The 53,754-nt window shown below is 68.8% G+C and carries 60 protein-coding genes and 1 tRNA gene (2 of these 61 only partly in view); 34 read left to right on the top strand and 27 right to left on the bottom strand.

The window, feature by feature from the left end; translation table 11 throughout:
- The 5 genes from ISN75_RS20945 to def form a co-directional block, all read right to left on the bottom strand.
- A protein-coding gene (locus tag ISN75_RS20945; protein WP_343818017.1) for a glycosyltransferase crosses the window boundary here: on the bottom strand, positions 1-707 show its 5' portion. Its footprint begins 253 nt before the window's first position; the window shows 707 of its 960 coding nt (coding positions 1-707); its start codon is at positions 705-707; the stop codon falls past the left edge of the window.
- Between the two features lie 7 nt (positions 708-714).
- The gene (locus ISN75_RS20940; RefSeq protein WP_167253194.1) at positions 715-2,448 is read right to left on the bottom strand and encodes an ArnT family glycosyltransferase; all 1,734 of its coding nucleotides are present in this window, start codon (positions 2,446-2,448) and stop codon (positions 715-717) included.
- An 89-nt stretch (positions 2,449-2,537) separates the two neighbouring features.
- Positions 2,538-3,833, bottom strand: coding sequence for a 16S rRNA (cytosine(967)-C(5))-methyltransferase RsmB (rsmB, locus tag ISN75_RS20935; protein WP_168648394.1), 1,296 nt, complete (start codon positions 3,831-3,833; stop codon positions 2,538-2,540).
- Positions 3,830-4,756, bottom strand: coding sequence for a methionyl-tRNA formyltransferase (fmt, locus tag ISN75_RS20930; RefSeq protein ID WP_343818013.1), 927 nt, complete (start codon positions 4,754-4,756; stop codon positions 3,830-3,832). The genes rsmB and fmt overlap by 4 nt, the downstream gene beginning before the upstream one ends.
- An 11-nt stretch (positions 4,757-4,767) precedes the next feature.
- A complete protein-coding gene (gene def / locus ISN75_RS20925; protein ID WP_167253200.1) occupies positions 4,768-5,277 on the bottom strand; it encodes a peptide deformylase in 510 nt (169 codons plus the stop codon).
- A gap of 191 nt (positions 5,278-5,468) precedes the next feature.
- Between def and ISN75_RS20920 the strand changes: the two genes are divergently transcribed.
- From ISN75_RS20920 to purD, 6 genes are all read left to right on the top strand, one after another.
- Positions 5,469-6,593: a LysM peptidoglycan-binding domain-containing protein gene (locus tag ISN75_RS20920; RefSeq protein ID WP_167253202.1), complete on the top strand. Its 1,125-nt coding sequence runs from the start codon at positions 5,469-5,471 to the stop codon at positions 6,591-6,593.
- A gap of 77 nt (positions 6,594-6,670) precedes the next feature.
- Entirely contained in the window at positions 6,671-7,807 is a 1,137-nt protein-coding gene (dprA, locus tag ISN75_RS20915; RefSeq protein ID WP_167253204.1) for a DNA-processing protein DprA, read from the top strand.
- A gap of 136 nt (positions 7,808-7,943) precedes the next feature.
- Positions 7,944-10,460 carry a DNA topoisomerase I gene (locus tag ISN75_RS20910; protein ID WP_167253206.1) on the top strand — a complete coding sequence of 839 codons (2,517 nt, stop codon included), beginning with the start codon at positions 7,944-7,946 and terminating at the stop codon, positions 10,458-10,460.
- Positions 10,461-11,033, top strand: a complete 573-nt coding sequence (locus ISN75_RS20905; RefSeq protein ID WP_343818009.1) for an L-threonylcarbamoyladenylate synthase — start codon at positions 10,461-10,463, stop codon at positions 11,031-11,033.
- Positions 11,034-11,223: 190 nt separating this feature from the next.
- Positions 11,224-12,588, top strand: a complete 1,365-nt coding sequence (locus ISN75_RS20900) for an AMP-binding protein (protein ID WP_168648390.1) — start codon at positions 11,224-11,226, stop codon at positions 12,586-12,588.
- A gap of 77 nt (positions 12,589-12,665) precedes the next feature.
- Positions 12,666-13,946 (top strand): phosphoribosylamine--glycine ligase, encoded by a 1,281-nt coding sequence (purD, locus tag ISN75_RS20895; protein ID WP_167253212.1) that lies wholly within the window; start codon positions 12,666-12,668, stop codon positions 13,944-13,946.
- Positions 13,947-14,042: 96 nt separating this feature from the next.
- Here the strand turns inward: purD and ISN75_RS20890 are convergent, their stop codons facing one another.
- A complete protein-coding gene (locus ISN75_RS20890) occupies positions 14,043-14,423 on the bottom strand; it encodes a hypothetical protein (RefSeq protein WP_168648389.1) in 381 nt (126 codons plus the stop codon).
- A gap of 165 nt (positions 14,424-14,588) precedes the next feature.
- On the opposite strand from ISN75_RS20890, the gene ISN75_RS20885 reads away from it, so the two are divergent.
- A complete protein-coding gene (locus ISN75_RS20885; protein ID WP_168648388.1) occupies positions 14,589-16,463 on the top strand; it encodes an MFS transporter in 1,875 nt (624 codons plus the stop codon).
- Between the two features lie 16 nt (positions 16,464-16,479).
- Here the strand turns inward: ISN75_RS20885 and ampE are convergent, their stop codons facing one another.
- The 8 genes from ampE to ISN75_RS20845 all read right to left on the bottom strand — a co-directional run bounded on the left by ampE (position 16,480) and on the right by ISN75_RS20845 (position 21,627).
- Positions 16,480-17,349 (bottom strand): regulatory signaling modulator protein AmpE, encoded by an 870-nt coding sequence (gene ampE / locus ISN75_RS20880; protein ID WP_343818005.1) that lies wholly within the window; start codon positions 17,347-17,349, stop codon positions 16,480-16,482.
- 110 nt (positions 17,350-17,459) lie between these two features.
- Positions 17,460-18,452 (bottom strand): NAD(+) diphosphatase, encoded by a 993-nt coding sequence (nudC, locus tag ISN75_RS20875; RefSeq protein WP_343818003.1) that lies wholly within the window; start codon positions 18,450-18,452, stop codon positions 17,460-17,462.
- 13 nt (positions 18,453-18,465) lie between these two features.
- The gene (erpA, locus tag ISN75_RS20870) at positions 18,466-18,843 is read right to left on the bottom strand and encodes an iron-sulfur cluster insertion protein ErpA (RefSeq protein WP_167253220.1); all 378 of its coding nucleotides are present in this window, start codon (positions 18,841-18,843) and stop codon (positions 18,466-18,468) included.
- 58 nt (positions 18,844-18,901) lie between these two features.
- Complete coding sequence (locus ISN75_RS20865) at positions 18,902-19,330, bottom strand: bactofilin family protein (protein WP_167253222.1); 429 nt, start codon at positions 19,328-19,330, stop codon at positions 18,902-18,904.
- Positions 19,317-20,066, bottom strand: a complete 750-nt coding sequence (locus ISN75_RS20860; RefSeq protein ID WP_167253224.1) for a DUF6776 family protein — start codon at positions 20,064-20,066, stop codon at positions 19,317-19,319. The genes ISN75_RS20865 and ISN75_RS20860 overlap by 14 nt, the downstream gene beginning before the upstream one ends.
- 133 nt (positions 20,067-20,199) lie before the next feature.
- Entirely contained in the window at positions 20,200-20,670 is a 471-nt protein-coding gene (gene bfr, locus ISN75_RS20855; protein WP_167253226.1) for a bacterioferritin, read from the bottom strand.
- A gap of 138 nt (positions 20,671-20,808) precedes the next feature.
- On the bottom strand, positions 20,809-21,006 hold the full coding sequence (locus ISN75_RS20850; RefSeq protein ID WP_167253227.1) for a (2Fe-2S)-binding protein: 198 nt from the start codon (positions 21,004-21,006) through the stop codon (positions 20,809-20,811).
- Between the two features lie 66 nt (positions 21,007-21,072).
- Complete coding sequence (locus ISN75_RS20845) at positions 21,073-21,627, bottom strand: RNA pyrophosphohydrolase (RefSeq protein WP_168648386.1); 555 nt, start codon at positions 21,625-21,627, stop codon at positions 21,073-21,075.
- Between the two features lie 190 nt (positions 21,628-21,817).
- Between ISN75_RS20845 and ISN75_RS20840 the strand changes: the two genes are divergently transcribed.
- From ISN75_RS20840 to ISN75_RS20825, 4 genes are all read left to right on the top strand, one after another.
- Positions 21,818-21,894: transfer RNA gene (locus tag ISN75_RS20840), tRNA-Met, on the top strand.
- 254 nt (positions 21,895-22,148) lie between these two features.
- Positions 22,149-22,823, top strand: a complete 675-nt coding sequence (locus ISN75_RS20835) for a hypothetical protein (protein ID WP_343817996.1) — start codon at positions 22,149-22,151, stop codon at positions 22,821-22,823.
- 72 nt (positions 22,824-22,895) lie between these two features.
- Complete coding sequence (locus ISN75_RS20830) at positions 22,896-23,621, top strand: DUF6683 family protein (RefSeq protein ID WP_168648385.1); 726 nt, start codon at positions 22,896-22,898, stop codon at positions 23,619-23,621.
- Between the two features lie 122 nt (positions 23,622-23,743).
- Positions 23,744-24,301, top strand: a complete 558-nt coding sequence (locus tag ISN75_RS20825; RefSeq protein ID WP_168648384.1) for a GNAT family N-acetyltransferase — start codon at positions 23,744-23,746, stop codon at positions 24,299-24,301.
- Here ISN75_RS20825 and ISN75_RS20820 read toward each other — a convergent pair whose 3' ends face one another.
- Both ISN75_RS20820 and ISN75_RS20815 read right to left on the bottom strand, forming a co-directional pair.
- A complete protein-coding gene (locus ISN75_RS20820; RefSeq protein ID WP_168648383.1) occupies positions 24,302-24,961 on the bottom strand; it encodes a hypothetical protein in 660 nt (219 codons plus the stop codon). It abuts the gene before it with no gap.
- Positions 24,962-24,979: 18 nt separating this feature from the next.
- Positions 24,980-25,225 (bottom strand): hypothetical protein, encoded by a 246-nt coding sequence (locus tag ISN75_RS20815; protein ID WP_168648382.1) that lies wholly within the window; start codon positions 25,223-25,225, stop codon positions 24,980-24,982.
- Between the two features lie 179 nt (positions 25,226-25,404).
- Here ISN75_RS20815 and sctU point away from each other — a divergent pair, with 179 nt between their 5' ends.
- On the top strand, positions 25,405-26,478 hold the full coding sequence (sctU, locus tag ISN75_RS20810) for a type III secretion system export apparatus subunit SctU (RefSeq protein WP_168648381.1): 1,074 nt from the start codon (positions 25,405-25,407) through the stop codon (positions 26,476-26,478).
- A 3-nt stretch (positions 26,479-26,481) separates the two neighbouring features.
- Here the strand turns inward: sctU and sctT are convergent, their stop codons facing one another.
- From sctT to ISN75_RS20780, 6 genes are read right to left on the bottom strand one after another with little or no spacing between them, the layout of a single operon-like run.
- Positions 26,482-27,279, bottom strand: a complete 798-nt coding sequence (sctT, locus tag ISN75_RS20805) for a type III secretion system export apparatus subunit SctT (protein ID WP_168648380.1) — start codon at positions 27,277-27,279, stop codon at positions 26,482-26,484.
- Between the two features lie 7 nt (positions 27,280-27,286).
- Complete coding sequence (gene sctS, locus ISN75_RS20800) at positions 27,287-27,553, bottom strand: type III secretion system export apparatus subunit SctS (protein ID WP_167253244.1); 267 nt, start codon at positions 27,551-27,553, stop codon at positions 27,287-27,289.
- Between the two features lie 9 nt (positions 27,554-27,562).
- Positions 27,563-28,228, bottom strand: coding sequence for a type III secretion system export apparatus subunit SctR (sctR, locus tag ISN75_RS20795; protein ID WP_167253246.1), 666 nt, complete (start codon positions 28,226-28,228; stop codon positions 27,563-27,565).
- 2 nt (positions 28,229-28,230) lie between these two features.
- Positions 28,231-29,202, bottom strand: a complete 972-nt coding sequence (locus tag ISN75_RS20790) for a FliM/FliN family flagellar motor switch protein (RefSeq protein ID WP_168648379.1) — start codon at positions 29,200-29,202, stop codon at positions 28,231-28,233.
- A gap of 2 nt (positions 29,203-29,204) precedes the next feature.
- Positions 29,205-29,804 carry a response regulator transcription factor gene (locus tag ISN75_RS20785; protein ID WP_167253250.1) on the bottom strand — a complete coding sequence of 200 codons (600 nt, stop codon included), beginning with the start codon at positions 29,802-29,804 and terminating at the stop codon, positions 29,205-29,207.
- Entirely contained in the window at positions 29,801-30,895 is a 1,095-nt protein-coding gene (locus ISN75_RS20780; RefSeq protein ID WP_167253252.1) for a sensor histidine kinase, read from the bottom strand. Before ISN75_RS20780 ends, ISN75_RS20785 begins: the two co-directional genes overlap by 4 nt.
- Positions 30,896-30,997: 102 nt before the next feature.
- Between ISN75_RS20780 and fliO the strand changes: the two genes are divergently transcribed.
- The 13 genes from fliO to ISN75_RS20715 all read left to right on the top strand — a co-directional run bounded on the left by fliO (position 30,998) and on the right by ISN75_RS20715 (position 43,908).
- Complete coding sequence (gene fliO, locus ISN75_RS20775) at positions 30,998-31,330, top strand: flagellar biosynthetic protein FliO (protein WP_167253254.1); 333 nt, start codon at positions 30,998-31,000, stop codon at positions 31,328-31,330.
- Between the two features lie 355 nt (positions 31,331-31,685).
- Entirely contained in the window at positions 31,686-33,755 is a 2,070-nt protein-coding gene (sctV, locus tag ISN75_RS20770; RefSeq protein WP_167253256.1) for a type III secretion system export apparatus subunit SctV, read from the top strand.
- Positions 33,756-33,792: 37 nt separating this feature from the next.
- Positions 33,793-35,772, top strand: a complete 1,980-nt coding sequence (gene sctC / locus ISN75_RS20765) for a type III secretion system outer membrane ring subunit SctC (protein ID WP_168648377.1) — start codon at positions 33,793-33,795, stop codon at positions 35,770-35,772.
- Between the two features lie 4 nt (positions 35,773-35,776).
- Entirely contained in the window at positions 35,777-37,090 is a 1,314-nt protein-coding gene (locus ISN75_RS20760) for an FHA domain-containing protein (protein ID WP_167253259.1), read from the top strand.
- A gap of 31 nt (positions 37,091-37,121) precedes the next feature.
- The gene (locus tag ISN75_RS20755; protein ID WP_208399640.1) at positions 37,122-37,466 is read left to right on the top strand and encodes a hypothetical protein; all 345 of its coding nucleotides are present in this window, start codon (positions 37,122-37,124) and stop codon (positions 37,464-37,466) included.
- A 27-nt stretch (positions 37,467-37,493) separates the two neighbouring features.
- Positions 37,494-37,898, top strand: coding sequence for a hypothetical protein (locus ISN75_RS20750; protein WP_343817990.1), 405 nt, complete (start codon positions 37,494-37,496; stop codon positions 37,896-37,898).
- A gap of 12 nt (positions 37,899-37,910) precedes the next feature.
- Entirely contained in the window at positions 37,911-38,696 is a 786-nt protein-coding gene (gene sctJ / locus ISN75_RS20745) for a type III secretion system inner membrane ring lipoprotein SctJ (protein WP_343817989.1), read from the top strand.
- 7 nt (positions 38,697-38,703) lie between these two features.
- Positions 38,704-39,351, top strand: coding sequence for a hypothetical protein (locus ISN75_RS20740; protein WP_343817988.1), 648 nt, complete (start codon positions 38,704-38,706; stop codon positions 39,349-39,351).
- Complete coding sequence (locus tag ISN75_RS20735) at positions 39,348-39,977, top strand: FliH/SctL family protein (protein ID WP_167253266.1); 630 nt, start codon at positions 39,348-39,350, stop codon at positions 39,975-39,977. Before ISN75_RS20740 ends, ISN75_RS20735 begins: the two co-directional genes overlap by 4 nt.
- The gene (locus ISN75_RS20730; RefSeq protein WP_167253268.1) at positions 39,974-41,326 is read left to right on the top strand and encodes a FliI/YscN family ATPase; all 1,353 of its coding nucleotides are present in this window, start codon (positions 39,974-39,976) and stop codon (positions 41,324-41,326) included. Before ISN75_RS20735 ends, ISN75_RS20730 begins: the two co-directional genes overlap by 4 nt.
- Positions 41,323-41,811 carry a hypothetical protein gene (locus ISN75_RS20725; protein ID WP_167253270.1) on the top strand — a complete coding sequence of 163 codons (489 nt, stop codon included), beginning with the start codon at positions 41,323-41,325 and terminating at the stop codon, positions 41,809-41,811. The genes ISN75_RS20730 and ISN75_RS20725 overlap by 4 nt, the downstream gene beginning before the upstream one ends.
- A 7-nt stretch (positions 41,812-41,818) precedes the next feature.
- Positions 41,819-42,538 carry a type III secretion HpaP family protein gene (locus ISN75_RS20720; protein WP_343817985.1) on the top strand — a complete coding sequence of 240 codons (720 nt, stop codon included), beginning with the start codon at positions 41,819-41,821 and terminating at the stop codon, positions 42,536-42,538.
- Between the two features lie 11 nt (positions 42,539-42,549).
- Entirely contained in the window at positions 42,550-43,908 is a 1,359-nt protein-coding gene (locus tag ISN75_RS20715) for a LysM domain-containing protein (protein ID WP_343817983.1), read from the top strand.
- 159 nt (positions 43,909-44,067) lie between these two features.
- Here ISN75_RS20715 and ISN75_RS20710 read toward each other — a convergent pair whose 3' ends face one another.
- Positions 44,068-44,823, bottom strand: coding sequence for an ankyrin repeat domain-containing protein (locus ISN75_RS20710; protein ID WP_343817982.1), 756 nt, complete (start codon positions 44,821-44,823; stop codon positions 44,068-44,070).
- Positions 44,824-44,905: 82 nt separating this feature from the next.
- Positions 44,906-45,886, bottom strand: a complete 981-nt coding sequence (locus tag ISN75_RS20705) for a hypothetical protein (protein WP_343817980.1) — start codon at positions 45,884-45,886, stop codon at positions 44,906-44,908.
- Positions 45,887-46,103: 217 nt separating this feature from the next.
- On the opposite strand from ISN75_RS20705, the gene ISN75_RS20700 reads away from it, so the two are divergent.
- Complete coding sequence (locus ISN75_RS20700; protein WP_343817978.1) at positions 46,104-47,873, top strand: LysM peptidoglycan-binding domain-containing protein; 1,770 nt, start codon at positions 46,104-46,106, stop codon at positions 47,871-47,873.
- A gap of 136 nt (positions 47,874-48,009) precedes the next feature.
- Here the strand turns inward: ISN75_RS20700 and ISN75_RS20695 are convergent, their stop codons facing one another.
- The 3 genes from ISN75_RS20695 to ISN75_RS20685 are packed head-to-tail and all read right to left on the bottom strand — an operon-like array spanning position 48,010 to position 48,986.
- On the bottom strand, positions 48,010-48,336 hold the full coding sequence (locus ISN75_RS20695; RefSeq protein ID WP_167253282.1) for a hypothetical protein: 327 nt from the start codon (positions 48,334-48,336) through the stop codon (positions 48,010-48,012).
- A 28-nt stretch (positions 48,337-48,364) separates the two neighbouring features.
- On the bottom strand, positions 48,365-48,559 hold the full coding sequence (locus tag ISN75_RS20690; RefSeq protein WP_343817976.1) for a hypothetical protein: 195 nt from the start codon (positions 48,557-48,559) through the stop codon (positions 48,365-48,367).
- Between the two features lie 7 nt (positions 48,560-48,566).
- On the bottom strand, positions 48,567-48,986 hold the full coding sequence (locus ISN75_RS20685) for a hypothetical protein (RefSeq protein WP_343817975.1): 420 nt from the start codon (positions 48,984-48,986) through the stop codon (positions 48,567-48,569).
- A 116-nt stretch (positions 48,987-49,102) separates the two neighbouring features.
- Here ISN75_RS20685 and queD point away from each other — a divergent pair, with 116 nt between their 5' ends.
- The 8 genes from queD to atpA form a co-directional block, all read left to right on the top strand.
- Positions 49,103-49,465: a 6-carboxytetrahydropterin synthase QueD gene (gene queD / locus ISN75_RS20680; protein WP_167253288.1), complete on the top strand. Its 363-nt coding sequence runs from the start codon at positions 49,103-49,105 to the stop codon at positions 49,463-49,465.
- A gap of 154 nt (positions 49,466-49,619) precedes the next feature.
- Entirely contained in the window at positions 49,620-50,015 is a 396-nt protein-coding gene (locus ISN75_RS20675; protein ID WP_167253290.1) for a phasin family protein, read from the top strand.
- Between the two features lie 262 nt (positions 50,016-50,277).
- Positions 50,278-50,643, top strand: coding sequence for a hypothetical protein (locus tag ISN75_RS20670; protein ID WP_167253292.1), 366 nt, complete (start codon positions 50,278-50,280; stop codon positions 50,641-50,643).
- Between the two features lie 3 nt (positions 50,644-50,646).
- Entirely contained in the window at positions 50,647-51,480 is an 834-nt protein-coding gene (gene atpB, locus ISN75_RS20665; protein WP_168648366.1) for a F0F1 ATP synthase subunit A, read from the top strand.
- Positions 51,481-51,559: 79 nt separating this feature from the next.
- Positions 51,560-51,847, top strand: a complete 288-nt coding sequence (gene atpE, locus ISN75_RS20660) for a F0F1 ATP synthase subunit C (protein WP_168648365.1) — start codon at positions 51,560-51,562, stop codon at positions 51,845-51,847.
- Positions 51,848-51,936: 89 nt separating this feature from the next.
- Positions 51,937-52,407 (top strand): F0F1 ATP synthase subunit B, encoded by a 471-nt coding sequence (locus ISN75_RS20655; RefSeq protein ID WP_167253298.1) that lies wholly within the window; start codon positions 51,937-51,939, stop codon positions 52,405-52,407.
- Between the two features lie 3 nt (positions 52,408-52,410).
- Positions 52,411-52,944 (top strand): F0F1 ATP synthase subunit delta, encoded by a 534-nt coding sequence (locus ISN75_RS20650; RefSeq protein ID WP_167253300.1) that lies wholly within the window; start codon positions 52,411-52,413, stop codon positions 52,942-52,944.
- 91 nt (positions 52,945-53,035) lie between these two features.
- Positions 53,036-53,754: the 5' end (the start) of a F0F1 ATP synthase subunit alpha gene (atpA, locus tag ISN75_RS20645; RefSeq protein ID WP_167253302.1), read on the top strand. 832 nt of this gene lie beyond the right edge of the window; only the first 719 of its 1,551 coding nucleotides appear in the window; its start codon is at positions 53,036-53,038; its stop codon lies beyond the right edge, outside the window.

The raw sequence follows: 53,754 nt of genomic DNA, 5'->3' as shown, positions 1-53,754 counted from the left end.
AGCGTCACCACCACCGCGCCGCAGCTCATCGCCTCGACCAGGTAGTGGCCGTAGCCTTCGGTCTGCGACGGGCACAGGTGGAAGCGGTGTTCGTTCTGCAGCCGGCGATACGCTGTGTCGTCCAGATGCTCGCGCAGCAGCGTGACGTTTGCCGGCAGCGCGCCGATATCCACGCGCTTGCGCCGCCACGCCACGGTGAGCTGCGGCCACGACGGATGCGCGGCCCACAAACGCAGCAGCGCTTCGGTGCCTTTGTTGCCGCTGCGGCCCGGGCCATGGAAGAACGCATGCTTGCGTGGCACCGACGCATCCAGCCGGTCGGGACTGGTGAAGCCGATGTACTGCGTGCGCGCACCGAGCGCGCCGAACAGGCGTTCCGCATGGCGCGTCTTCACCCACACCGCATCCATCGCGGCGAGATGGGCGCGGTCGAACGGGCGGAAGTATTCGGGGTTCGGAATCACCACGTTGCGCCGCGCACCGCGCAGGAATTCGGGGCGGATGCGTTCCAGCATCAGGTTGATGTCCTGCGCCGGCGCGCGCCAGGCCAGGCGCAGCCGCGTCGCCCATTCGGCGAGGCGGCCGCGATGCGGCAGGCCGCTGAGCGTGACGCCGTTGCCGGCCTCGCGCAGCGCCTCGGCCAGCAAGGCCATGTCGCGGCTGAGGCCGGCGCCGTTGTCGCGTCCGATCAGGTCCAGGCGCGCCATGGGGCGGTCACTCGGAGTCGGCGGTACTGGCCGGCACGCGGTCGACCTCTTCGTTCGGCGTGCAGCCCGGGATCACCGCGTCGGCCTTGAACAGCCACCACTCGCGGCGGTTGGCGTGGCCGAGGCTGATCGCCTTGCTGCGGTCGACGCACTTGTCCATCACGCCGTCCAGCGCGAACAGCCAGCGGTGCGCCGGCGCCTGCGCCTGCCACTTCACCGCCGCCGCGTACTGCTCGTGCCAGGGCACGGTGAAGCCGAAGTCGGTGGCGGGACGGTCGAGCATCAGCAGGTTCTGTTCCTTCCACGCGACCAGGCCCAGTTCCTCGTCGGCCGGCACGCGCGCACGCACGTCCTGCATCAGCGCGGCGGCGGAGCTGGAATCGTTGAGCAGCGGATACGCCCACAGGCCCCAGGCCAGCCACATCGCCGCCATGCCGCCGCACACCGCCCACACGGCGTGGCGCAGGCGCAGCGCGGCGATCAGCACCAGCTGCACGGCGCCGATGGCGACGAACATCCACCACAGCGCGTGGCCGCCGTCGTCGAAGCCGCGCGCGGTGGCGAACTCGGTGGCGAACTTCGGATGCGCGATCAAGGCGGCCGCGCCGACGCCGAGCATGGCCGCGCCCATCACGCCGATGAACACCAGGCCCGCGATGCGCAGCCAGCGCTTCTGCAGCAGCTCGTGCAGGAAGGGGCCGGTGATCAGCGCCAGCATCGGCAGCGCCGGCATGATGTAAACGTCGCGCTTGCCCTTGGGGATGGCGAAGAACACCAGGATCAGCACGATCCAGCCCAGCGGCAGCAGGATGCGCGCGTCCTTCGCCTTCAGCCGCTGCCACCAGCGCGGCAGCGTGCCCGGATAGGTGAGCGACAGCGGCAGCCAGCTGAACAGCACGATCGGCACGTAATAGAACGGCGAATGGTGGTGGTCCCACGACTTGCTGTAGCGGCCGGCGGTCTGGTGGAACAGGATGTCGTTGACATAAGCCGTATAGGCCGGATCGTTGCCGTGCGCCTTCGCGCCCAGCAGCATCGGCACCAGCCACAGCGCGATCGCCGCCAGCAGCGCCACCAGGCCCAGCGGCCAGCGCCACCACGCGCCCGGACCCATGCGCGACACGCCGTCCCAGCCGCCGCGCCACGCCACCAGGTAGGGCAGCAGCATGAACAGCGCGAGCACGCCCACGCCCTTGGTGATCACCCCCAGGCCCGCGCAGAAACAGCCGAACCAGAACGCGCGCCAGTTCGGTCCCTTGAGCAGATGCACCAGCAGGCCCCAGTTCGCCGCGGTGATGTAGAACATCACCAGCGGATCGATCTGCGCGCGTTTCACCTGGTAGACGAACTGGAAACTCACCAGCAGCGCCGCGGCCGCATACAGGCCGGCCTGCCGGTTCCACAGCCGCCGGCCCAGGTCGTAGACCAGCAGCAGGGTGCCCAGCGCGGCCAGCAGCGACGGCAGCAGGAAGGCCGCGCGCCAGCTGCGCAGCACGGTGTAGCTGGCCGCTTCGGTCCACATCAGCATCGGCGGCTTGTCCGAATACAGCTCGCTGCCGCGATGCGGGAACAGCCAGTCGCCGCTTTCCACCATCTGCTTGGCGGCCAGGGTGAAGCGCGGCTCGTCCGACGGCCACGGGTCGCGCAGGCCGATGCCGGCGCCGATCACCACCACGGCGAAGATCAGCAGCAGCCAGAAATAGCGGCGTTCCTGGGGAGTGGCTTGCGAGGCAACGGGCATGCGTGGACTTCCGGCGGCGGCGCCGCGACGTAGCGATGGGTGTAGCGTTTTTTAAGCCGGGCGCCTTATCGGGCGCTTAGGCGCGCCGGTCAGGCCCGTTCGAGCACGGCATAGTACATGCCGTCGAGGTCCCCATCCCCGGGGAGAACCTGCCAGCCCAGCGCCGCCGCCTGCCCCGCGGGCAGGGTGAATGCGGCCGCCCTTGCTTCGGGCTGGCTGGCCAGGAACGCGCCGACCACCGCTTCGTTTTCCGCCTTCAGCAGCGAGCAGGTCACGTAGACCAGCCGTCCGCCCGGCGCCAGCAGCGGCCACAGCGCCTGCAGGATGCGGCGCTGCTGCGCGGCCAGCGCGGCGATGTCGCTGTCGCGGCGGTGCAGGCGCACGTCCGGCCGGCGGCGCAGGACGCCGGTGGCCGAGCAGGGGGCATCGATCAGGATGCGGTCGAACGGACGGCCATCCCACCAGGTATCCGGGGCGCCGGCGTCGCCGATCACCACGTCGGCGTCGAGGCCGAGGCGGTCGAGGTTCTGGCCGATGCGCCTGGCGCGGCCGGCGTCGGATTCGAGCGCGATCAGGTCGAGCCGGGCGCGTTCGAGCAGATGGCAGGCCTTGCCGCCGGGGGCGGCGCAGGCGTCGAGTACGCGCAGCCCGTCGCGCACCTCGGCCAGATCCGCCGCGGCCTGGGCGGCGCCGTCCTGCACGGCGAAATGGCCTTCGGCGAAGCCGGGCATGCGGGTGACGTCGGCGCTGTGCGGCAGCACGATGCCGTCGGCCAGCCAGGCGTGGGCCTCGGCGGTATAGCCGGCGGCGCGCAGGCGTTCGAGCAGGTCGTCGCGGCCGCTGCGGCGGCGGTTGGCGCGCAGCATCAGCGGCGGCTCGATATTGTTCGCGGCCATCACCGCGTCGGCCTGTTCCGGCCAGTCGCGGGCGATGGCCTTGGCCAGCCAGGCGGGGTGGGCGTGGCGGGTCTGCGGCTTGGCGTCGAGCGCGGCCAGCAGCTCGGTGCGCTCGCGCTGCCAGCGGCGCAGCACGGCGTTGACCAGCCCGGCCATGCGCGGCCGCTGCAGCGCGCGCGCCGCCTGCACGGTGGCGGCGACGGCGGCGTAGTCGGGCAGCTCCAGGATCTCCAGCTGCACCAGGCCCAGCACCAGCAGGGCGTGCACGGCCGGCTCCTTCTGGCGCAGCGGTTTCTCCAGCAGGCGGTCGATGGCGGCGTCGAAGCGCAGCCACCAGCGCGCACCGTCGCTGACCAGGGCGGTGAACAGGGCGCGGTCGCGCGGGTCGGGCAGGCGCGGGGCGTAGCGCTCGGTGGCGTCGCGCTGCGAGGCGCCGCGCAGGGCGACTTCGGCGAGGGCCTGGGCGGCCAGGGCGCGGGTGTCGGTCATCGGGCGCTGCGCAGCTCGGGCCGCGCATTGAGATAGTCGGCCGCGCCGATGCGCTTGCCGCCGGCGCGCTGCAGCGCGGTCACGCGCAGGGCGCCTTCGCCGCAGGCGATCTCGATGCCGTCGCGGCCGGCGGACAGCACGCTGCCGGGGGCGGCGGCGTGGTCGCGCGCGATGGCTTCGGCGGCCCAGATGCGCAGCGGCTCGCCGGCGATCTCGCCTTCGGCGACGGGCCAGGGGTCGAAGGCCCGGACCTGGCGTTCCAGGCTGAGCGCGTCGCGCTGGAAATCCAGCTTCGCCTCGGCCTTATCCAATTTGTGCGCGTAGGTGACGCCGTCTTCCGGTTGCGCGCGCGGGCTCGGCGTTTCGCCGGCCATGGCGCGGCGCAGGCCTTCGGCCAGCACCTCGGCGCCCAGCGCCGAGAGGCGGTCGTGCAGGCTGCCGCCGGTTTCGGCGCGTTCGATCGGCGTGCGGCGTTCCAGCAGCACGGGGCCGGTGTCCAGGCCCGCTTCCATCTGCATCAGGTCCACGCCGCTTTCGGTGTCGCCGGCCAGGATCGCGCGCTGGATCGGCGCGGCGCCGCGCCAGCGCGGCAGCAGGCTGGCATGTACGTTCCAGCAGCCCAGGCGCGGCAGGGCCAGCACCTTGCGCGGCAGGATCAGGCCATAGGCGACCACCACCATCAGGTCGGCCCGCCAGGCGGCGAGCGTGTCGCGCGCTTCCTGGCTCTTCAGCGATTCGGGCTGCTCCACCGGGATGCCGGCCGCCAGTGCGGCCTGCTTCACCGGGCTGGGCGTGAGTTTGCGGCCGCGGCCCGCGGGGCGGTCCGGCTGCGTATACACGGCAACGACCTCGGCGCCGCTGGCGCGGCAGGCTTCCAGGCAGGGGACGGAGAACTCGGGCGTGCCGGCGAAGACGACGCGCAAGGGCGCGCCCGTCAAGCGCTGGCCGCCTGCTTGCGCTGCTTGTCCAGGCGCTTGAGCAGCATGGAGCGCTTCAGCGGCGACAGGTAATCGACGAACACCTTGCCGGCCAGGTGGTCCATCTCGTGCTGGATGCACACCGCCAGCGGGCCTTCCACGTCGAGCACGAACTCCTTGCCGTCGGCGTCCTGCGCCTTGACCTTGATCTTCAGCGCGCGGGTCACGTCGGCATAGATGCCGGGGAAGGACAGGCAGCCCTCCTGGTACACCTGGGAGCCGTCCTTTTCCAGGATCTCGGCATTGATCAGGGCCAGCGGCTCGTTGCGCCCGTCGCTCATGTCCGCCACCAGCACGCGCCGGTGCACGTTGACCTGGGTGGCGGCCAGGCCGACGCCGTTGGCGGCATACATGGTTTCGAACATGTCGGCGACGAACTGCTTGAGTTCTGCGTCGAACACGCGCACGGGCTCGGCCTTGGTGCGCAGGCGGGGGTCGGGGAATTCGAGAATGGTCAGGGTCGACATTTGGTGTACACCTCGGCGCCAAAAATGCGGGCGAATCGGTGAAAACCCAGCCCGGGCGCGATCTAGAATGAGCCTTATTGTACGTCGGCAACCCCGTGTCTGGCAGAGGATTCTGCCAACTGGCTCTGGTTGCGGGCGTTAAACCATCGGTTACACTCCGCCGAGCATCGGGGGATGGGGGAATCCCGTTTATGATTAGAAAGTCCATCGGGCTGCTGGCCGGCATGCTGGTCACTGTCGCCGTTTACGCTGCCGGCGCTCAATTGCGTTCGGACCACCCCGATTCGTACACCGTGCGCAAGGGCGACACGCTCTGGGCCATTTCGGCGCGCTTCCTCTCCAAGCCCTGGCTGTGGCCGGAGATCTGGCAGGCGAATCCGCAGGTGCAGAACCCGCACCTGATCTATCCGGGCGACGTGCTCAATCTTTCCTTCATCAACGGTCCGCGCCTCGGCCTGCAGCCGCGCGTGCGCGCCGAAGGCGAGCCGATCCCCGCCATCCCGCTGTCCGCGCTGCGCATGTTCCTGAAGGAAACGCGCGTGATGAACTCGGACGAGGTGAAGCAGTCGCCGTACGTGATGGGCTTCGAGGAAGCCCGCCTGCGCGGCACCGTCGGCCAGAACATCTACGCGCGCAACCTCAAGTCCGAGCCGGGCCAGCGCTGGGCGATCGTGCGCCCGACGCATACCTTCCGCGGCTTCAACCAGGACGACCGCAGCGAGCCGTACCCGATGGTCGGCCATGAGCTGGACGACGACGCCTCGGTGGTCACCACCCCGTGGCGCGAAGAATTCCGCAACGACCACCACTACGGCACCGGCACCGACCTGGGCACCGAAGTGACGGTGATCGGCAATGCCGAAACGCTGCGCACCGGCGACGTCTCCACCCTGCTGCTGCTGGATTCCACCCAGGAGATCCGCAAGGGCGATCGCATCATGCCGATCGACGACAAGCCCTACGACCCGTACTACTACCCGCATGCGCCGAAGTCGGTGCCGGACAACTCCCGCGTGATCGCCTTCACCGACGCGCTGGAGGCCGTCGGCCCGCACCAGGTGGTGGCGATGTCGATCGGTGCGAAGGACGGCGTGGAGAACGGCCAGACCTTCTCGATCGTGCATCCGGGCGAGACCATCAACGACGACGTGGCCAGCGACAGCTGGCGCCGCGGCACCGGCAAGGCGGTGACCCTGCCGGAGGAATTCGTCGGCCACGTGATGGTGTTCCGCACCTTCGACAAGGTCAGCTACGGCCTGGTCATGGACGGCATCAAGCCGATCTCGATGGGCGACCGCCTGACGATGCCTGAGTAAGCGCATCGGCATCGGCTGACAGAACGGCGCGGCATCGTCCGCGCCGTTTTCGTTTGCGCGGCCCATAAACTGCACGGATGAGCGAAACCGACGCATGGCGCGCCTGGCTGGTCCTGCTGCGCACTCCCGGCCTGGGGCCTTCCACCCTCCGGCAATGGCTGCTGGCCCACGACCGGCGCATCGAGACCGTGCTGGCGCATGCGCCGCGGCGTGCGGCGGCGTTGGGCGCAGATGCAGTGGCCTGGCTGGAGCGGCCGGACGAAGCCCTGATCGCCGCCGACCTGGACTGGCTGGCCCAGCCGGGGCATCGCCTGCTGTGCTGCACCGAGGCGGATTTCCCGCCCCTGCTGGAGGCGATCCCGAACCCGCCCGCCGCGCTGTTCGTCAGCGGCGACGCCGGGCTGCTGCTGTTCCCGCAGGTGGCGATCGTCGGCTCGCGCGGCGCCACCGCCGGCGGGCTGGCGCAGGCGCGGACGTTCGCGCGGGACCTCGCCGTGGCCGGCTTCGTGGTGACCAGCGGCATGGCCGACGGCGTCGACGGCGCGGCCCACCTGGGCGCGCTGGATGCCGGCCGGCCCACGGTGGCGGTGGTGGGCACGGGCCTGGACCGGGTCTATCCGCGCAAGCATCTCGCCCTGGCGCACCGGATCGCGCAGGAAGGCGTCCTGGTCAGCGAATTCCCGCTGGGCACGCCGGCCGTGGCGGGGCATTTCCCGCGGCGCAACCGCATCCTGTCGGGCCTGGCCCTGGGCACCCTGGTGGTCGAGGCGGACCTGGAATCGGGCTCGCTGATCACCGCCCGCCTGGCCGGCGAGCAGGGGCGGGAGGTATTCGCGCTGCCCGGCTCCGTCCATAATCCGCAGTCCCGTGGCTGCCACCAGCTGATCCGCGACGGCGCCCGGCTGGTCGAAACGGCGGCCGAAGTGGCCGAGGTGCTGGCGCCGCAGGCGCGCGCGCTGGGCGCGGAACTGGCGGCGCGGCTGCAGGATGCGCCACCGGGCCGGGCCGTTCAGGCCGCCCAGGCGGGCTGGAGCGGCGACCCGGAGTACGGCCAGCTGCTGGCTGCCCTGGGCCACGACCCGGCCAGCCTGGACGAGCTGGCCGGCCGTACCGGGCAGTCCGCCGCCGCCTTGTCGTCCATGCTGCTGATGCTGGAGCTGGAGGGCGTGGTCGGCAGCCTGCCGGGCAATCGCTACCAGCGCCTGCCGGGCTAGCCGGGCCGGATGGCCGAAATGGCTCCATGCCTCGTTTTCACGAGACCGAGCTTGACGGCGTTGGCGCGGCATGCCTTTAACTAAATAAAGAAGGCCCGCCAAAGTGCGGGCCGTTGGCTTCTGGAAACCCCGCTGCATGGCAAAGAATCTGCTCATCGTCGAGTCGCCCGCCAAGGCCAAGACGATCAACAAGTACCTGGGCAAGGACTTCCAGGTCCTGGCCTCCTACGGTCACGTGCGTGACCTGAAGCCGAAGGAGGGCGCGGTCGATCCGGACCATGGTTTCGCCATGGCCTACGAGATCATCGAGCGCAATCAGAAACACGTCGATGCCATCGCCAAGGCGGCCCAGGCGGCCGACGACATCTACCTCGCGACCGACTTGGATCGCGAAGGCGAGGCGATCAGCTGGCATATCAGCGAGATCCTGCAGCAGCGGGGCCTGACCAAGGGCAAGCAGCTGCACCGCGTGGTGTTCTCCGAGATCACCCCCAAGGCGATCAAGGCCGCCGTGGCCCAGCCGCGCCAGCTCTCGCACGACCTGGTCGACGCCCAGCAGGCGCGCCGCGCGCTGGACTACCTGGTCGGCTTCAACCTGTCGCCGGTGCTGTGGCGCAAGGTGCAGCGCGGCCTGTCCGCCGGCCGCGTGCAGAGCCCGGCGCTGCGCATGATCGTGGAGCGCGAGGAAGAGATCGAAGCCTTCGTCGCCCGCGAGTACTGGACCGTCGAAGCCGCGCTGCGCCACCCCGAGGGCGACTTCAGCGCGCGCCTCACCCGCCTGTACGGCAAGAAGTTCGAGCAGTTCGACCTCACCAACGAGGCCGACGCCATGGCTGCCCGCGCGGCGCTGAAGGAGGCCGCGCACGGCCGCCTCACCGTCAGCGACGTCGGCAGCAAGGAGCGCAAGCGCCGCCCGGCGCCGCCGTTCACCACCTCCACCCTGCAGCAGGAGGCCGCGCGCAAGCTCGGTTTCTCCACCAGCCGCACCATGAAGGTGGCGCAGGGGCTGTACGAGGGCGTGTCGCTGGGCAGCGAGGGCAACGTCGGCCTCATTACCTATATGCGTACCGACTCGGTGGCGCTGTCCGAGGACGCCGTGGGCGAGCTGCGCCAGCTGATCGCGCGCGACTACGGCAACAAGGCGCTGCCGGACCATCCGCAGGTCTACAAGTCCAAGTCCAAGAACGCGCAGGAAGCGCACGAGGCGATCCGCCCGACCTCGGCCATGTACACGCCGCGCGAGGTGGCTTCGTACCTCAACGACGAGCAGCGCAAGCTGTACGAGCTGATCTGGAAGCGCACCGTCGCCTGCCAGATGATCCACGCCACGCTCAACACCGTGTCGGTGGATTTCGCCCTGCCGCATGCCCAGGGCGGTGAGGCGGGCTTCCGCTCCACCGGCACCACCGTGGTCGACCCGGGCTTCCTGGCCGTGTACGAGGAAGGCCGCGACCAGAAGAGCGCCGAGGACGACGACGAAGGCCGCCGCCTGCCCAGGCTGGAAAAGGGCGAGCAGGTCGCGCTGCACGACATCCTGGCCGACCAGCACTTCACCGAGCCGCCGCCGCGCTATTCCGAAGCGAGCCTGGTGAAGTCGCTGGAAGAACACGGCATCGGCCGTCCGTCGACCTACGCCAGCATCATCCAGGTGCTGCTCAACCGCGAATACGTGCTGCTGGACAGCCGCCGCTTCAAGCCCACCGACGTGGGCCGCGCGGTGAGCAAGTTCCTGACCCAGCACTTCACCCGCTACGTCGACTACGACTTCACCGCCAAGCTCGAGGACGAGCTCGACGCGGTGAGCCGCGGCGAGGAAGCCTGGGTGCCGCTGATGGAGCGTTTCTGGCAGCCGTTCAAGCAGCAGGTCGAGGAAAAGACCGAGACCGTCGACCGCAGCGAGGCCACCGGCGCGCGCGAGCTGGGCACGGATCCGAAGACCGGCAAGCCGGTGTCGGTGCGTCTGGGCCGCTATGGGCCGTATGCGCAGATCGGCGACAAGGACACCGACGAGAAGCTGCAGTTCGCCAGCCTGCGTCCGGGCCAGAGCATGCACACCATCACCCTGGAAGAGTCGCTGGAGCTGTTCAAGCTGCCGCGCAAGCTCGGCCAGGCCGAGAATGGCGACGAGGTGTCGGTGGGCGTGGGCCGCTTCGGCCCGTTCGTGAAGCAGGGCAGCACCTATGCCTCGCTCAAGGCCGAGGACGACCCCTACACCATCGAGCTGCCGCGCGCGCTGCAGATCGTGCAGGAAAAGCTGGAGCTGATCGCCAACCGCGTGATCCAGGACTTCGGCAACGGCGTGCAGGTGCTCAACGGCCGCTTCGGCCCGTACATCACCGACGGCGAGAAGAACGCGCGCATCCCGAAGGACCAGGACCCGAAGACCCTGACCGAGGCGCAATGCATCGAACTGCTCGCCGCGGCGCCGGTAAAGAAGGGCCGCGGCGGCGCCAGGAAGGCAGCGGCGAAGAAGGCCGCGCCGGCCGCGAAAAAGGCGGCCGCCAAGAAGGCTCCGGCGGAAAAACCGGCGGTGAAGAAGGCCGCGGCCAAGAAGACGACGGCCACCAAGACGGCAGCCAAGAAAACCGCGGCGAAGAAAACCGCCACCAAGAAAGCCGCCGCGAAGAAGCCCGCAGGCAAGGCCAAGGCCTGAGTGGCCCGGCACTTCGCGCTCGATCAGCTCGACGATGCCGCCGCGCTCCTGCGCGGCGGCGGCGTGCTGGCCTATCCCACCGAGGCGGTGTTCGGCCTGGGCTGCGATCCGCATGACCGCGCGGCGTTCGAGCAGATCTTCGCCTTGAAGCAGCGCCCGCCTACCCAGGGCGTGCTGCTGATCGCGGCTGACTTCGCCCAGGTCGAGCGCTACATCGCCCGCGTCGCGGTGCCCGATGAAGTGATGGAGCAGGTCCGAGCGAGCTGGCCCGGACCGAATACCTGGATCTTCCCGCGCTCGGCCGAAGTGCCCGAATGGGTGGCCGGCGCCCATGCCGGCATCGCCCTGCGCGTCACCGCGCACGAGCCCGCCGCCGCGCTGTGCCGCGCCTTCGGCGGTGCGCTGGTGTCGACCAGCGCCAACCCGCACGGCCAGCCGCCGGCCCGTTCCGCGGCGGCGGTGGAGCACTACTTCGGCGCCGCGCTGGACGGCCTGCTGGACGCTCCGCTGGGCGGCCTGGAGCGGCCCACGGTGATCCGCGACGCGCTCACGGGCGCTATCATCCGCGCCTGACCCGAGCCGGCTCGCCGGCCCGCCTGAATACGCTCTGGACGCTACCGGCGCCAGTGGGGAGGTATTCAGCGGCGGTCGCGAGGATGGGAAGAGCCTCGCCGGGCCCAATCCGCGATCCATTCCGTCGGCCCGGTTTTCCGGGGCGGCTCCATGGATGCGTTGCCGGTGAACAGTACGGGGAGAACACCGCTTGGCCATTGTCTACGACAGCTACCGCCACGATCCGGCCAGCACCGGCCTGCCGCTGCTGGTGGCCGGCCATGCGGCGCGCACGGTGGCCTGGCGCGGCGCCGGGGCGGTGAGCGCCGCGCAGTTCCTGGCGCACGTGCAGCAGGTGGCGGCCGGGCTGCCCACCGCCACCGCGGCGGTGAACCTGTGCGATGACCGCTACGCCTTCCTGGTCGCGTTCTGCGCCATCGCGCTGCGCGGCCAGGCCAACCTGCTGCCGTCCTCGCGCCAGCCGCAGGCGGTGATGGAAGTGATGGCGGCGCATCCGGGCAGTTACGCGCTGGGCGAACTGGCGCTGGATGCCCCACCGCCCGGCTACCGCCTGATGCCCGTGCTGGACGCGCCCGCCGCCGACGGCGAAACGCCGGCTCCGCTGATTCCGGCCGAGCAGGTAGTGGCGATCGGCTACACCTCCGGTTCCACCGGCGTGCCGAAGGCCTACCCGAAGACCTGGCGCAGCTTCCACGCCAGCAACGCCGGCAACATGCGCGCGCTGCGCGCCGTCGTCGGCCCGCGTTTCGACGTGGTGGCCACGGTGCCGCCGCAGCACATGTACGGCATGGAGGCCTCGGTGCTGCTGCCGCTGCTGGGCGACGTGGGCGTGCATGCGGCGCGGCCGTTCTTCCCGGCCGACGTGGCCGACGCGCTGGCGCAGACGCGCGGCCCGCGCGTGCTGGTGATCACGCCGATCCATCTGCGCGCCCTGATCGAATCCGGCGTCGCGTTGCCGCCGATCGCCGCCATGATGTCGGCCACCGCGCCGATGCCGGCGGAGCTGGCCGCCGCCGCGGAACAGCGCTTCGGCGCGCCGCTGCTGGAAGTGTTCGGCTCCACCGAAACCTGCGTGATCGCCTCGCGCCGCGCCGCCGCGGACGAGCCCTGGACGCTGTACGACGGCGTGCGCCTGCATCCGCAGCCGGACGGCACCCTGGTCGACGCGCCGCAGCTGGACCAGCCGATCGCCCTGGCCGACATCGTCGCCCTGCAGGACGAGGGCCGCCGCTTCCGCCTGTGCGGCCGCCATGCGGACCTGTTGGAAATCGCCGGCAAGCGCGCTTCGCTGGGCGATCTCACCCGCCGCCTGCTGGCGGTGCCGGGCGTGCGCGACGGCGTGGTGTTCCAGCTCGACGGCGACGCCATCGGCGTCAAGCGCATCGCCGCCCTGGCGGTGGCGCCGGGGCTGGACGAGCACGGCATCCTGGAAGCCCTGCGCGGCTCGGTGGAACCGGTGTTCCTGCCGCGCCCGCTGCGCCTGGTCGACGCGCTGCCGCGCAACGAGACCGGCAAGCTGCCGCGCAGCGCGCTGATGGAGCTGATCGGCCGCTGAGGGCCGCCTGGGCGGTCCCGCCCGCTACAATGTCGCGCTGCGCCGTGCAGGCGCATCCCTTCGTAGTGGAGCAAGGCATGAAAGTTCTGGTCATCGGCAACGGCGGTCGCGAACACGCGCTGGCGTGGAAGCTCAAGCAGTCGCCGCGCGTGAGCGAGGTGATCGTCGCGCCCGGCAACGCCGGCACGGCGCGCGAGCGCGGCCTGCGCAACGCGGACGTGGCGGTGACCGACCTGGACGGCCTGCTCAAGCTGGCGCGCGAGGAGAAAGTCGAGCTGACCGTGGTCGGCCCCGAAGTGCCGCTGGTGGCCGGCGTGGTCGACAAGTTCCGCGCCGCCGGCCTGCGCATCTTCGGGCCGCGCGCGGTCGCCGCACAGCTGGAAGGCTCCAAGGCCTTCGCCAAGGATTTCCTGCTCCGCCACAACATCCCCACCGCGCGCTACGCGGTGTTCACCCAGCTGGAACCGGCGCTGGCCTATGTGCGCAAGCACGGCGCGCCGATCGTGATCAAGGCCGACGGCCTGGCCGCCGGCAAGGGCGTAGTGGTGGCGCTCACGCTGGCCGACGCGGAGCTCGCGCTGCACGACATGCTCGGCGCGCACAGCTTCGGCGATGCTTCGGCGCGCGTGGTGATCGAGGAATTCCTCGACGGCGAGGAAGCCAGCTACATCGTGATGAGCGACGGCAGCCACGCCCTGCCCATGGCCAGCAGCCAGGACCACAAGCGCCGCGACGAGGGCGACCTCGGCCCCAATACCGGCGGCATGGGCGCGTACTCGCCCGCGCCGGTGGTGACGCCGGAGGTGGAGCGCCGCATCCTCAAGGAAGTGATCGAGCCGACCCTGCACGGCATGGCCGCCGAGGGCGCGCCGTTCATCGGCTTCCTCTATGCCGGCCTGATGATCGACCAGAGCGGCGCGCCGAAGGTGATCGAATTCAACGTGCGCTTCGGCGACCCGGAAACGCAGCCGATCATGCTGCGGCTGAAGTCCGACCTGGTCGAGCTGATCGAAGCCGCGCTGGACGGCGAGCTGCGCCACACCACCGCGCATTGGGACCCGCGCCCTTCGATCGGCGTGGTGATGGCCGCGGGCGGCTATCCAGGCAAGGTGCGCAGCGGCGATGCGATCACGGGGCTCGATGCCGTGTCCGGTCCGGACGCCAAGGTTTTCCACGCAGGCACGAAGCTCGATGCGCAAGGCCAGCCGGTGACGGCCGGCGGCCGCGTGCTGACGGTATGCGCGCTGGGCAAGGACATCGCGGCGGCGCGCGAGCAGGCCTATGCGGCGGTGTCGAAGGTGCATTTCGACGGCGCGTTCTGCCGGCGCGACATCGCGCACCGCGCGCTGCACCGCTGAGCGCGTAGGTTGGGGTGAGCCAAAGGCGAACCCCAACATGACCAGGCTCATCGAACCGTTGGGGGTTCGCCTTTGGCTCACCCCAACCTACGCCGCTCAGTGCGCGAGGTAGTAGCGCACCAGCGCCATCGCCAGCGCGAACACGTAGCCGTAGGCGAAGCGGTCGATGCGCAGCGGCGCATCGCCGCGGCGCTGGCGCCAGTAGCCGAACAGCATCATCGCGCCGCCGGCGAGGACGGGCACCAGCACCAGGCTGGCCAGGCGCTGCGTTTGGGTGTGCGCCAGGTGGCCCGGCATGACCAGCAGGCTCAAGCCGCCGGCCAGGCCGCCCAGCAGGAGCATCCCGATCACCGCCACGACGGGATGCGGGCGCCGGCGGAAGGGTTCGCGCACGGCGTGGAAGCCCAGCTCCGCCAGCGTTTCGGCGAACAGCTGCAACAGCAGTTCGCCCAGGATCTGCAGGATGGCTTCCAGCATGTCAGCGCCGGCCCGCAGGCGCCGCGCGCCTGTCCTTCGAATCGCTCATCGATCGCCCCCGGTTCGTTGCCGCATCTTTGCCGATACGCCGCGGCGAGGGTAGCCACCGGCGCCGCCGGGTTTCCGGCTAGGCTATGCCGCACCGCTCTGACGCCAAGGACCTGCATGAGCCAGTTTTCCCTGCTGGGCAGCCGCCGCTTCGCGCCGTTCTTCTGGACCCAGGCGCTGGGCGCGTTCAACGACAACGCGTTCCGCAATGCCATGGTCATGCTGGTGGCGTTCCAGATGGGGCTGGACGACCGCACGGTGTCGCTCTACACCAGCCTGGCGCCGGCGCTGTTCATCCTGCCGTACTTCCTGTTCTCGGCCACGGCGGGGCAGCTGGCCGAGAAGTACGAGAAGACGCGCATCATCCGCTTCGTGAAGCTGTTCGAGATCGGCGCGATGCTGCTGGCGGCGATCGGCTTCTATACGCATCACGTGTCGCTGCTGCTGGTGGTGCTGTTCCTGATGGGGCTGCACTCGACCGTGTTCGGGCCGATCAAGTACGCGATCCTGCCGCAGGCGCTCAAGCCTCAGGAGCTGGTCGGCGGCAACGGCCTGGTGGAAATGGGCACGCAGCTGGCGATGCTGGTCGGCATGATCGCCGGCAACGCGCTGATGCTGATCGTGGGCTTCGGGCCGGTGGCGGCTTCGTCGCTGACCATCCTGGTGGCATGCATCGGCTACTTCGCCTCGCGGCAGATTCCGTCGGCGCCGGCCACCGCGCCGGACCTGCGTTTCAGCTGGAATCCGTACACCGAGACGGTGAAGGTGCTGAAGCTGACCCGTGCCGACCGCGCGGTGTTCAACGCGGTGCTGGGCATTTCCTGGTTCTGGTTCTTCGGCACGGTGCTGATCTCGCAGCTGCCGAACTACACGCGGTTGAACCTGGGCGGCGACGGCTCGGTGAACACGCTGGTGCTGACGCTGTTCTCGATCGGCACGGGCATCGGTTCGCTGCTGTGCGAGCGCATGTCCGGGCGCCGCGTGGAGGTGGGCCTGGTGCCGCTGGGCGCGTTCGGCCTGACCGTGTTCGGCGTGGACCTGTACTTCGCGCGCTCCGGCCTGGCGCCGATGCATGGGCTGGACTGGACGGCCTTCCTGCATTCGCCCGGCAGCTGGCGCATCGCGCTGGACCTCACCCTGGTGGGCATGTTCGCCGGCTTCTACGTGGTGCCGCTGTTCGCCTTCGTGCAGAGCCGCGCGCCGCGCGAGCAGCTGTCGCGCATCATCGCGGGCAACAACATTCTCAATGCGCTGTGGATCTGCGTCGCTTCCGGCTTCGGCCTGGGGTTGGGCGCGGCGGGGCTGACGCCGGCGCAGATCTTCCTGGCGACGGCGTTGCTGAACATCGCGGTGGCGGTGTACATCTTCACCCTGGTGCCCGAGTTCCTGATGCGGTTCATCACCTGGGTGCTGGTGAACACGCTGTACCGGGTGCGCGTGGACGGCACGCAGCACATTCCGGAAGAAGGCCCGGTGCTGCTGGTGTGCAACCACGTGAGCTTCATGGATCCGCTGCTGCTGATGGCGAACCTGCGCCGGCCGGCGCGCTTCGTCATGTACTACAAGATCTTCAACATCCCGCTGCTCAACTTCGTGTTCCGCACGGCGAAGGCGATTCCGATCGCGGGACAGAAGGAAGACCCCGAGGTGCTGCGCAAGGCGTACGAGGAAGTGGATGCGGCGCTCGCCGACGGCGAAGTGGTGTGCATCTTTCCGGAGGGCGGGCTGACCAAGGACGGCGAGGTGGCGACGTTCCGTCCCGGCGTCGCGCACATCCTGCAGCAGCGTCCGGTGCCGGTGGTGCCGATGGCGCTGCGCGGACTGTGGGGCAGCGTGTGGAGCCGGCGCGACAACATGCTGCGGCGCGCGCGGCTGCCGCGGCGTTTCCGTGCGCGGGTGGAGCTGGTGATCGGCGAACCGCTGGCGCCCGCCGAGGCGCAGCTGTCGGTGCTGGAAGCGCGGGTGCGCGAACTGCGCGGCGACAAGGCCTGAAGCGAGAGCCGGCGGCTCAGTGCAGCCAGCCGGCCAGCACGATCAGCGCCACCACGCTCATCCACGCCAGCAGCGCGCGCAGCAGCGCGCTGCGCAGGCGACGCAGTTCGCCGAGTACGTCGATGCGTTCCTCGGCATAGCCGTCGCCGGCTTCGATATCCACCTCGATATCGGCACGCGCGGCGGCGCCCAGAAAGCCGGGGCCTTCGCGCAGCCAGCTGCCGGGAATGGCCTGCTGGTGCCACTGGCGCCAGGCGCCGATCACCGCGTCCCAATGACCGACCAGGGCCAGGGTGAACACCATCAGCTGCGCGGGTACCCAGTCCAGGCCGTGGGCGATGCGGCGGGCCATGGATTGCGCGTCGGTGTCCAGGCGCAGGCTGGCGTCGCTGCGCAGCGTCTGCGCGAGGCGGTACAGCAGCGCACCGGCCGGGCCGAGCACGAAGAACCAGAACAGCACGCCGAAGCGGCGGCGCAGCGCGGCATAGGCGACGGCTTCGCCGACCGCGACGGCGTTCCAGGCGATCGGTTCGCCCTCGTCCGACAGCGCCTGCACGGCGGCCTGGCGGCTGACGCCGTCCGGCGCCTTGAGGATCGCTTCCAGATCCGCTTCGTAGGCATGCGGCCCGAAGCAGTACAGCAGCACCGCGAGCGAGAACGCCAGCAGCACCAGGTCGCGCATCGGCAGCAGGCTGATCAGCCAGATCGCCAGCAGGCACAGCACCACCGGCACGGCCAGCGCGATCACCGTGCGGCCGGCGCCGCTGGCGTCGCCCAGCTGCGCCACCCAGCGCCGGAAGCCGCCGTCGCCGCGCCAGTGCGCGAGCGCCGGCTGCAGGTGCAGCAGGCCGAGGGCGATAAGAGCGGTGAGCAGGCTGACGGCCATCGGTGGGACTCCCTTGCGTTGGCCGCATTGTAGCGAGGAGCGTGCGACAGCCGTGCGCCTGGCGGGCAGGCCTTTCTTTATACGTCATACGTCGTTGGTGATGCGCGGCTTCAGCGCGCCGGCGTGGTCCGCGCCGCGTGCGCCTGTTCGACCAGCGTGTCGAGGTCCAGCCCCGCGCGCCACTGCAGCCAGTGCGCGAGCAGGTGGTACGACACCGACAGGCGCGGCGACGGCAGGAAGCTGCCGTCGTTGAGGCCGTCCATGATCTGCCGCGGAGTGAACCAGCGGGCGTCTTCGAGTTCGTCGTCGCGCAGGCGGATCGCCGGCGACAACGCCTTGGCCATGAAGCCGACCATCAGCGAGGCCGGCAGCGGCCACGGCTGCGAGGAGTGGTAATGCACCTCGCCCACCACCACGCCGGATTCCTCGGCGACTTCGCGGCGCACCGCGTCTTCCAGCGCTTCGCCGGGTTCGACGAAGCCGGCCAGGGTGGAATAGCGCCCCGGCGGCCAGCCGGCCTGGCGGCCGAGCAGGCAGGCGCCTTCGTGTTCCACCAGCACGATGATCGCCGCGTCGGTGCGCGGGAAATGCAGGCGGCCGCAATCGGCGTTGGTGCATTGCGCGCGATGGCCGGAAGCGACCAGCACCAGCGGCGCGCCGCAGCGTGCGCAGAAACGCGTCTCGCGCTGCCAGTGCGCCAGGCCCTTGGCGTAGGCGAACAGGCCGGCTTCGTCGGCGGGCAGGCGCAGGCCGGCATCGCGCAGGTTGGCGCGGCGGGCGTCGAGCGGGATTTCCAGCGCGGCGGCGCGTTCGGCGTCGTCCAGCGCCAGCACGAAGTGCGGACGGTCGTCGGCGAAGCCGAGCAGGCTGGCGTCGATGTCGCCGAGCAGGCTGGCGCGCTCAGCGGCGTCGAGCCAGCGCAGCGCTTCGCCGTCCTTGCGCAGATAGGTTTCGCCCAGGCCGTCCAGCAGCAGGTAGCGCGCTTCGGGCGAGGCGCCCTGTTCGGCCACCCAGGCCAGTTCCTCGCGCCGCTCGGCGACGCGGTCCAGGATCAGGCTGAGGCCGGCGAAGGTGTTGGGCCGCGGCAAGGTCTTACTGTCCATGCCCGGGAGGCCTTTAGGCGGAGAAGGAGGAGCCGCAGCCGCAGGTGGTCTTGGCGTTGGGATTGCGGATCACGAACTGCGAGCCGCTGAGGTTTTCCGCGTAGTCGATCTCGGCGCCGGTGAGATATTGCAGCGAGAGCGGATCCACCAGCAGGGTGACCCCCTCGCGCTCCAGCGCGAAGTCGTCCTCGGCCTGGGCCTCGTCGAAGGTGAAGCCGTACTGGAAGCCCGAGCAGCCGCCGCCGGTGATGTAGACGCGCAGCTTCAGCGAAGGATTGCCTTCTTCCTGGATCAGCTCGCGCACCTTGTGCGCGGCGGCCTCGGTGAACACCAGCGGTGCGCCGGCGCTGCGGTAGTCGGGAACGGTGGGGAAGGGAACGACGGTATCCATCGCGATCACATGGGGCTGCGGCGGGCGATGCGCAAGGATACCGCGTTTCGGGCCGGCCTCAGGCGGGAACGGGTTCGCCCAGTTCTTCCGGCGACGGCAGCTCGCGCGGGGCCTCGCCGGTGCGGTGCGACATGCGGCCGTTGACCTGGGCGCCGGCGGCCATTTCCAGGGTCTTGTAGTGCACGTCGCCGTGGATGCGCGCCTGCGGCGCCAGTTCCAGGCGCTCCTCGATGTGGATGTCGCCCTGCACCTGGCCGTTGATGATGGCGTGGGGCACGCGGATGTCGCCGTGCACCTGGCCCGATTCGCTCAAGGTGAACACGGCATCCGGGCCTTCGCCCAGCACGGCGCCTTCGATGCGGCCGTCCAGGTGCAGCGCGCCATTGAAGCGCAGGTCGCCCTGGATCACCGTGCCGCGGGCGATCAGGCTGGTGTCGTGGGAGGTGCTGCTGCTGGTGCGCTCGGTGCGCTGCTTACGGTTGAGCATGGGAATCCCCTGGTTTGGTGAGAGTGCCGCCGACGGCATCGGTCCAGGCGACCGTGCGGCTGACCGCATCGTCGCCCGCGGGCTGCGCGCTGACGTACACGCGATTGGGGCGGAAATCCGCCGGCAGCACGATGGTGGCGTGCAGTTCCTGGAAATACTTGAGGCGAAATGGCAGGCCATCCTTCTGCGCGGTGTCGCCGAGCGCGGCCCAGTCCAGCCGCACCACCTTGTCGCCGCGCAGGCCTTCCACGCTGAGCGTGGCGGTGCCGCTGGTGTCTTCGCCGCGCTTGGCGTTCTGGGTGAGCGAGACGGTGAGGTTCCAGCCCTGGGTGCCTTCGATCGGCTGCACCCGCACGCTCTGGATGCGCAGGCCGCCGCGCTGGGCGTCGCCGCCGACCAGGCGGCCGTAGAAGTCGAGGTCGGCGCGCAGGCCGCTGATTTCCTCTTCGCGCTCGGCCAGCGTGGTGCGCAGCGAGCGGTTGGCGATGTCGTTGACCTGGGCGGCGCGCAGCTGGTTGGTGACCTGCTGCTTGAGGTCGTCGTTCTCCCGGCTCAGCGCCTGCACCTGGCGGTGCTCGCTGGCCGCGGGCGTGCCATGCCCGACCAGCAGGCCGGTGACCAGGGCCACCAGCAGCACGCTGGCGAACCATGCCACGCCCAGCCAGATCCAGCGGCGGCGCTGGCCGGCCATATCGTGCGGTCGCACGACGAAGCGCGGTGGTGGACGTGAAGCCATGCGGGGCCTTCCCGGGAAAAAACACGGTATAGCCGCGGCGTGACAAGAGCGTCAAGGAACGGCCGCACGCTTCGGCGGCCACTCCCTGCATTTCGCGATAATTCCGGGACGTTTATGTCCGGATCGTGACGGATCAGCTGGACATCTTGCTCTGCAGGTAGCGCTCCGCGCCGATGTCCTTGATCAGGCTCTGCTGGGTTTCCAGCCAGTCGATGTGTTCTTCCTCGTCGTGCAGGATGCCCTTGAACATGTCGCGGCTGACGTAGTCGGCGATGCCTTCGCTGTAGGCGATGGCTTCGCGCAGGTCCTTCACCGCGGCCATTTCCAGGTCCAGGTCGCCCTGGATGCATTCGAGCACGTTCTCACCGATGCGCAGCTTGCCCAGGTGCTGCAGGTTGGGCAGGCCTTCGAGGAACAGGATGCGCTCGATCAGGTGGTCGGCGTGCTTCATTTCCTCGATCGATTCCTTGTACTCGTGCTCGGCGAGTTCGCCGTAGCCCCAGTCCTTGAACATGCGGTAATGCAGGAAGTACTGGTTGATCGCGGTGAGCTCGTTGTAGAGCACCTTGTTGAGGAACTCGATGACCTTGGTGTCGCCCTTCATGGTGTTGTCTCCTGATCGCTGCAGCTGGCGACTATACGGGTCCGTGCCGCGCCATGATGGAACGCAAATAGGAATGCTTCGCTCACACGAAAGCGCCCGCGGCGAACCGCGGGCGCCAACATAGCCGTGGGGACGGTATTAAGCGGTGACGATGGGCAGCTGGAGCAGCACCTGCTCCACCGCCTTGCCGAGCGTGGCGCGCGCTTCCTGCTCGCAGCAGCCGCAGCAATCCGAGCAGCCGGTGCGGGCCTGCAGCTCGGCAAAGGTATGCACGCCATCGGCCGCGGCGCGGCGGATGTCATGGTCGGTAACGGCGTTGCACATGCAGATGTACATGTGGCGTATGGGAACGCAAATGCGAATGATTGTCAACTTACGTGCCCGGATGCCCGGGCCAGGTAGTCAGGCAGCCTGGCAGCCCGGACCGCCGCCCGGCCGCTCGGTCTCTTCCTGCCGGGGCAGGTTGCCGAGCTGGATGCTCAGCAGGGTCTCGACCATGGGCGCGAACTGGCGCAGCGCCCGCTCGTAGACCTGGCGCTTGAAGTTCACCACGTGGTTGGCCGGATACCAGAAATCCACCCAGCGCCAGTGGTCGAACTCGGGTTTCTCACAGCCATCGAGACAGAAGGCCTCTTCGCTGCCGACCAGGCGCAGCAGGAACCACACCTGCTTCTGGCCGATGCACATGGGGCGCTGGTGGTGGCGGATATAGCGGTTGGGCAGCTTGTAGCGCAGCCAGCCGCGGGTCGCGCCGATCACTTCGACGTCGGCGGGGTTCAGGCCGGTTTCCTCGGCCAGCTCGCGGTACATGGCTTCCAGCGGGGTCTCGTCGCTGCGCATGCCGCCCTGGGGGAACTGCCAGCCATCACGATTGACGCGGCGCGCCCAGAACAGGCGGCCGTCTGTATTCAGCAGCACGATGCCCACATTCGGACGGTAGCCATCGACGTCGATCATGTCTTCTCCTAGGTCAGGCGCTTGCCTTGATGCCGGCAACACCTTGTTCCCGCGACCGATTCAACCACAGCCCCGGAAGCACCGGCAAGCGACGCCTGAACCGGAGACTTGAACCCATGGCTAAGGCCGACTAAACTTCCGCGCCCTCGCCCCGGTGCTTCCGCGCCCGCCGGGCGAAAGACCTTACCGTGGCTAGGTAGCTCAGATGGTTAGAGCGCGGCACTCATAATGCTGAGGTCGGCGGTTCGATCCCGCCTCTAGCCACCATTCATTCCTTCGCCGACAGCGGCGAACGGTCAGGAAACCGCGCCAGGCGCGGTTTTTTTGTGCCTGCGATTCCTTGGGCGCGGCACTCATGGGGATATCCCTATCTAGGGTTCGACCTAGCTGGTCGCTGTCCGGTGCCTGCGGATACTTCGCCTACGGCCCGGAGGCGGTCTGCACGGGGCGAGGCCATCGGCGCCGGCAAGGCGCGGCGGAGCGGCCATCCAATCCTTCCCCCTAGATGCAGAGGAATCGCCATGTCGCACGGAATCAGCTTCAACTCGATCGCCAACCCCGTCCTGGACGCCACGGCTACCTCGCTCAGCGGCAGTTCCTCGCTGGTGTTCAACTCGGCGGTGCGCCAGATCGCCCATGAGGCCTTCACCAACGCCATCACGCAGCAGTTCGGCCCCAGCGGCACCCTCGCCAGCGACGCTTTCAATGCCTCGTTCACCGGCGACACCGCGTCGCTCAGCGGCTGGAACGACAGCGCGCTGCCGCAGGCCACCAGCGACGTGATCGCCGCCGCCAACCACCAGGGCCCGAACGGCGCCTACACCGGCGACGCCGACCGCTTCCGCAGCGACCTGCAGGACGCGATGACCAAGGACATCAACAGCATCATCAACAACGAGTCGCTGATGCGCGCGCTGAAGGGCGGTTCCGACAAGGACTCCGACGGCCTCGGCGAAAGCTGGCTGGTGGCGATCGCCAAGGCGATGGGCAAGATGCTCGGCCAGCAGGCGCAGCACCTGGTGGACCTGACCAACCAGATGTCGCAGCACACCGGCAAGGACGATGCGCAGGTATTCCAGCAGCTCAACGCCGAGTTCTCCGCGCAGTCGCAGATGTTCGGCATCCTGTCCAACTCCTTCAGCAACTCGATCAAGACCATCGGCGACGGCCTGACCACGCTGGCGCGCAAGAACTGATCGAACGGCTGCACCGGTTGTTCACACGCGGGGGCTACCATGCCCCCGCGTTGTTTTTCTGGAGCCATGCCCATGAAACGTTCCCCGCTCGCGCTGCTGCTGTTGCTGCTGGCGTGCACCGCGCACGCGCAGTACGACGCCGGCGCCACGGTGGGCATGGGCCAGGGCATGGTGCTCAACAATGCAGTGATCGGCTCCAACGTGATGGGCGACGTGATCCTGAAGCAGGGTCAGGCGGCGCATCGCGGCGGCGCATCCAGCCAGGGCGGCGCCGCGAATCTCGCCGCCCTGCAATTCCAGCCCTCGGCGGACGTGAGCAGGTCGGTGCTCGACCGCATCGCCCGCCAATTCGGCGGCCGCCAGCCGGACAGCTACCGCCAGGCGCTGCTGCGCGAAGGCCTGCTGGCGAAGTTCGATGCGCTGCTGCAGCAGTACGGCTACGACAGCCATAACGTGGCCGACGCATTCACCGCCTACCTGGTGCTGTCGTGGGAAGTGGTGAACAACGGCAGCATCGGCCAGAACCGCGCGGGCATCGATGCCGTCCGCCGCAACATGCAGCAGGCGCTGGCGCGCAATCCGCGCTTCGTCGCCATGCCGGATGCGCAGAAGCAGGAAATGGCCGAGACCTTCGGCTATCTCGCGATGATCGCCTCGTCCACGCGCAGCGCATTGCAGCGTAAGGGCGATCAGATGAGCCTGGCCAGGCTGCAGGAAGGCGTCAACGGTACCGCGCAGAAAATGGGCGTCGATTTGCGCGAGGTCAGACTCACGCCGCAAGGCTTCGTCGCGCTGTGATGCAGCGGCCTGGGGAAATCCCCAGCTAGCCAGCGCCGCCGCCGCGCGTCAGAGTCGCGCAAGCATCGACTTCGGGCACGGCCATGAGCGATACGGCGGAACGGCAGGTCAGGGCGCGGCCCATGGCGCCGGCCGCTGGCGTGGAAATCGCGCGCAGCCGCCGCATTCGCTTGCGCCAGCTGAGCTACGGCGACATTCCCTGGCTTAGCCGTCTATACGCCCAGCCGCAGGTGCGCCAGTTCCAGCTGGACGATTGCCCCACGCGCTTTATCGACGTCGCCGCCCTGGTGGCCTGGGTCAACCAGATCTACGCCAGGCATCGTGGCCTGGGCATCTGGCGCGCCGATTCGATGGGCGGGGAATTTCTCGGCACCTTCTCGCTGATGCCGGTGCAGGCCACCGGCGAAGTCGAAATCGGCGCGCGGCTCACGGCCCAGGCATGGGGGCGCTGGTATGCGATCGAGGGCGGCCGGCTGCTGTGCCGGCAGGCCTTTGCGGTGCTGGGCTTGCCGGCGCTCGCGGCTTACCACCATCCGCAGAACGAAGTGGTCGCACGCGTACTGGAACGCTTGGGCTTCCGTGAAACCGGCGCTTGCGAATACGCGGGCAAAGCGGCGCGCCGTTTCGAACTGGCCGCGGCGGATTGGGGTGTGAGCGAGGCCGCGGCCGCGCAGGCCTGATCACAGCCGATGCACGATCCAGCCCGGCGGCACCGGCGTATCCGGCGCATCGCCGCGCAAGGCGGCGCGCACGACTTCGTCCGGCGTGCTCTGCGGCTTGCGCCAGCGCTGCGCCATGCGGCTCAGGATGTCGCGCGTATCGCGCGTGTAGGTGCCTTCCAGTTCGCCGCCGGCATCGGAGCCGAGCTTGCCGGCGTACAGCTCGCGCAGTTCGGGATTGAGATCGAACAGCGCCAGCAGCTTGCGCACCGCATCGGCGTACAGCGCTTCTTCCAGCATCGGGCGCTGGGTCTGCTGGCAATGCCACACGGTGAGATATTCGATCGGACCGAGCAGGCGGCGGCGCGTGTGCGCATTCATGCCGGCGCCTTCGCCGCTGGAGCCGCCCCAGGCGCTCAAGGGGCCGCTGGGCAGATCCATGCGGCGCGCGGCGGCGGCGAGCAGGTCGGCCACCAGTTGCTTGGCGGCGCTGTCTTCGCTTTCCGCCACGATCAGCAGGATCTTGAGGAACACCGGATACGCCTCGTCGCCGAGCTGGCGCACCACGCGCTTGGCCAGCGCCAGGCGCATCTCGACGGAAGGTTCTTGCTGAAGCGCACCGATCAGCCGCCGCGCGGTTTCCAGCAGCGGTGCGGCAAGCGGTTGCAGCTGGGCGCTCATGCGGGCGCTCGCGCCGGATCAGCCGAGCGGGGCCAGGATGTGGCTGACGACCTGGTCCAGATGCGCACCGCCGCCGGGCAGGGCCGGGGCGCCGCCCAGCAGGCGTTCCGCGGCGCTGCTGCCGGCCCACACGTCCAGGCCCAGCAGCTGGTTGCCGTGGCTTGCCGGCAGGCGCTGCGCCAGGGCCTGGCCCGCCAGCGCGTGCAGGCCGCCGGCCTCGAGGGACGGCGCAAGCGGACGCGGCTGGAGTTCGGAAAGGCTCATGGCACCCGGCGTGGAATCGATGCTTGGCATCAGTCTAGGTCTCGCATGGTGCTGAATCAGCTGGGGTAATCCCTAGGTGGTCGGCAGCGGCCGGCCTGTCCACACTGGCGTCCTGGTCACGGTGAATGCCCAACGCCAGGGCGTAGCATCGGTTGACCGCCACAGGCGCGAGCGGACTCATGGCCGGGCAGAACAAGGACAGCGGTGACCGCACCGAAAAACCCACCCCGAAACGCTTGCGCGACGCCCGCAAGGAAGGCGACGTCCACAAGAGCCGCGAGCTGACCAGCACCGTACTGGTATTGGCCTGGCTGCTGATGGTGATGATGGGCATGCCGCTGATCCGCGCTCGTCTCAGCGGATTGTTCGATACCACCCTGTCCGGCCTCAATCAGCCATTCGGCCAGGCGCTGCATACGGTGGGGCTGGCCACGCTGGAAGCCTTCCTGTGGTTGACCTTGCCCTTCCTGCTCGGCGCGGTGGCGGTGGGCGCGATGGTGGAATTCCTGCAGGTCGGGCCGGTGTTCGCGCCCAGGAAGCTCAAGCCCGACGCCAGCCGCATGAATCCGGCCGAGGGCATCAAGCGGCTGTTCTCGCAGGAGAACCTGGTGGAGGTGATCAAGGCCATCGCCAAGAGCGGCCTGCTGATCGGCCTGTTCGCCTGGGTGCTGTTCGCGCTGATCGGCCAGTTCGCGCAGCTGCCGCAGGCGCCGCCGGAAATGCTGGGCGAGGCGCACTGGGTGGCGGTGAAGCGCCTGGCGACCGGGGTGATCTTCGTTTTCTTCTTCGTGTCGGTGCTGGATGCGTTCTACCAGCGCTACGCGTTCACCAGGAAAATGAAGATGAGCCGCCGCGACATCAAGCAGGAGCTCAAGGACAACGAAGGCGACCCGATGGTGAAAGGCCGCCGCCGCCAGCTGCACCAGGAGTGGGCGCAGCAGAACACCCTGGCCGGCGTGCGCAGCGCCAGCGTGGTGGTCACCAACCCCACCCATCTGGCCATCGCCATCCGCTATCAGCAGGGCGAGGACGACCTGCCGGTGATCGTGGCCAAGGGCGAGGACCACGAAGCCGCGCTGATCCGCCAGGCCGCCGAGGAAGCCGGCGTGCCGATCATGCGCAACGTCACCCTGGCGCGCGGCCTGTACGAGAAAGTGGAAGTGGACGAGTACCTGCCGTCCGATTTCTTCGAAGCCGTGGCCGAGCTGTTGCGCTGGGCCGAGTCGATCCGCGATTCGCGCGACGGCAAATAGCCCTCAAAGAATCGACTGCAGCATCTTCAGCAGTCCGCGGTTCTCGTACAGCTTGCGCATCACTACTTCCACCATCGCGCCCAGCGCCAGCAGCAGCACCCAGGTGGACATCCACGCCTTGATCGGCATCGCCAGCGCGAACACGTTCAACTGCTGCGCATAGCGGTTGACCAGGCCCAGCGCGATATCCACCAGCGACATCACCACCAGGGCCGGCGCCGACAGCACCAGCACGGCCGTCATCAGGTAATTGAACTGGCCGATAAAGAACTCCATGCCGCCGGCCTTCAGCGGCGGCAGCATGCTCGTCACCGGCCACAGCGCATAGCTGGACATCAGCAGGTCCAGGAATACGGTGAACGCGCCGCTGGTCATGAACAGCCAGGTCGCCAGCTGCATCAGGAACACGCTGGTGAGCGTGCTCTGCTGGCCGGCGATCGGGTCCATGTCCATCGACATCGACGAGCCGGCCTTGGTGTCGATCACCGCGCCCGCCGCACCCAGCGCCCAGAACACCATGCCGAAGCAGAAGCCGATCAGCAGCCCGATAAAGACTTCCTTGCCCAGTACGCCGATCCAGTTGGCGCCGGTCATCACCGTCATGCCGGGGCTGGCGGCGGCAGCGAGCGGATAGGCCAGGATCGCCAGGCTCACATAGAAGCTGTTGCGCACCAGCGACGGTACCGTCTCCGCCGTCATCAGCGGCAGCACCAGGAAGGCCGCGACGATGCGCGGCAAAGTCAGCGCCACGCCGGTGAGCTGGTCGCCCAGGTATTGAACGGAAAACGCGTCCCCCGTCATCGCGCGCTCAATGCAGCATGCCGGGGAAGCCGCTGAACAAGCGGTCGGCGAACTTGAACAGGGTGCCGCCGAGCATCGCCGCCGTACCCAGCAGCGCGACGACGACCACCACGAATTTCACCGCGTAGGGGAAGGTCTGTTCCTGGATCTGCGTAGCCGCCTGCAGAAACGCCACCAGCAGGCCGGCGATGGCCGCGGCCAGGATCGGCGGCGCGGACAGCACCAGCACCAGCCACAGGGCTTCGCGGGCGAGCTGGATTTCCTGATCGTACATGCCCGCCTCCTATTGGTAGGTCATCACCAGGCCGTGGATCAGCTTGGCCCAGCCGCTGAGCAGCACGAACAGCAATAACTTGAACGGCAGCGACACCATGGTCGGCGACAGCATCATCATGCCCATCGCCAGCAGGATGTTGGACACCACCAGGTCGATCACCAGGAACGGCAGGAAGATCAGGAAGCCGATCTGGAACGCCTGGGTCAGCTCGCTCACGGTGAACGCGGGCACGATCACCATGTAGTCCTCGTTGGTGAGGTCGGCCTGGCGGTCCGCCGGCAGCAGGCGCTTGGCGCTGGCGAGAAAAAAACCGCGCTCGTTCTCGTTGCTGTGCTTGATCAAAAAGCGCCGCAGCGGCTCCTTGCCCGATTGCACCAGCTGGCCGAGTTTCTCCATGGTCATCGGCCCGGGCGCCTGCGTGCTCATCTGCGTCTGCACGTCGCGGTAGCTGTCGCCGAGCACCGGGTTCATCACGTAGATCGACAGGATGATGGCCAACCCGTTGATCACCACGTTCGGCGGCACCTGCTGCAGCCCCAGCGCGTTGCGCAGCAGGCTCAGCACCACCACGATCTTGGTGAACGAGGTGACCATCACCGCGACGAACGGCGCCATCGCCAGCGCCACCACCATGGTGATGACCAGCGCCGGCGAGAAACTATTGAAATCCATGCTCAGTCCCTTTGCGCAATACGTACGCCCAGCCATTCGCCCAGCCGCACCACGCTGCCTTCGCCGTAGCGCCGTCCGCCGAGCATGATCCCGACGGTGGCGCCGACCAGCACACCGTCCACCTGCAGCACGCTGCCGGCGCGCAGGGCTCCCAGGTCGTCGAGGCTCATGTTCAGCCGCGTCAGCAGGAACAGCGGGCGCGCGGAGTCGTTGCCCACGGCCATCAGCGGGCGCTGCACGATCTGCCACTCGCCCTGGCGCCGCTGCACCGCCCAGCCTTCGGGCAGGCCGAAAACGTGGCGTGCGCTTTCGTCGTCCGGCTGCAGCCGCGCTTCGCAGTCCGCCTCGTGGCCGACGACCAGCACGTCGCCGGGCGCGAGTGCGGCCGCGGCGGCGGCATCGAGTGCGTGCCCCGGCACCACCAGGCGCAGTGAGAGAGATGCAATGTCGCCGATCAGCGCGGGCGTAGACGGGTCCTGCCGCCACTCGCTGCGTGCCGCCAGCGCGCGCACGTCGGTTTCGGCCAGGCCGACCCAGCCGCCGACGGTGCCGCCGTCGTGCTCCTGCCACAGCAGCTTGAGCCACAGCTTGTCGCGCTCGCCGCCGATCGGCAGGAAGGCCGCCGGCAGCGCGTCCTGGCCGAGCAGCGCACCCAGCGCACCGACCAGCGCTTCGTGCGAGAGCGACCAGGCGAGCAGGCGAGCCTCGCCGTCGTAGTCCTGCCAGCGCGCATCGCCAAGCGGGCTTTCGCCGCGCTCCTGCTCCAGGGCCAGCCAGCACGAGCCATGCGCATGATCGAGCCGCACGCAGGCCAGGCCGGCGGCGTGGCGCTGGCCGCGTCCGGCCTGCACGGTGAGCACGCCGATGGCGTCGGCATAAGCCAATACGTTGCCGCGCGACAGCAATGCGCGGGCCGCGGCGAGCAAGCCGTCGCCGGGCGGGGGAATGGCCGGTACGGCCTCCATGGCGACCATGCTCAAGCCTGGCCCAGCACGGCGCGCGTCAGTTCGACCACGTTGTGCGCACCGAGCTTGGCCATCAGGTTGGCGCGGTGCAGTTCCACGGTCTTGGGGCTGATCTTCAGATCGTCCGCGATCACTTTATTGAGTTTCCCGCTCATGATGCCGTCCAGTACCTGCCGCTCGCGCCGGGTCAGGTTCGCCAGCGCGCCGGAAGCCGCCTGCGGCGCGTGCGCCGACAGCGCGGACTGGATCGCCTCGATCAATAGCGGCGCGTCGAACGGCTTCTCGATGAAATTGGCCGCGCCATGGCGCATCGCATCCACCGCCAGCGGCACGTCGCCGTGGCCGGTAACGAAGATCAGCGGCAGCGCCAGGCCGCGGTGGGCCAGCTCGCTCTGCAGTTCCAGCCCGCTCATGCCGGGCATGCGGATATCGCTGACCACGCAGCTGCGCGCCGGCGGCGGCGTGCGCGCGATCTCCTTCAGCAGGGCCTCCGCGCTGGAAAACGCCTGCACCTCGAAGCCGGTCTGCTCCAGGATCCAGACACAGGAATCGCGGAACTCCTGGTGGTCGTCCACCAGGTAGATGCGGGTGCCGTGGTTGGCCGATGTCATGCAGCGTTCCCTCGTGGCACGGTGAACGCCATGGCGCAGCCGCCGCGCCCTTCCGGGTTCGGTTCGGCGAACAGGCGTCCCTCGTGGTATTCGACGATCGAGCGGCAGATGGCCAGGCCGATCCCCAGCCCGTCGGGCTTGGTGGTGTACAGCGGCGTGAACAGCCGTTGCATGTCGGCGGCGCCGAGGCCGCAGCCCTGGTCGACCACGCGGATCTCCACCATGCCGTCGTAGTCCACCCGCGCGGTGACGCGGATGCCGCGCCGCGCCGGCGGTGTCTCGCGCATGGCTTCGATCGCGTTCTTGATCAGGTTGAGCAGCACCTGCTCGATCATCACGCGGTCGGCGAAGATCGGCGGCAGGTCCGCCGGCAGCGCGTCGACGATGGCGACCTGGAACTGCTCAGCCTCCAGCCGCAGCAGCTCGATCACGCCGTGCACCAGCGCATGCGCATCCAGGTTCTGCCGGTGCGGTTCGCGGCTGCGCACGAACTCGCGGATGCTGCCGATGATCTGCGCGGCGCGTTCGGCCTGGCGCTTGGCCAGGCGGATGCCCTGCAGCAGATGGCCCGACCCCTGCGTCTCGCCCGCCAGCTGTTCGCAGCCGTTCAAGTAGTTCACCGCCGCGGCCAGCGGCTGGTTGAGTTCATGCGCCAGCGTGGTCGCCATCTCGCCCACGCTCATCATGCGCGAGGTGGACAACAGCTGTTCGTGCTGCGCCTGGTGGCGGCGCAGCAGGTCGATGCACTCGCTGATATTGGTGATGAACAGCGCCTCGGCCGGCGCGGCGACGGTCGGCTGGCCGTTGTCGATGCGATACCAGCGTCGCGTCTGCGCGGCGTAGTAGATCGGCTTGCCGCCCTGGCCGCTGGTGCTTTCGAACGCTGCGTCGAAGTGTGCGCGCGCCGGTGCGCGCTCGAACTGGGGGAACTCGTCGCGGAAAGCCGCGTTGCAGGCCAGTGCGTTGCCGTCGTGGCGGTCGAACACGATGCACGGCCACGGCACCGCGTCGATCCATGCATATCCCTGCGCTGCGTCGGCGGTCGCGTTCCGTGCGGGCGTCGGCTTGCGGTGAATCCGGGTCACAGGCATCGTGACGATCCTTGATCGATCAGGTGTGCCGCGCTTTCGTCCCCCATGACGAACGACACAGTGGCCAGGTCGGTTGGTTTTTTTTGGAATGGGAATAATGCCATGAAGAGATTACTTCGCAACGTCATGGCCGGATTAACTTGGCCATCCGTCGCATTTGCAACCGATTCACCCGAAGGCGGCAGCCTCTGGCTAGGCCTTTTATTACCGCTGATTGCAGTATGCGCGGCCTTGCTTGCATGGCTGTGGTGGCTGCGCAAGGGCCAGGCGTTACGTGGTCCCGGCGGTCCGTTGAAAGTGGTTCAGGCCGTTGCCGTAGGCGCCCGCGAGCGCGTGGTGGTGGTGGATGCGGCGGAGCGCCGCCTGGTGCTTGGCGTCACGGCGCAGCGCGTGGAACTGATCGCCGAATTACGGCGTGATGACAATGCGAAATAGCGTGATCAATATCACGCTGAAAGCGTGAATCGGAAAATACTTTCGATTATATGCCCCGTGTGAATTTCATTTTCACGAAGGTGAATCATAAAACCTAGGGTTTTCCCTAGGTACCGATTTTCAGGGGCGCTGTGTAGGTTGCCACTTCACCGAGCGCCGACAGGGGGCGTAAGGCTGAAGTGGATCGCGCCGCAAGAGCGCGGCGGCATCGGCAACGGCAGTGGGAGAGGGCGTTTCCATTCGCTCAATGGACGAGTGTGTCCGCTTGCCGGAGTCGTGTGCGTGGTCAGCGTGGCGAGGCCAATCAGGTTGCCAGCACAGCGGGTCGTCGCCGGCCGCGCCGCAGCGGTGCGCCATGGCGCTTGAAGCGATCCTCTCGCGGCTGGCGCCCGGCGCCGGCGGCTCGCGCAGCTACAGCGACCTGGTGCTGGTCGCGGGTGTGGTGGCGATCATCGGTTTGATGATCCTGCCGCTGCCGATGATGGCCATCGACGCCCTGGTGGCGCTCAACATGCTCATCGGCGTCGGCCTGCTGCTGATCGCCATCTATATCCCGGCGCCCGTCGCGTTCTCCAGCTTCCCCAGCGTGCTGCTGCTCACCACGCTGTTCCGCCTGGCGCTGTCGATCGCCATCACGCGCTCGATCCTGCTCAATGCCGACGGCGGCCACATCATCGACACCTTCGGCAACATGGTGGTCGGCGGCAACCTGATCGTGGGCCTGGTGGTGTTCCTCATCATCACGGTGGTGCAGTTCATCGTGGTGGCCAAGGGCGCCGAGCGCGTGGCCGAAGTGGCGGCCCGCTTCTCGCTGGACGCCATGCCCGGCAAGCAGCTGTCGATCGACTCGGACCTGCGCTCGGGCCTGCTCGAGAAAGACGAGGCGCGCCGCCGCCGGCGTCTGCTCGAAATCGAAAGCCAGCTGCACGGTTCGCTCGATGGCGCCATGAAGTTCGTCAAGGGCGACGCCATCGCCGGCATCGTGATCATCGTGATCAACCTGCTGGGCGGCCTGGGCGTGGGCGTGATGATGCACGGCATGGGCCTGGGCGAGGCCGTGCACACGTACAGCGTGCTGACCATCGGCGACGGCCTGGTCGCGCAGATCCCGGCCCTGCTGGCTTCCATCTCCGCCGGCCTGATCGTCACCCGCACCGCGGGCGACGAGGAGGACCGCAACCTCGGCGCGATCATCGCGCGGCAGATCTCCGGCGAGCCGCGGGTGACCATGATCATCGGCTGCATCGCGCTGGGCATGATGCTGGTGCCGGGCTTCCCGGTGCTGGTGTTCCTGCCGCTGGGCCTGATCCTGGTCGGCATCGCTTCCTGGCGCATGCGCGAGCGCGTGGGCTTCCTGCGCCGCCTGTTCAAGGTGCCGGAGAGCCAGGCCGAGCTGCTGCCGCCGGACGTGGCCGACAGCGACGTGCTGCTGCCCTCGGCGCCGCTGTTGCTGGAAGTGCACATGTCGGCGCTGCAGGCGCTGGGCAGCAACCAGGTGCGCAGCGTGCTGCGCCAGGTGGTCGGCGGCCTGCGCGAAGACTACGGCGTGCCGCTGCCGAAACCCGCGCTGCGTGCCGGCCTGAATCTGCCGGAGCAGGGCTACGCGCTGTATGCCTACGGCGTACGCATCGCCCACGGTGCGCTGCGTCCGGGCCAGCTGTTCCTCCCCGGCCGTGCCGCGCTGCCGCCGGCGGCGGCAGCGGACAACGGCGCGCTGGCCCCGGAAGGCGTGAACGGTTTCCCCGGCCGCTGGCTGCCGCGCGACGGCGCGCGCCAGGCCAAGGCGCTGGAAGCGCCGCAGGTGCTGCACGAGCACATCCGCCTGTCGCTGGAGCGGCATCTGTCGCTGTTCGTCGGCATCCAGGAAACCTCCAATCTCTCCAATGGCCTGAGCCGCGACTACCCGGACCTGGTGCGCGAAATGCTGCGCGTGGTGTCGCCGCAGCGCGTGGCCGAGGTGCTCAAGCGCCTGGTCGAGGAACGCGTGCCGATCCGCCAGCTGCGCGACGTGTTCGAGGCGATCACCGACGCCGCCAGCCGCGAGAAGGACATCGTGCTGGTGGCCGAATACGTGCGCATGGCGCTGCGCCGCCACCTCAGCTACCGCTACGCCGACGACAACCACGTGCTGCGCGTGCTGGTGGCGCGCCCGGAGCTGGAAGAACGCCTGCGCCGCTCGGTGCACACCGGCCCGGCCGGCACCCAGCTGGCGGTGGAGCCGGATCTCGCCGCGCGCCTGCTGGCGCAGATCGGCGAGCACGCGCGCGGCGAACACGGCACGGCGATGGTGCTGCTCAGCTCGATGGACGTGCGCCGCCACCTGCGCAAGCTCACCGAGGCGGAGTACGCCGACATCCCGGTGCTTTCTTATCAGGAGCTGGTACCCGACCTGCGTCTGGTGCCGGTGGGACAACTGGCCGTCTGACGGCCGCGACATTGAACAGGCCAAGGAATCCGTGAAGATGGGCGATGACAGGGGCAGGACGATGGGCAAGGGCACGCGGCGGGCGCTGGCCTGCATGGCGGTGCTTGGCCTGATGCTGTACGCCGCGCTGGCGCAGGCGGCCGCGATACCGTTCAAGAAGAGCAGCACCGAGATCCAGACCGACAAGACGCTGCGCGAGATCCTGCCGGACTTCTTCCACGACCAGGGCCTGGAAGTGGTGCTGAGTCCGCAGGTCGCCGCGCGCAACGGCACGCTCAACGGCAGCTTCAAGGGCACCTATGCGCAGGTGTGGCGGCGCATCGCCGACACCAATGGCCTGCTGGCCTATTGGGACGGTTCAGCCGTCTACGTCTACCTCGATTCCGAGCGCGTCACCGACTACACCAGCGTGCCGCTGCCGCTGGAGCAGCAGTTCATCTCCGCCATGGGCAGCGTGAACTGGGCCGACGCCGCCACCGGCAACGTGTGGAAGCTCGAACCCAGCACCGGCCTGGTCTCCATCACCGGCACCAAGCGCTTCGCCGAGCAGGTCAAGCAGATGTCGCTGACCATTGCCGGCCTGGGCCAGCGCGAGACCACGCGCTTCAAGTTCTATCCGCTGAAATACGCCTGGGCCTCCGACACCAGCATGAACCTGGGGAGCCGCCAGGTGACGGTGCCGGGCGTGGCCAGCGTGCTGCGCGCCCTGGTCAGCGACCCGGGCAGCTACAGCCAGTTCAGCGGCGCCAGCGAGCGGCTCGCCTCGCCGCGCCAGCGCGGCCTGCGCGGCCAGGGCCTGGCCGGCCAGGGGCAGCAACCGCCGCCGCCGCTGGGCAACTACAGCGTGCCGCCGGCGCAGGACGACGACGGCCTGACCCCGCCCGCCGCGCAGCTGGCGCCCACCGCGCAGCGCAACGGCGTGGAAGCGATCGCCGGCAGCGGCGACACGCGCATCGTCGCCGACAGCTTCCGCAACGCGATCATCGTGCGCGACACGCCCGACCGCCTGCCGATGTACGACGAATTGATCCGCCAGCTCGACGTGCCGCCGCAGATGGTCGAGATCGAAGCGACCATCATCGACGTCAACAAGACCAAGGCGCGCCAGCTCGGCATCAACTGGTTCTACCGCAACCACCGCACCACGGTGGGCTTCATGAGCGGCAACCAGACGCCGGCCGACGCCCTGTACAACAAGGCGCTGCTGCTGGCCGCGCTGGGGCTGGGCGACACCAGTGGCCTGCCGCCGCTGTTCAACAACGGTTTCCAGATCGGCACGATCCTGGGCAACCCCGCCAAGTTCGTGGCCAACATCAATGCGCTGGAAGACGACGGCATCGCCCACGTGGTCACCCGTCCGCAGGTGATCACCATGAACGACGCCGAGGCGGTGATCCAGAGCAACCAGTCCGTGTATGTGCCGGTGGCCGGCGCCTATAACTCCGACCTCTACAACGTCACCGCGGGCACCACGCTGCGCGTCACGCCGCATCTGGTGATGGAAGAGGGCGCACCGCGCATCCGCATGATGGTGCAGATCGAGGACGGCAACATCACCTACTCGGCCAAGGATGCGCAGGACATCTCGTATCCCATCGTCAGCCAGAACGCGGTCAACACGCAGGCGGTGATCCAGGACGGCCAGGGCCTGCTGCTGGGCGGCCTGGTGCAGGACCAGTCGCAGAACAACGAGCACAAGATTCCCGTGCTCGGCGACATCCCGCTGCTGGGTTATCTGTTCAAGACCGTGCAGAAGCAGCGCGCGCATACCGAGCGCCTGTTCCTGATCACGCCGCGCCTGGTGATGCTCAACCACATCAACGGCCAGCAGACCCCCAGCTCGCCGCAGGTGAGCATGGAAAGCCAGGAGCAGCTGGACAAGCAGGAAGCCAGCCGCGACGCCTGGTGGAACCACAAGAAGAGCCAGGTCACGCAGCCCGCGCCGCTGCCGGTGATCGTGCAGTCGCCGCCGCCCGCGGCGCCGGCTCCCGCACCCCAGAAGCGCCCTCCGGAGTAATGCCATGAGCGCCTTGCCCGCCACCCGCCAACGCGCCAGCCAGCCGCCCAAGGTGCAGCTGGCCTTGCGCGTGTTCAGCGGGCTGCATGCGGGTGCGGAGCTGCGCCTGCCGCAGCGCGGCATCCTGATGATCGGGCAGGCCGACGACTGCGATCTGATCCTCAACGACACCGGCATCGCCAACCATCACTGCGTGCTCACCGTGGTCGGCGACCAGGTGCTGCTGCGCGCGATGGACGGCGAGGTGGAAACCCACGACGGCCGCATCGCGGTGGGCGAGAACGTCAGCCTGGAACACTTCGCCCTGGTGCGCCTGGGCGAAGTGCAGTTCGCGGTCGGTCCGCATTGGAGCGAGCGCTGGCAAAGCTTGTCCGATGCCGGCGACGACGCGCTGCCCGCGCTCACCGAACGCCAGTTGGCCGGCCGCCGCCGCGGCGTGCTGGCCCTGGCCGGCCTGCTGCTGGCGGTAGCCGCGCTGGTGCTGGCCGGCAGCTGGAAGGTCACGCATCCGGCGGTGACGGTGCGCGCGGCCAGCGTGTCCGACCAGCTCGACCGCGTCCGCGCGATCCTGCATGGCCTGTCGCTGCGCCACGTCAGCGCCTCGGCGGGCGAGGGCGGCCACGTGGTGCTGCGCGGAGTGATCGGCAATGCGGCGCAGCTGCCGCAGCTCAAGCGCAAGCTTTCGGAAGCCGGCCTCACCACCGAGCTGACCGTGCGCGACTGGCCCAGCGTGGAGAAGCAGGTCAACGACATCTTCGCCATGCACGGCTACACGGTGGAAACCAAATTGCTCGACCAGGGCGGCGTGGAAGTCGGCGGCCATTTCGGCGACATCGCCAAGGCCGACAAGGTGAAGAGGGACGTGCTCGGCTCCACCGACATGCAGAACCTCAACGCCGACGCGCTGGGCCTGGCCCTGGCGCTGAAGAACTACGACGAACATGCGCCGGAACCGGTCAAGCCCGATCCCGGCAAGCGCATCCGCCACGTCGTCGGCGGGCGCGAACCGTACCTCGTGACGCGCGACGAGTCGCGCTACTACGTGGGCAACAAGCTGCCGCAGGGCGGCGTGTTCCTCGCCGTCAGCGCGGAAGGAACCATCCTCCTGCGCATGCCGGACAACCGCTACATGCAATTGAACAAGGCCGACGACTACCAGACCCCGCAGCCGCTCGACGAAGCGGCCGCGTCGGTGCTGCTGCCGCCGGCTGTGCCGGAGTCCGCCGCTTCCGCGGCCGAACCGGCGCCGGAGCCGCCCGTGCTTCCCGCCAAGGCCGTCGCCATCGGTGCGAGGGCCCAGGCCGGCGGCGGGCGTTGAAGCGAGCAGTGTCACCACCAGGAGACGAACCATGAGCAGCAACAACAGCATCAACGGCAACGGCGGCAATACGCAGTTCCCGACCATCAACACCAGCATCGCCGGCGGCAGCGCGGCGGCCGGCCGCTCGGCCAGCGACGAGCAGTCCAAGAGCTGGTTCGAAGCCATGGCCAAGGCCTGGGGCAACGCGCTGGACCATCAGGCATCCAAGGTCACCGAGCTGTCCGCGCAGGTGAGCGAGAACGGTTCGGACCAGCCGTCGGTGATGACCCAGCTCACCGCCGAGAGCCTGAAGATGCAGTTCCTTTCCACCAACGCGGCCACCTCGAACAACGCGGTCGGCCAGGCGCTGGAAACCCTCGGACGCAAGCAGTAATCCGGCCGCGTGCCAGGAGGCATGAGCATGAACGTGGATCCTACCCAGCTGGTCAACGTCGGCCAGTTCGCGCCGGCCGAACCGAAGGCCGCCTTGCCGGCGCACGCTGACGATGTGGCCAAGTTCCGCCAGAGCTTCGCCGACGCCGCGCCGGCCAACGCGGTGCAGTCCGAGCAGGTGACGCCGGTGCCGCACGAGATGTCGCCGGAGTTCAAGGCGGTGCTCGGCCAGTTCGACTCGCTCAACGGCCGCGCCAACGAACTGGGCCGCCTGTCCGAGGCGATGAAGGCGAACGGGCGCGATCTCTCGCCCAGCCAGGTCATCGACATGACCCTGAAATGCCACGAGCTGGTGTTCCAGGCGGAGCTGACCAGCAACGTCGCCAACCGCAGTTCGGAAGGCGTGCAGCAATTGTTCCGCCAGCAGTCCTGAGGTCTCAAGGCGATGATCAAGCGTTTCGCGACCTTCGCCCTGCGGCTGGCGGCCCTGGCCTGCGTGCTCGGGCTGCTCGCCGGCTGCAGCCGCGACGTGCTGTACGCCAAGCTGGACGAACAGCAGGCCAACGACGTGGTGGCCGCGCTGATCAACGCCGGCATCGACGCGCAGAAGGAACCCGGCGAGCGCGGCGAGGGCTGGCGGGTGTCGCTCGACCGCCGCGACATGCCGGCCGCGGTGGCGGTGCTGCGCGACGCCGGCCTGCCGCACCAGGGCATCGCCAATATCGCGCAGATCTACAAGAAGGACGGCTTCGTCTCCTCGCCGCTGGAGGACAAGCAGCGCTTCATCTACGCGCGCGAACAGCAGCTGGGCAATACGCTGCGGCAGTTCGACGGCGTGGTCGACGCGTACGTCTACCTGTCGATTCCCGACAAGAGCCCGATCGACGACAAGCCGCCGAGCGGCTCCGCCTCGGTGGTGATCATCGCCCGCCCCAATGCCGGCATCGAAAGCCGTGCGCCGGACATCAAGGCGGCGGTGATGACCGGCACCGAAGGGCTGACCGATCCCAGCCGCGTCACCGTGCAGTTCTTCCAGCGCACGCCCAGCGAAGTGCCGGTGCAGCCGGCGCGGTCGGGCGTGATGCGCGGCGACGTCGCGTCGATTTTGCTGATCGGCCTGGCCGCGCTGGCGGTGCTGCTGGCCGGCCTGCTGCTGTGGCGCAACCGCGGCGCGCTGATGGGCCAGCCGTCGCGCGGCGTGATGCGGCGCGAGGCGCCGGGTGAGCGCTGAGCGCGCCATGCGTCGCCAGCACGCGCGGGCCGCGCTCGACGGCCTGCATCCGGCGCGCTGCGCGGCGCTGCCTGTGCCGCTGCTGGAACGTGCGCGGATATCCGCGCTCGGCCGGCGCCAGCTCGCACGTGCGGCACTGCGCACGCAGCCGCGCGTGTTCGCGCCCGACCAGGAGCGCTGGGCGATGTGGGTGGAAGAAGAACCCTGGCTGCACTGGCCGCAGGCGGAGCTCGATGCGTTCACCCGCGTACTCGGCGCGATCGCGCTCGGTCCGGCGGTGCGCGTCACGGTGGAGCGCAGCGAAGTGCTGTTCCTGCGCGAAGCGCTGGGACTCGAACATTGGCGCCGCGCGCAGGGTGCCGACCCCTGGCGCGGCCCCGCGCCCGAAGCCGTGCGCAACATGGGCCGCGCACTGATCCAGCGTTGCGAGCGCGATGCCGGCGCCCTGCGCGAGGCCGCCTACGAGCGCGGCAAGATCGAATTCCTGGGCCATGCCGGCCGCCACGATCCGCGGCTGGCCGAGCGCCTGGCGCTGGCCTATGCCACCGCGCCGGCGCTGCCCTGCGCGAAGGAAGCCTGGCTGCCGGCGTCCACCGTGCCGGCCCTGCTAGCTCCCGTGCCGGTGGAACCTGTCGCGGAGGAGCCCGCCCTATGAACGCCCAGGCCATGTTCGTCGACCGCGAGCGCTTCCAGCTGTATCTGGATGGCGGCGTGATTCCGGCCGCCGCTTGGGCGCCGCTGCAGGAAGCCCAGCGCATCCTGGACGAGGCCAACGCGATCCTGCGGCAGGCGCAGCAGGAAGTGGAGCAGATCCGCGGCCAGGCCAAGTTCGAAGGCCTGGTCGAAGGCCGCGAGCGCGGCCTGCGCGATTGCGCGCGCGCGCTGGAGGCGCTGGTGGTGGCGCGCGCCGCCGCCACGGTGGAATTGCGCCGGCGCGCCAGCGAGATCGCCATCGCGGTGGTGCGGCATATCGCGCCGGCGATCGGCGCCGAGCGCCTGGTCGCCTCGCTGGTGGCCGAGGCCATGCAGAAGCTGGTGTTCGAGCCGCACCTGCTGGTGCGCGTGCATCCGGACGTGGCCGAGCAGGCCCGGGCCGAAGTGGCCGCGCTGGGCGCGGCGGCGGCGCCTGACACCGAAATCATCGGCGACCCGGAACTGGACCGCTTCGACTGCATCATCGAATCCGCCGGCGGCATGGTGCGCGCCGGCTTCAACGAACAGCTGGAACAGGCGCGCGTGATCCTGGCCGCCGCCGAGCACAGCGGGGCCGGCGTGCCATGAGCCTGCCGCAGCCCGACGCGCCGCTGCCGGAGACCTTCGCCGCACCCAGCGACGACCCGCTGCTGCGCGCGCTGAGCCGGCGCGACACGCTGCAGCGCGTGGGCCGCGTGGCCGAGGCCTACGGCACCCTGGTGCGCGCCACCGGCGTGCGCGCGGCGATCGGCGAGCTGTGCCTGCTGGAGCAGCCGGACAACGATTTCTGCCTGCCGGCCGAAGTGGTCGGCGTGTCGCAGCACCAGACCCTGCTCACCCCGCTGGGTCCGCTGGAAGGCATCTCCACCGCCACCACCGTGACCGCCACCGGCAAGCAGGCCACCGCGCCGGCCGGCATGAGCCTGCTCGGCCGCGTGATCGACGCGCACGGCGATCCGCTGGATGGCCTGGGCGCGCTGGAGCATGTGGAACGCGTGCCTTTGTATGCGGCGTCGCCCAATCCGCTCAGCCGCCAGGTGATCGATCAGGCCATGCCCACCGGCGTGCGCGCGATCGACGCCGCGCTCACCATCGGCCGCGGCCAGCGCACCGGCATCTTCGCCGTGGCCGGCGGCGGCAAGAGCACCTTGCTCGGCATGCTGGCGCGCAACGCGCAGGCCGACGTCAACGTGATCGTGCTGGTCGGCGAACGCGGCCGCGAAGTGGGCGAGTTCCTGCACGACAGCCTGGGCGAGGAAGGCCTCAAGCGCAGCGTGGTGGTGGTCGCCACTTCCGACCGGCCAGCGCTGGAGCGCAGCCGCGTGGCCTGGCTGGGCACGGCCATCGCCGAATACTTCCGCGACCGCGGCATGAACGTGCTGCTGATGATGGACTCGATCACCCGCTTCGCCCGCGCGCTGCGCGACGTCGGCCTGGCGATGGGCGAGCCGCCGTCGCGGCGCGGCTTCACGCCGTCGGTGTTCTCCGCGCTGCCGCGCCTGTTCGAGCGCGCCGGCACCAACGACAAGGGCGCCATCACCGCGTTCTATACGGTGCTGATGGAAGACGAGGACGGCAGCGATCCGATCGCCGAGGAAGTGCGTTCGATCCTGGACGGCCATATCTATCTTTCGCGCCGGTTGGCGCAGGCCGGGCACTACCCGGCGATCGACGTGCTGGCCAGCGCCAGCCGCCTGATGCCGCGCGTGACCGGCAACGCGCACCAGCGCGCCGCCTCGCTGCTGCGCCGCTACCTCGCGAAATACCGCGACATCGAAATGCTGTTGCAGCTGGGCGAGTACAAACCCGGCGGCGACGCCGACGCCGACACGGCGATCGCGCGCATCGACGCCATCAACCAACTGTTGCGCCAGGGCACGCACGAGGCGGCCGACTTCGCCGGCACGCGCTCGCGCCTGACGGGAGTGTGCACATGAGCGCCGGTCCTTTCCCGCTGGAACCGCTGCGCACGGTGCGCGGCATCCGCCTGCATGCGCTGGAGTCGGAACTGAAGCAGTGCCGCGAACGCCACCGCCTGGCCGACGAGGAACGCCATGCGGCCGACGAGCGCCTGCAGCAGGCCACGTTCGCGCGCCAGGATTTCGCCGACCGCGCCTGGACCGGCATGTTCGCCAACGGCGCGCCCACCGCGCTGGCGATCGACCGCTACGAGCGGCACCTGGCCCTGCTCGATCACCAGATCCTGCTGCGCCGCGCGGAGCTGGACGAGCGCGAGATCGCCTGCGCGCAGACCCAGGACGCGCTGGACCGCGCCGCCGCCGCGTGGCGGCAGGCGCGCGGCAAGCTCGACGCCGTGGACGAAATGAAACAAGGCTGGCTGCGCGAGATGCGCGGCCGCATCGAATGGAGCGAGGAACAGAACCTGGAAGAACTGTTCCTGCGCCGCGCACCGACGAACTGAGGTCCCTATGCGCAACGATGCCACCACCGCCACCCACACCACGCCGCCCGCGCCGCATACGCACGGGCATACGCAGCGCGCCAAGGACGAACCCGCGCGCGGACGCGAGGACATCCAGCGCTTCCGCAAGCTGATGGACGGCAAGGGCCAGGACGTGCAGGACAGCGGCGAGGCCGCCACCGGCCCGCGCGGCCCAGGTGCCAGCGAACAGGAAAAGGCATTGCGCGAACTGCTGCAGCGCCAGCTCGACGCTTCCGCCGGCAAGGCCACCGCACTGCCGCCGCGCGACGGCGAGCGCGACAGCGGCAGCGATACGTCTTCCGGCGGCGGCCAGCCGGACGGCCAGGCCCAGGCCAGCGCCGGCGCGCAGGCCTGGCAGCAGGCGCAGCAGATCGTGCTGCACGGCGCGGAACAGCCGGCACCCGCCGCGCAGGCGGCGCTGGCGCCCGCGCTGGCCGAGCTGATCGAGCGCCACGTCAAGCGGCTGCTGGTGCCCGATGCGCGCAGCTCCGCGCAGTCGCGCGAAATCATGATCACCTTGAAGGACGGCGTGCTGCCCGGCACCGAGCTGTGGCTGAGCCGCACCGACAAGGGCTGGAAGCTGCGCGCCGACACGCATTCGCCGGATGCCTACCGGCAGCTGCTGGACGGCGCGCCGCAGTTGATCGAGCGGTTCGCCAGCAGCCGGCTGGGCGAGTTGGAGATCGCTCCGTCCCTGCTGAGCTGAGGAGAGGGGCGATGCGCATCCACCTTCCGAACGATCCGGTGCTGCGGCTGTTGGGCGGCGACCGCGGCGGCCACGATGCGCAGGGCAACGGCCATGTGCAGCTGAGCTTCCCGATGTCGCCGGGCGACACGGTAAGCACCATCGCCGACAAGCTCGGCCTGCCGCTGGACAGCCTGCTGCAGGTCAATCCCGGCATGAGCGCGAACACGCCGCTGTCGTCAGGGCTGACCGTGCAATTGCCGGTGTCGAGCCTGGGCGATCTGAATGGCAACTGGGGCAATCGCGGCAACGGCAATGTCGACAATCCATCCGGCCACGAACTGCCCCTGCTGCCGGAGCTGGCCGATGCCTTGCGCGGCAGCGCGCGCATCGACGGCATCCAGCTGGGCGTGACCTTGTCGACCAGCGGCGGCCTGCAGGCGATTCCCCTGATTTCCGCCGGCGCCATGAACAGCGCCGACCTGGCCGCGCAGGCCTCGCGCAACCAGCTCGCCGGCTGGCCCGGCGGCACCGCGCCCGGCAGTGCGCCGGTGAACTACGTGCAGGGCGCGGACCGCCATGGCGCCACCGCGACGGGCGTACCCGCCACCGCGCTGGGCGCCGCGCGCGCCGACGGCGTCGTGCTGAGCTTCGCCCAGGCTGCCGGCGCGATGGCGCAGGCGGCGCTGAACAACCAGCACGGCAACGACTCCGTGCCGCCGCCTCCGCCGATGCCCTGGCTGGACGGCACCCGGCCGGCGCTGGTGAGCACGCCGATGGCCTGGCAGGCGGTGCCGCAGGGCATGCCGCCGGCCGGCTGGAGCGTGGCCGCGGCGGCGGTGGACGGCAACGAAGCGAAGCTGCAGATCATGGCCTTGCTGATGGCCCAGCTCGGCCAGGCCGCCGCCGGCAGCGCCGGCGCGGCGAACGTGCAGGCGCCCGGTTTTATCGACCCGCAGGCCGTGGCCGCGCAGGCCGCGGCGATGCGCGCCGGCCGCAATATCGACCTGGGCGCCGGCCGCAGCCTGCAGTTCACCCTGGTGCAGGACCGCATGCGGCGCGTCGGCGCGGTGGGCGAAGAGGAACGCGCGGCCGCTGGCCGCCGTCCGGGCGAGGCAGAGGTGAAATCCGCGCGCGAACGGCGCGCCGCCGACGCCGAGGAAACGCAGGAAAACCGCGACCGCCGCGAGCAGGACCGCCGCCGCCGCGCCGCCGAAGCCGCGCTGCGCCGCCGCCGCAAGCTCAGCGCCCGCTGCCGTCCGCGCCGCGGGCCGCGCATGCCGTTGCGCGAGGCGGGGCGCGGGCGTTATCCGAAGGCGGTGGATTGGGCGGAGTTCCGTGGGCGGCTGCCGCCGCGCTATCTGTGGGGCAGTGCGCCGGACTTGGAATAGTGCGCCAACTCCTCAACTGGCGTCATCCCGGCGCAGGCCGGGATCCAGCGGCGATAAGCCATGTGCAGGCGAGGAGTTCAAGGGCTCAGCTTTTGAGCCTTTCGCGACAATCGAGCGGCGACGCTACTGGATCCCGGCCTGCGCCGGGATGACGAGCGTTTATTGCACGCCTTGCTCCACCGCAACATTGTGCAGCCGCAGCCACTGATGCACCTGCTCGTGCTGCGCCCGTGCCGTGGCGTTCAAGCCACCCGCAGGAAGAATGTTGAAGTACGTCTGGAACGTCGCCCCCTGCTGATTGCGCCGCGTCGCATCCGCCCCGGCCTCCAGCAGGCGCAGCACGCAATGCGTGCGATGCACCTTGGCCGCGACGTGCAGCGGCGTATTGCCCAGGCGGTCGGCGCGGTTGGGATCGGCGTGATGGGCGAGCAGCAGGTCGAAGGCATCTTCGCCGGGGTTCATCAGCGCGGCGTCCAGCGGCGGCGCCTGCGTCACGCCGTGCGGCGCGTTCGGGTCGGCGCCATGGTCGAGCAGCAGGCGCAGATAGCTGGAGTCGTTCGCCATCGCCGCCAGGTGCAGCACCGTGGCGCCGCCCACGCCGGGGCGCGCCGGATCGGCGCCGGCGCGCAGCAGGGTTTCCATGGCGCGGCGGTCCTTGTGCAGTAGCGCCCATTCCAGCGGCGTCACGCCGCGGTCGCCCTGCGCGTTGAGGTCGGCGCCTTGCTCGCGCAAGGCGCGCACGCGTGCTTCGTCGCCTTGCGCGGCGGCATCGACCAGCGCCACCACGCGCGTATCCGTGAACACCTTGCTTGCATCCGTGTCGCTCATGGCCTGGGTTTCCGCGGCGGCGCCGGCGAGCGCAAGGCCTGCCAGCAGACACCAGGCAGCACGCCTGGGGCGAAGGATGTGCATCATGCCGGGTTCTCCCATGTCGGCCCAGCGCCGAAAGCCGCCCGAGTACAGCAGAGGCGGCGTCACGGTTTCATGGTGGGGCGGCTCAGGGCTGCCAGGGATGGTCTTTCTGCAGCGCGGCGAGCACGGCGTCATCCAGATGCAGGTCGACGGAATGCTTGGCCACGTCGACGGCGTACTTCGCTTCCAGCACTTCCGCCTTGCCGTCGAGCCAGTCGTACCAGTGGAGGTCCGGCTTGGCGACCGGATCGGGATCGTGCAGCGCGATCTTGTGGCCGACCGCATCGGGCAGGGGCGAGTGTTCCTGCACGGTGGTGAGGATCTCGCCGTCCACCGCGTAGCGCCGGATCAAGCCGTTTTCGGCCTGCTGCTTCAGCGCCGCGGGATCGCCGTCGGGAATCAGCCGGCGGATCGTCTCGTCGTTGAGGCCCGCGGCATTGAAGGTGACGCCGGCCGAATCCGTCGCCAGCGAGGCGATCGAAGCGAGGCCGCCGCCCAGCGAATGGCCGGTGATGGCCAGGCTGTCGCCGAACGCCGCCTTGGCTTCGGTGGCCAGGGCCACGGCCTGGTGGTACTGCGCGGCCGGGACACCTAAGCCTTGCTCGGCATTGTTGAGCCAGTCCTTGATGTCGTTGGAGCCGGCGAAGGCCAGCACGTGGTCGCCGTTCTTGTCCTGGTAGATGGCGGCGCGGAAGCCGGTGCTCGGGTCTTCCAGCGAGGCGGGGTCGATGCCGGCCTGGGCGAGTTGGTCCGCGGTGAGGCGCGTCCAGCCATCGACGCCCTGGCTGTGCGGATCGTAGACGTCCTGTGCGATGCGCATGAGCTGCAGATCGATCGCCTTCGGGTCGGTGCCGCGCACTTGCGCGTCGAAGTCCGGCGCGCCGGCGCCGGAAGCGCCGGACATCGAGCCGGTGAGCTTCGCCAGTTGCGGATTGAACGCCAGCTGCGGCTGCGAGACGTGCGCGTCGGGATGCGCGGCGCCGCTGGCTGCGGCTTGCGCCGAAGCGCCGTAGCGATCTACCGGCAGCGCCGAGCCGCTGCGTTGGGACTGCAGTTCCAGGTACATCGCTCCACCTCCCATGGTGACGCCCGGACGATAGCCCCGCGGCTCGAGCGCCGATCAGTAGGGCGCTCCCTAGCTGGGGTTTTCCCTAGATGGTCTGGACGTCCATCTAGGGTTGCACCTAGCTGGGGAAAGTCCCAATGGGAGAGCTCGTTGTCACGATGCTGCAATTCGGCGGCCGGCCAGGTGGGCCGCATGCATCCGAGCAGAGAGGCCTTCCATGACCGCAGTCAGCGCCGTGCGTTCCTCGCCAGCCTTTGCCGCGAGCGACGAGTCGTCGAATACGTATTCCGTGCAGCATGGCGATTCGCTGTCGGCGATCGCGCAACGCTTCGGCGTGTCGCTGGCGGCGCTGGAGGCGGCCAATCCGCAGATCGCCAACCCCGATCGCATCTATCCCGGCGACGTGATCCATCTCCCCGCCCATGCGAACGATGGCGGCTTCGCGCCTGCCGCGCCCACCGGTGGCGCGCAAGCGGCGGCGGGCAAGGCGGGGCCGGCCTCGGGTTTCAGCATCAGCCAGAACGGCGTGCAGATGATCGAGGGCTTCGAGGGCTACAGCGCCACGGCGTATCCCGACCCCGGCACCGGCGGCGCGCCGTGGACCATCGGCTACGGCCACACCAAGGGCGTGCAGCCGGGGCAGACCATCACCCGCGCGCAGGCCGAGCAATACCTCAAGGAAGACCTGGCCTGGGCGCAGGATGCGGTGCGGCGCAATGTGCATGTGCCGATCACGCAGAACCAGTTCGATGCCTTGGTAAGCCTTACCTACAACCTCGGCGCGAACGGTTATCCGGGGCTGCTGGCCAAGCTCAATGCCGGCGACTACAAGGGCGCGCAGGCAATGTTCGGCGAGTACGTGCATGCCGGCGGCCATGTCCTGCAGGGACTGGTGAACCGGCGCGCGAAGGAGGCCGCGTTGTTCGGCAGCGATGCGCCGAATGGCGGTAATCCGCCGGCACCGCCGTCGCCTCCTGCGCCGCCGGGCGGTTCGCACGATTACACGGTGCAGTCGGGCGATACGCTGTCGGCCATCGCCGCGCGCCAGGGTGTGTCGCTGAAAGCGCTGGAAGCGGCCAATCCGCAGATCCGCGATGTCAACCATATCTATCCCGGGCAGGTCATCCATCTGCCGGGTGGCGGCGGCAGTGCGGCATCGGGTGGCAGCTATACGGTGAAGCCGGGCGACACCCTGTCGGGTATTGCCGCGCGCCATGGCGTGTCGCTTTCCGCGCTGCTCGCGGCGAATCCGCAGATCGCCAATCCGAACCGCATCTATCCGGGCCAGGTGATCCATCTGCCCGGCGGCGGCAGCGCGAGCAGCGCGCCGGCGAGCCACGAGTACACGGTGCGTTCGGGCGACAGCATGTCGAGCATCGCCTCGCGCAACGGCGTATCGCTGGCGGCGCTGGAGCGTGCGAATCCGCAGATCGCCAATCCCAATCGCATCTATCCGGGGCAGGTGGTGCATATCCCCGGTGCGGGCGGCACGCAAGGCACCGGCGGTACGCAGGGCACCGGTGGCGTGCATGGCGGCAGCGGTGCGAGCGGCAGCAAGGTGGTGGACATCGCCAGGCAGTTTCTCGGGCGCAATGCGTCGGAGCTGGAACGCAGCGGCGCCTTGCCGATGAATCCCGGCGTGTCGCCGGACGAGTGCTGCGCGAATTTCGTCTCCGCGGTGCTGCAGAAAGCGGGCGTGCTCGACCGGCACACCGACCTGGTGTCGGGTTCCAGCCGCACCGGTCCGGGCGCGCCGGGTTCGATCGGGCGGATCTTGAAGGACCGAGGCTGGAAAGTGGTCGATGCGGCCCATGCGAAGCCGGGCGACGTGTGCATCCTCAACAACGGCGGCCACGTCGAGCTGGTGGCCAGCAACAGCGGCGGCAACATCCAGCTGATCGGTTCGAACAACACCAATCGCAACGGCACGCAGCAGGTGGGCTACGGCCACCCCTACGGCGGCGCGTGGTACCTCACGCCCCCTTGAGCCTGCGGCCAGGCGGGGGAGGGCGAAGGGCGGCCTGCGGGTCGTCCTTCGTCTTTTGCAGTGCCCGATAGCCCGCACGAAAAAGAAGAGGCCCCGTGCCGGGGGCCTCTTCCAAGCGATGCCGTTCGCGAACCACTTACTGCTGCTTCATGCATACCGCCCACACCACGGCGAGGAACGAAAGCGTGCTTTGCGTGGGCGTGCCGGTGTAGCGGATTGTCCAGCCCTGCTGGGTGCCGCCGATGGGCGCGTTGTAGAGCACGTTGGCGGTGTCGGCGATGAACTTGTAGCCGCCGCCGCTGACGACTTCATCGGCCTGGCACGAGATCGTCAGGTCGCCGGCGGTAGCGCTGCTGCTGGCCGAGCGCGTGGTGGTCACGAGTGCGGCGTCGGCCACCGAGCCGTAGCCGAGCAGGATCAAACCGATACAGGCAGCTTTGGTAAGAAATGTCACACGACGCATAAACCCTCCTGGTTAGTGTGTGTGTTGCTCAGGCTTCGAAAGGCGTCTTGCGCCAGCCCTGCGTGTCGCTTGGCGTGGCGGTCTTTCCTGGCGCCATGTCGAGCCGTTGCGGCTTATATCGGGGATGTTGTGAATCTTCCGCGCAGACCTTGGCCTGGCTGTCGGTGAGCTTGCGGCGATCGACGGCGTGCCCGGTGCAAGGCCGGAACGACGGTGCTTTCAAGCCTTGCTCAGTCGACGAACAGCGTTGTCGGCGCGCCATAGGTCTGCGCCCAGGCGGTCCAGACCGGATCGGTCGGGCCGATCGCTTCGGCCTTGATGGTCCAGTGGCCGGCCTTGCGTTCCAGCAGCGCGGCATAGGCGCGCGACATCGCGCCATGGCTGGCCGCTTCGGCGAACTCGGTGCCCGTGAAATCCACCGGCGTGCCGCCCGCGCCTTGCATATGCGCGTGCAGGAAAGCCCAGTCGCCCGCGACGCGAAGCCGATCGACCGCGAACTGCACCGGTCGATGCAGGCGCCGTTCCAGCGGCGCGCGGGCCGCGCCGAGGATGGCTTTGCGTTCGGGGCTGCCGGCGTCGGGCGTGCCGATGGAAGAGGCGGTGGCGGTCATGGCAGTCAGGCTCAGCAGCAAGGTGGCGAGAAGGCGCATGGGAAGGGCTCGGGCCTTGGCCGGCCGAGTATCGCGCCGGCGCGGCGGGCGCCGGACCTGGGGCGTTCCCCAGTGCGCGCAAGGCGCCATGGCGGGGTGGGCGCTAGAATGTCGCAATGCATATCTTCAAGCTCTTCCATCTCGAAGCCGCCCACCGCCTGCCCCATGTGCCGCCGGGGCATAAGTGCGCGCGCCTGCACGGCCATTCCTTCCGCGTGGAAATCCATGTGGAGGGCCAGCCGGATCCCCAGCTGGGCTGGGTGATGGACTTCGCCGACGTCAAGGCGGCCTTCGCGCCGCTGTACGAACAGCTGGACCACCACTACCTCAACGACATCGAGGGCCTGGAAAACCCCACCAGCGAGAACCTCGCGCGCTGGATCTTCCGCCGCCTCGAGCCGCGCCTGCCGGGGCTGGACAAGGTGGTGGTGCACGAGACCTGCACCTCGGGGGCCAGCTGCAGCCGCGCCAGTTTTTGACGCGACGCGGCATTTCATGGATTTGTCATAGTTGATTGTTCTTAAAATAATTTAATGTGACAAAGCGCGTCTTCACAAAAAATATATTGCGCTGCACAAAAATCCTTGTTAGGCTTTGTCCCACTACCCCCATTCCCTTCGAGGGAGCAAAGCCATGACCCAGCAACTGAATGCCCAGGTGTTCGCCTACGCCAAGCAGCTGACCGACAACGCCTTCAAGGCCCAGTCGGTGGCTTTCAAGGCTCTGGAGAAGATTGCCGAGCTGCAGTTCCAGGCGCTCGAGAAGCAGTCCCAGGTGACCTCCGACTACATCGCCGATGCGCTCGAAACCCGCGACATCGAAGGCCTGCGCACCCTGTGGGAAAAGGGCAGCGCGCTGAGCCGCGAGAACGCCGAGCGCGCCGTCGCCGTGACCCAGGAAATCATCGCCGTCACGCAGAAGACCGCCGAGTCGCTGTCCGCCCTGGTGCAGGAACAGCAGCAGGCCGCCAACGACGCCGTGTCGGCCCCGGTCGCCGCGGTGAAGAAGGCCGCCGCCGCCGCGAAGTAATCCGCTTCAAAACGTCGCTCCCTCCCTCGGCGACGTCCCCCAAGGCCGGACTGGTTCTCCAGTCCGGCCTTTTTCTTGCCCGCGGCATGGACGCTTCGCACACGCGCCGGTCGGCAAAGTAGGCGATCGGGCACGAAAGTGCGGCATAACGCAGGAACGCGGCTTGTCCGTCTAAATGCCCCGCTGATATACTTTTTAAGATTGGACCGTGGCCCGCAGCTGGATCGGTGCCGCCTAGTGCGAAGCCGCGCGGGGACCTCACGTGCTCAACAGTCTTGCCTCCGGACGTCGTCTCGCGCTGCGCATCGTGATGCTGCAGCTCGCCACGGCGGCGATCGTGGGCCTCGCTTTCCTGACGCAGGGGTACCGCGATGCGATCGCGGCCGCTGCGGGCGCCGCACTGGTGGCGCTGGGTACCGCGCTGCTGGCGTCGCGTACCTTCGCAGGACTGGGCGGGGGCGGCATGACCATGGGCCGGATGGTTTCAGGCATGGTTCTGAAATGGATCGCGATCGCTGGAGGGCTGATCGTGATCCTGGGTCAATACAGACTGCCGCCACTGGCCGCTATCACGGGGCTGGTGGCTGCGTACGCAATAAATCTGCTGGCGTTCCGATTCAAGGGCTGAGACATGGCAAGCGAGCCTCAGGGCGGTTTAACCGAATACATCCAGCATCACCTGCACCACAACGTGGTGAGCCTGGGTGACGGTGCTTTCATGAAGCTCCATCTCGACTCGATCGTGGTGGCCTTCCTGCTCGGCGCGCTGTTCTGCCTGTGGTTCTGGCTGAAGGCGCGCAAGGCCACCTCGGGCGTGCCGTCCAAGGGCCAGGCCTTCGTCGAGCTGATCGTCGAATTCGTCGACACCCAGGTGAAGGACACCTTCCACGGCGACCGCCGCACGGTGACCCCGCTGGCGCTGTCGATCTTCATGTGGGTGACCTTCCTCAACGCGATGGACCTGCTGCCGCTGGACGCGCCGGGCTTCGCCGTGACCACCGCCGCCGGCGCCGAGGCCGCGCACCACACCTTCTTCCGCTGGGTGCCGACCGCCGACATCAACACCACCGTGGGCCTGGCCCTGGCGGTGTTCTTCATCGTGCTGGGCCACGGCATGAAGGCGAAGGGCACGCTGGGCTTCGGCAAGGAACTGGTCACCGCGCCGTTCCACGCGCACAACCCGGTGGTGGTCGCGATCCTGGTGCCGTTCAACCTGGCGCTCAACATCATCGAATACCTGTCTAAGCCGGTGTCGCTCGCGATGCGACTCTTCGGCAACATGTACGGCGGCGAGCTGGTGTTCATGCTGATCGCGGGCCTGTTCGCGGGCTGGATCAGCTTCCTGCCGGGCGTGCTGTTCAACACTGCCTGGGGGATCTTCCACATCCTGATCATCCTGCTGCAGGCGTTCATTTTCATGATGCTGACGATCGTCTACATCGCGACGGCGCGTGAGCATCACTGACACCAGGTTCCATCCGGTTTCGCTTTTCAATTCCGTTTCGCTCTAACCACACCTTTAGAAAGATTCACAGGAGAACACCATGAACCTCGCCGAACTCATTTCCCATGTGCAGGGCCTGACCGCGATCGCCGTCGGCATCATCATCGGCCTGGGCGCGCTGGGCGCTTGCCTTGGCATCGCCATCATGGGTTCGAAGTTCCTCGAGTCCGCCGCCCGCCAGCCGGAGCTGGTGCCGCTGCTGCAGGGCCGCATGTTCCTGCTGGCCGGCCTGATCGACGCGGCGTTCATCATCGGCCTGGCCGTGGCGCTGCTGTTCGCGTTCTCGAACCCGCTGACCGCCCAGGTCATCAGCAACTTCGGCCACTAATCGCTTAGTAGCCGGCGCGATATGCCGCTGCGGCCCTGTGGCCGCAGCGGATTGCGGTCCCACGCGTTACCGGAGTTTTCGGAAAGCTCATGAATATCAATCTGACTTTCCTGGGCCAGATGGTGTCGTTCGCCATCCTGGTCTGGTTCACCACCAAGTTCATCTGGCCGCAGCTCAATGCCGCGATCGAAGAGCGTCAGAAGAAGGTCGCCGAAGGCCTGGCCGCCGCCGAGAAGGCGCGCGCCGAGCTGAAGGACGCCGACGCCAAGGTCGCCACGGAGATCAAGCAGGCCCGCCAGCAGGCCGCCGAGATCATCGAGCGCGCCCAGCAGCAGGCCAACCAGATCGTCGACAAGGCCCGCGAGGACGCTGTCGCCGAGACGGCGCGCCTGAAGGCCCAGGCCGGCGAAGAGATCGCCAGCATGCAGCAGCGCGCCCGCGAGGAACTGCGCGGCTGGGTCGGCCGTCTTGCCGTGCAGGGCGCGGAGAAGATCGTGCAGCGCGAAGTCGACGCCTCGGCCCACAAGGCCCTGCTCGACCAGCTCGTCGCCGAGATCTGAGCCATGGCCCAGGCAATCACTCTCGCCCGCCCGTATGCCCGCGCCGCTTTCGAGCTGGCGCGCGCGTCCGGCGCGCTGCCCGCATGGTCGCAGGCGCTGGCCTTCGCCGCCGCGGTGGCGAAGGACGCCCGCGTGGCCGCGCTCGGCAACGACCCGCGCGTGCTGCCCGAGCAGCTCGTCGCGCTGCACCTGCCGCAGGGCATGGACGCGCAGGCGCCGTTCGCCGGCTTCCTGGCCGAACTGGCCGAGCATCGCCGCATGGCGCTGCTGCCGGAAGTGGCCGACCTGTTCGAGCAGTACAAGCGCGAGGCCGAGTCGCAGCTGCTGGTCAAGGTGACCAGCGCGATGGCGCTGGACGCCGCGCAGGCCGAGCAGCTGAAAGCCTCGCTCAAGCGCCGCTTCAAGCGCGACATCGAACTGGAAACCCAGGTCGACGCCTCGCTGCTCGGCGGCGTGGTGATCGATACCGGCAGCGAAGTGATCGACGGCTCCGTACGCGGCCGCCTGGCGCGCCTTTCCGGCGCGCTGACGGCCTGAGTACGCGCAGAGCCAGCCCGGCCGGCCCGCGCCTGCGCGGAACGGACCGGATCTCGACTAGCGAATTCAAAAAAATCCCAGGATAACCACCATGTCCAGCACCACCTTGAACCCGTCCGAGATCAGCGAGCTGATCAAGACCCGCATCGAGCAGTTCAAGCTCGGCGCGGAAGCCCGCAACGAGGGCACGATCATCAGCGTGTCCGACGGCATCGTGCGCATCCACGGCCTGGCCGACGTGATGCAGGGCGAAATGATCGAGCTGCCGGGCAATGCCTTCGCCCTGGCGCTGAACCTGGAGCGCGACTCGGTCGGCGCGGTGGTGCTGGGCGAATACCAGCACCTGCGCGAAGGCGACACCGCCAAGACCACCGGCCGCATCCTCGAAGTGCCGGTCGGCCCGGAGCTGCTCGGCCGCGTGGTCGACTCGCTGGGCGCGCCGATCGACGGCAAGGGCCCGCTCAACGCCAAGCTCAGCTCGCCGATCGAGAAGGTCGCGCCGGGCGTGATCTGGCGCAAGTCGGTCGACCAGCCGGTGCAGACCGGCTACAAGTCGGTGGACTCCATGATCCCGATCGGCCGCGGCCAGCGCGAGCTGATCATCGGCGACCGCCAGACCGGCAAGACCGCGCTGGCCATCGACGCGATCATCAACCAGAAAGATTCCGGCATTAAGTGCATCTACGTCGCCATCGGCCAGAAGCGCTCGTCGATCGCCAACGTGGTGCGCAAGCTCGAAGAGAACGGCGCGCTGGCCAACACCATCGTGGTGGTGGCGTCGGCCTCCGAGTCGGCCGCGCTGCAGTACAT

This window comes from Dyella marensis (assembly GCF_049532885.1).
Taxonomy (GTDB): Bacteria; Pseudomonadota; Gammaproteobacteria; order Xanthomonadales; family Rhodanobacteraceae; genus Dyella_D; species Dyella_D marensis.
The sequence above is the reverse complement of the archived record's forward strand: the minus strand, read 5'-3'. Positions and strand labels throughout refer to the sequence as shown.

What these genes read in the sequence shown, in the direction of transcription:
- sctC (WP_168648377.1), top strand. Translation starts at nt 33,793, where the DNA reads ATGGGCGATGACAGGGGCAGGACGATGGGCAAGGGCACGCGGCGGGCG.
- ISN75_RS20720 (WP_343817985.1), top strand. Translation starts at nt 41,819, where the DNA reads ATGCGCAACGATGCCACCACCGCCACCCACACCACGCCGCCCGCGCCG.
- ISN75_RS20710 (WP_343817982.1), bottom strand. Translation starts at nt 44,823, where the DNA reads ATGATGCACATCCTTCGCCCCAGGCGTGCTGCCTGGTGTCTGCTGGCA.
- ISN75_RS20735 (WP_167253266.1), top strand. Translation starts at nt 39,348, where the DNA reads ATGAACGCCCAGGCCATGTTCGTCGACCGCGAGCGCTTCCAGCTGTAT.
- sctJ (WP_343817989.1), top strand. Translation starts at nt 37,911, where the DNA reads ATGATCAAGCGTTTCGCGACCTTCGCCCTGCGGCTGGCGGCCCTGGCC.
- ISN75_RS20750 (WP_343817990.1), top strand. Translation starts at nt 37,494, where the DNA reads ATGAACGTGGATCCTACCCAGCTGGTCAACGTCGGCCAGTTCGCGCCG.
- ISN75_RS20755 (WP_208399640.1), top strand. Translation starts at nt 37,122, where the DNA reads ATGAGCAGCAACAACAGCATCAACGGCAACGGCGGCAATACGCAGTTC.
- ISN75_RS20760 (WP_167253259.1), top strand. Translation starts at nt 35,777, where the DNA reads ATGAGCGCCTTGCCCGCCACCCGCCAACGCGCCAGCCAGCCGCCCAAG.
- sctR (WP_167253246.1), bottom strand. Translation starts at nt 28,228, where the DNA reads ATGGATTTCAATAGTTTCTCGCCGGCGCTGGTCATCACCATGGTGGTG.
- dprA (WP_167253204.1), top strand. Translation starts at nt 6,671, where the DNA reads ATGAGCGAAACCGACGCATGGCGCGCCTGGCTGGTCCTGCTGCGCACT.
- ISN75_RS20910 (WP_167253206.1), top strand. Translation starts at nt 7,944, where the DNA reads ATGGCAAAGAATCTGCTCATCGTCGAGTCGCCCGCCAAGGCCAAGACG.
- ISN75_RS20695 (WP_167253282.1), bottom strand. Translation starts at nt 48,336, where the DNA reads ATGCGTCGTGTGACATTTCTTACCAAAGCTGCCTGTATCGGTTTGATC.
- sctU (WP_168648381.1), top strand. Translation starts at nt 25,405, where the DNA reads ATGGCCGGGCAGAACAAGGACAGCGGTGACCGCACCGAAAAACCCACC.
- ISN75_RS20685 (WP_343817975.1), bottom strand. Translation starts at nt 48,986, where the DNA reads ATGCGCCTTCTCGCCACCTTGCTGCTGAGCCTGACTGCCATGACCGCC.
- ISN75_RS20890 (WP_168648389.1), bottom strand. Translation starts at nt 14,423, where the DNA reads ATGCTGGAAGCCATCCTGCAGATCCTGGGCGAACTGCTGTTGCAGCTG.
- ISN75_RS20675 (WP_167253290.1), top strand. Translation starts at nt 49,620, where the DNA reads ATGACCCAGCAACTGAATGCCCAGGTGTTCGCCTACGCCAAGCAGCTG.
- ISN75_RS20785 (WP_167253250.1), bottom strand. Translation starts at nt 29,804, where the DNA reads ATGACATCGGCCAACCACGGCACCCGCATCTACCTGGTGGACGACCAC.
- ISN75_RS20780 (WP_167253252.1), bottom strand. Translation starts at nt 30,895, where the DNA reads ATGCCTGTGACCCGGATTCACCGCAAGCCGACGCCCGCACGGAACGCG.
- ISN75_RS20650 (WP_167253300.1), top strand. Translation starts at nt 52,411, where the DNA reads ATGGCCCAGGCAATCACTCTCGCCCGCCCGTATGCCCGCGCCGCTTTC.
- ISN75_RS20705 (WP_343817980.1), bottom strand. Translation starts at nt 45,886, where the DNA reads ATGTACCTGGAACTGCAGTCCCAACGCAGCGGCTCGGCGCTGCCGGTA.
- ISN75_RS20845 (WP_168648386.1), bottom strand. Translation starts at nt 21,627, where the DNA reads ATGATCGACGTCGATGGCTACCGTCCGAATGTGGGCATCGTGCTGCTG.
- ISN75_RS20920 (WP_167253202.1), top strand. Translation starts at nt 5,469, where the DNA reads ATGATTAGAAAGTCCATCGGGCTGCTGGCCGGCATGCTGGTCACTGTC.
- ISN75_RS20790 (WP_168648379.1), bottom strand. Translation starts at nt 29,202, where the DNA reads ATGGTCGCCATGGAGGCCGTACCGGCCATTCCCCCGCCCGGCGACGGC.
- erpA (WP_167253220.1), bottom strand. Translation starts at nt 18,843, where the DNA reads ATGGATACCGTCGTTCCCTTCCCCACCGTTCCCGACTACCGCAGCGCC.
- ISN75_RS20865 (WP_167253222.1), bottom strand. Translation starts at nt 19,330, where the DNA reads ATGCTCAACCGTAAGCAGCGCACCGAGCGCACCAGCAGCAGCACCTCC.
- atpE (WP_168648365.1), top strand. Translation starts at nt 51,560, where the DNA reads ATGAACCTCGCCGAACTCATTTCCCATGTGCAGGGCCTGACCGCGATC.
- ISN75_RS20730 (WP_167253268.1), top strand. Translation starts at nt 39,974, where the DNA reads ATGAGCCTGCCGCAGCCCGACGCGCCGCTGCCGGAGACCTTCGCCGCA.
- ampE (WP_343818005.1), bottom strand. Translation starts at nt 17,349, where the DNA reads ATGGCCGTCAGCCTGCTCACCGCTCTTATCGCCCTCGGCCTGCTGCAC.
- ISN75_RS20835 (WP_343817996.1), top strand. Translation starts at nt 22,149, where the DNA reads ATGTCGCACGGAATCAGCTTCAACTCGATCGCCAACCCCGTCCTGGAC.
- atpB (WP_168648366.1), top strand. Translation starts at nt 50,647, where the DNA reads ATGGCAAGCGAGCCTCAGGGCGGTTTAACCGAATACATCCAGCATCAC.
- ISN75_RS20725 (WP_167253270.1), top strand. Translation starts at nt 41,323, where the DNA reads ATGAGCGCCGGTCCTTTCCCGCTGGAACCGCTGCGCACGGTGCGCGGC.
- ISN75_RS20820 (WP_168648383.1), bottom strand. Translation starts at nt 24,961, where the DNA reads ATGAGCGCCCAGCTGCAACCGCTTGCCGCACCGCTGCTGGAAACCGCG.
- ISN75_RS20815 (WP_168648382.1), bottom strand. Translation starts at nt 25,225, where the DNA reads ATGAGCCTTTCCGAACTCCAGCCGCGTCCGCTTGCGCCGTCCCTCGAG.
- bfr (WP_167253226.1), bottom strand. Translation starts at nt 20,670, where the DNA reads ATGAAGGGCGACACCAAGGTCATCGAGTTCCTCAACAAGGTGCTCTAC.
- ISN75_RS20860 (WP_167253224.1), bottom strand. Translation starts at nt 20,066, where the DNA reads ATGGCTTCACGTCCACCACCGCGCTTCGTCGTGCGACCGCACGATATG.
- ISN75_RS20850 (WP_167253227.1), bottom strand. Translation starts at nt 21,006, where the DNA reads ATGTACATCTGCATGTGCAACGCCGTTACCGACCATGACATCCGCCGC.
- def (WP_167253200.1), bottom strand. Translation starts at nt 5,277, where the DNA reads ATGTCGACCCTGACCATTCTCGAATTCCCCGACCCCCGCCTGCGCACC.
- sctT (WP_168648380.1), bottom strand. Translation starts at nt 27,279, where the DNA reads ATGACGGGGGACGCGTTTTCCGTTCAATACCTGGGCGACCAGCTCACC.
- fliO (WP_167253254.1), top strand. Translation starts at nt 30,998, where the DNA reads ATGAAGAGATTACTTCGCAACGTCATGGCCGGATTAACTTGGCCATCC.
- ISN75_RS20830 (WP_168648385.1), top strand. Translation starts at nt 22,896, where the DNA reads ATGAAACGTTCCCCGCTCGCGCTGCTGCTGTTGCTGCTGGCGTGCACC.
- sctS (WP_167253244.1), bottom strand. Translation starts at nt 27,553, where the DNA reads ATGTACGATCAGGAAATCCAGCTCGCCCGCGAAGCCCTGTGGCTGGTG.
- ISN75_RS20655 (WP_167253298.1), top strand. Translation starts at nt 51,937, where the DNA reads ATGAATATCAATCTGACTTTCCTGGGCCAGATGGTGTCGTTCGCCATC.
- ISN75_RS20715 (WP_343817983.1), top strand. Translation starts at nt 42,550, where the DNA reads ATGCGCATCCACCTTCCGAACGATCCGGTGCTGCGGCTGTTGGGCGGC.
- ISN75_RS20700 (WP_343817978.1), top strand. Translation starts at nt 46,104, where the DNA reads ATGACCGCAGTCAGCGCCGTGCGTTCCTCGCCAGCCTTTGCCGCGAGC.
- ISN75_RS20825 (WP_168648384.1), top strand. Translation starts at nt 23,744, where the DNA reads ATGGCGCCGGCCGCTGGCGTGGAAATCGCGCGCAGCCGCCGCATTCGC.
- sctV (WP_167253256.1), top strand. Translation starts at nt 31,686, where the DNA reads ATGGCGCTTGAAGCGATCCTCTCGCGGCTGGCGCCCGGCGCCGGCGGC.
- ISN75_RS20885 (WP_168648388.1), top strand. Translation starts at nt 14,589, where the DNA reads ATGAGCCAGTTTTCCCTGCTGGGCAGCCGCCGCTTCGCGCCGTTCTTC.
- ISN75_RS20940 (WP_167253194.1), bottom strand. Translation starts at nt 2,448, where the DNA reads ATGCCCGTTGCCTCGCAAGCCACTCCCCAGGAACGCCGCTATTTCTGG.
- ISN75_RS20740 (WP_343817988.1), top strand. Translation starts at nt 38,704, where the DNA reads ATGCGTCGCCAGCACGCGCGGGCCGCGCTCGACGGCCTGCATCCGGCG.
- queD (WP_167253288.1), top strand. Translation starts at nt 49,103, where the DNA reads ATGCATATCTTCAAGCTCTTCCATCTCGAAGCCGCCCACCGCCTGCCC.
- nudC (WP_343818003.1), bottom strand. Translation starts at nt 18,452, where the DNA reads ATGGACAGTAAGACCTTGCCGCGGCCCAACACCTTCGCCGGCCTCAGC.
- purD (WP_167253212.1), top strand. Translation starts at nt 12,666, where the DNA reads ATGAAAGTTCTGGTCATCGGCAACGGCGGTCGCGAACACGCGCTGGCG.
- rsmB (WP_168648394.1), bottom strand. Translation starts at nt 3,833, where the DNA reads ATGACCGACACCCGCGCCCTGGCCGCCCAGGCCCTCGCCGAAGTCGCC.